This window comes from Methylobacterium sp. 190mf (genome assembly GCF_900107945.1).
Classification (GTDB): domain Bacteria; phylum Pseudomonadota; class Alphaproteobacteria; order Rhizobiales; family Beijerinckiaceae; genus Methylobacterium.
Genome location: NZ_FNVI01000031.1, coordinates 1 through 56,089 on the forward strand (window position 1 = coordinate 1; position 56,089 = coordinate 56,089).

Below are 56,089 nucleotides of genomic sequence, written 5' to 3' on the forward strand. Positions count from 1 at the left end.
CGACGGGCCTGGGGCGAGGTGGTCCCGTTCTACGCCTTCCCCGGCGAGGTGCGCCGGATCCTGTACACGACCAACGCCATCGAGGCCCTGAACGCCACGCTGCGCCGGGCCGTGCGCGCCCGCGGGCACTTCCCGACCGACGAGGCCGCGCTGAAGCTGCTCTACCTGGTCTTGAACCGCTCCGAGAAGGCGTGGAAGATGGGCCCGCGTGAGTGGGTCATGGCCAAGGCGCAGTTCGCCGTCATCTTCGGCGAGCGCTTCACCCGGGCCATGGCGGCCTGATGTTCAACCCGCCGCCCGCACACGGAATTCCTGACAGTCCCCGCGCCGTCCGGGACGACCGCGCGCCCGATCGAGTGTGTCTTCAGAAAGCGTCCCGCTCAGGCGGTGCCACGGCACGCGCCCTCTCATCGGACCTGGAAGGTCATCTTCCTGCGCGGGACTTGGCCCCATTGAAGGGCTACGAACCGATCTCCGGTTACTACGATGCTGTCTTGAGGAGCTTCGCCTGCGGCCACCAGAGCGTTCAGCGCCACTTGACCGCGACCGGGGGAGAACGGACCAACCACGACGACCGACCAGCCATTGTCGTAGAGGAACACGGAGGTGTTGGCATTCCGCTGCCTGATGATCTCCGCAACGGGGAGCGCGAACTCAAAGCGCTTGCGGCTGGCGACCTGCACCCATTCGCCGTAGCCTGACCACTGCCCGCCGCCTGAAGGCCGGTATGCCGATGGCGCGTGGTCCGGTGAGCCGGCCTGCTGCGTGGGGCCTGCGGCCGTCTGGGCTGGCAGCTTGTCCTCCACCCAGTTCGCTTCAATGCCGAGCCGCCGAGCATCCGGAGGGGTCAACCAATTGACCTCGTTCGGTCCCGCTTGCGTCAGGTATAGGATCGCCGGCGTCGAGAGCCCGATCTGGCTGAGATAAGCTCCAACGACAGCGTTGCCGGCTGCAGCGACCTCATTCCGGCCCTCTCTCCTCTCCCAAGCAGCGTGGAACCCGACCCGCGCCCCGGGGGCGACCAGTCGCTGCTGCCCTCCAAGCCAGGCGAGGGCACAGGCCGAGGCGCAAAACTTCGGCACCACGGTCGTAAAGCCCTTGAGCCGAACAGCCTTGCCGATCTCCAGTCCGGCCTGGAGATTACCTCCGGGCCCGCTCAAGAGCACCATGGCCTTCCCGAGGCCGAGCGCCACATCGGCGAACTTTCGTTCATCGCCGTACACCAATTGGCCGGCGATCAAGATTACCGGCACACCACCGATAGTCCTGCGCTCGATCTCAGCGGCCGAGGTCGATCCGGCCGCCACACTCGAGCCTAGAACCACACCGAGGATGATGCGCGATAAGACGTTCATACTGCCACTCTCGTCGGGACCTGGGATTGCGCGCCGACGCAACGAGTGTTGGTGTCAGGGGTTACTGCGCCCTCAAAACGCAAAAACCTCCCTCAACTGTGGTGAACAGTTTCGCGAGACAACTGACGAAAATTTGTCATGTCGATCGCCATGTTCTTCGAGACAGCCTCTCAGCCACTCGCCTGGCAGCGATACAGAGTGTGTCCATCCGCGCGCATGCGCTCCGGGCCGATCGCATCGAACACCACCGTCTTCAGCACCGCGTTCTGCTCGCTATGGAAGTCCTCCAAGCTGACGTAGCAGTGCATGTAAAATCGATAGCCGATGCGCGTGTCAGTCTTACGGTCGAGCCGGCAGTAGCGGTCCTGAGCGGACACCGCAGGCTCAGCGCCCGCCTTTAAGCGCACGGTGAACATCGTCCCCTGATCCGAGGACCGGCACTCCTGGGCGGTCAGAGCCCAGCGACCCTCCGGCGAGTTGTTGTCCTGCGCAAGACACATCCCGCTCAAGCTCAACAGCAACACAGAGCCGGCGCCGAAGCGGCCAAGGGACGACATGACGATCTCCAAATAGCTGAACTGTTGCGGAGCTTGGCCGCAGATCAGTGGCTGATCTCGACGAAGCCCACCCCAGCGTTCGCGACAGGGGTAAGTTCTACGAACCCGGTCCGTTTAGCCGACGCGGGTGCCGTCGCGCCCGCGCGTTCGGCCTGGCCCGAGGCCACGCCCGCGCTCTGGGCGAGCGTCAAGCGTTGCGCCTCAAGGCGTCCCGCAACGGCCCCCAACACTGAGCGGACCGGCGCACGAAGACCGACGCTTGGCATGGCTTCGGTGGAAGTCGCCCGAGAAGCTGGCTGGGCTGCGGCCGCGCTGGCCTGTACAAACTCAGGCGCAGGCTCGTCGGAGCGCTCGCCGGCCCGCGGCTGAACGACGGCGACGCGCACCGGAACCGGTGACGGCGGAGTCGCAGCAGCGACCCTGTTCGGTATCTCGCGCGGCTCCGCGGTGTTCGCAGCTGTCGAGGCCAGGAAGGCTCCTTCGGCCGGCGGAGCGGCCGAGGAAGGGGTGGGCGCCTGTCCGGAGGAGCCGTCGTTCACACGGATAGGGGATACGGCCTGAGACGCCGCTGCTGCCGCAACTGGTTTCGCGTGAGCGGGCGGATCGGCCCAGGCCTGAGCGGGTTTAGCGCCCGCAAATGGATCGGCAGTCAGGGCCGCCATCCGAACCGTGACGTTCAATCCGAAGGGAGCATTCACCGTGCTCGGCAGGATCGGCGATCGCTCGTCCCGATCAGCGTAGCTCGGACGGAGCAGCGGCATACCCTCGTCAGCTGAGGCGACGCTCACGCGTTCACGCGCAGGCTTCCCCGGCTCCGCGGGCGGACGCAGCGCTGTGGCGCCATCAATCGTCCTATCCGTCGCCGCAACAAGCGTCGCTTGCGCCCGCTCCAGGCGTGCCAGGGCTGCTTGCATGCGTCGGTCGGTCGGCCCGTCCAGGGCCGCTAGCGCTTGGCGGGTATCGGCTTGCTCCGGCACAACGTGAACGACGCGGTAGCCGCGCGCCTTCAACTGCCGCAGCAGTTCCGGCAACATCGCGACCGTGCGTGGCTGGATGTCGTGCAGGAGGATGATGCCTTTGCCGCGCTGGTCCAACTGGGCGAGCACACGCTCCATCACCTGGCTCGGCGTGACTCGGCGCCAGTCGTTGCCCTCGACGTCGTTGCTGAAAGGGATCAGGTTCTGATCGGCCGCGTACCGATCGAGGGCACGCGAGGTGCCGAGCCCCGGAAACCGGAAGAACGGTGAGAGGGCAGGGTCCGCGTCACCGAGCACAGCGCGCGCAGCGATGAGGCCGGCGTTGATCTGATCGTGCTGCGCGGACGCATCGCGGACGCGGTTGAGATAGCGATGCGACCATGTGTGGGTCGCAATTGTGTGTCCCTCAGCTGCCGTACGGCGGAGCAGATCTGGAAATTCAGCGACCATGCTGCCGACGACGAAGAATGTAGCCTTCACACACTCCGCGCGCAGGGCATCGAGCACCGCCGATGTCCGCCGGGGCATCGGACCGTCGTCAAAGGTGAGCACGACTTCGCCCCGCTCTAGGGGCAGAGTGCGACGGTAGTTCGTAGCACCAACCGGTCCGTAGCTGACCGGAACGGTCAAGATTCGGCTGGTTCCGAGGGCATCTTCGGAGCAACCCGCCGCATCAGCGCGAGCTGCCATCACCGAGGCGAGCCCCACGAGAGCAACGCTGCACAAACGGCGCACGAACAACCTCATGGAACTGCGGCGGCGTCGCTATCTCTCTGCGCGTACACGATAAGGTGAGGTGAATAGATATAGTTAGCTCTTCGTTAAAACACCCTCGATTGCCAGAGACCATGAGTGATCAAAGGGCTACGTACGATCAAGCCGCCCCGGCAAGCGCTGCTTTGCGCCATGAGACCGGGGCTTTGTCAAAAGTGCACTTTGAGACAATAGGCCCAGCCGTCAGTTATACGGGCAGAAAGCAACTCGATTTCAGAATTTCTGAACTTTTCCGCAGCATACCCGCGGCCATATGGGTTTTTAGGAACGCTGCTCAAATGCGGCCAGAGGTTCGGTCCGGTTTTGCCATCGTGGTGGCCTTGGCGGTGACGGGCGTGAGTGCCGCACGCGCAGCGCCCGATCCTCACGGTGCGTACACCGACGGCTTCCTGGCGTTCATCCTCAAAGATCGTGTGAGTGCGCCCGTGGCCGCGATTGCCAAGCCGGCCACGGCGGAAATACGTGCGGCCACCCAACTCGCGTCGCTGCCAGACGCATCGCTGCCGGATGGGTCATCAGAGCGGCCGGCCATCGTCACCCCGGCCCTTCAGCCCGCGATTGCGGCGCCCCATCGCGGCGAGATCGTAGACTTCAAGGGGACGCAGCCGCCGGGCACAATCGTCGTCGATTCGCAGGCCCGCCTCCTGTATTTGGTCCAGTCGGGCGGGAAAGCCACGCGCTACCACGTCGCCGTCGGCAAGCCCGGCGCGGCATGGCGCGGCGTCGAGATCGTCAGTGAGAAGCGCCGCTGGCCGGACTGGACGCCAACTCCAGACATGCGGAGACGCCGCCCCGGTCTGCCCAGTCATGTGGCAGGCGGACCGCGCAATCCGCTCGGCGCGCGCGCTCTGTATCTTGGTTCCTCCATGTACCGCATCCACGGCACGACCGACCCTGCCTCGATCGGCCGAGCGGCGTCATCCGGCTGCATTCGGATGCTCAACGACGACGTGATCGAACTCTTCGAACAAGTGCCTGTCGGAACGCGCGTCGAGGTGCTGTGAGTTTTGGGCGGCATGCGGGCAGCACGATCGTCTCTGCGCAAAGCGCAATGCTTGCACGCGGTCAGTGACGGGACGCGAGGAGGGGCGTGTCGTGGCACGGGCAGGATCCGCGACCTCTCGGCCGCAGGAGCGCGTAACCGCCCTCCGCAACTGACGCGGTGGTCACAGACAACGTGATGAATACCGGCAAACTTATGCGGGGCGTGAACCTGCCTGATCAACAGCCGTTGATCGGCCTGATGCGGGCGATGAAGCTCCCAGCGTCAGATCGCGTGACTGTTGCGATGGATAGCCCGTCGCATGACGGTCCCGTTCCTTTGCGGTACCGGTAGCGCACCTCTACTTCGCCCCCGGCGAGCGACCGAATCGAAGTCAGCCGCAGGGGATCAGCGAGGCTGGCGTAGAACTTCGAAATCGCTTGCGAAGCGTAGGGACCTGAGTTGCGGCGTTCGGGAACAACGAGGCTCGTCGCCACCCTGCCATCCGCACGTCCGAGCGCCTCGTAAAAGGCTCGGACCACCGCGGTGGCGTCGCTGCCGGTAACGATCGGCGGGCTCGGCACGATCGTGTCCGATGGCCCCTTGGGAACGTCCAGGCGAGCCAGGAAGGCCGTGGCGATCGCGGAGGCGAGCAGATCGGTCCCGCTCCCCAGCCTCACGTCCAGCCTCAAGAGCGCAGGGTCGCCGTCGGCCGAAGTCTCGAAGACCACCACCCCCGAGGTCTCTTCAAGTCCATAGGGCGGCCCGCCTGGATGCCCGAGACCTCGCGTGCCCCCGGGGGTCGCAAAGGTGACGACCGTCTTCGAGAGGCGCTGGATGCGATCGTGCGGCCAGGGCGAGAAAGCGTAAGTTCCAGGCTCATCGACACCCTCGTCACGGACCCGTTCGGCGAACCCGCGCGCCTGCGGGAACAGGCGGCCCGCCACGCGGGCGACCTCGAATCTGCCTGAGGTCGCGCCGTCGGCAAACCGGCGGCGGACCATAGGCCCCCGGTAGCCGCCATTCACCGGGTCGAAAACCGCGTCGGGCGGCACGACGTACAGGACGTCGCCGTTCGATCCCGACTGGGCATGGCAGGACCATGCCCGAGGCGCGAGGACACCGTGGGCCGCATCGGACGAGGTGGTGAAGAAGGCCAGGGATGCCGCGGTGCCCTGCGGGATCAGCACACGGGTGGTGGGCGACGTCCTGGGCGGTGGCTGATCGTCGACCATCCCGCCGACAGGACAGCCTATGACGGGAACTTGAGAGTTGAGAAGCGGGACCGGATTGCTCGCACCTGAGCGCAGGCCCCAGTACGACTGGGCGAGCGCGCCGCCGTCAGGATTCGTCTGGGCAGAGACCGCCCCTTCGAACCATGGAGGCAGAAGCAGGGCGCAGCCGAGGTGGGCGACAACCCGTATCCCGCTCCGAGGCGGCATTCACTCTGCCTCCTCGTCGAGATTGCGCCCGCGGCGCACAGGCGGGGCTTCGGGGTAGACGAAGCGCCGCGAGACCCAGCCCTCGACCTTCCGGTAGCGGATGAAGATCCAGGTTCCGCTGCGCTCCCCGGTGGGGATGATTCCACGCCCATCCGGCGGGATGACACCGACTATTCGTGCGTCCGCAGTCGGATACTCACGCACATTGAGGACGTCATTCGGGGCTGTATCAATCACCCGAAGGGAGGATTGCGCGAAGGCGACGCCAGGCACGGCAAGAAGGAAACCGGCCGCGATCATCCTGAATTCTTTCAACACCTGGTAGCCTCACGGTATGCCATTCTTGCCGAACGAAATCATGCTGGCCAGTAGAAACTGGGCTTTTGCAAAACTTATTTAATACACCTCATCCCGCAGGCATTTCGATGCGCAGGGTTACTGCACAATCAACACCGGTGCTCATCTTATGGACCCCGGGATCACACCTCTGACCGCACTAGCTCGGTGTCTTGGCACCAAGGTTTTGTCACTCCCCGCTCAGAGAACCGGCTACGTGAACCGCCGCGCTGCGCGATCTGCCCGGCCGGTCGATCGACCGAGCGAGGTGGCGTGGTCCACGAGCCCGTCGACGATCGACAGGCGCTTCCTGGACACGGCAGCGCATTCGGATCGGTTGGCGAGATCGCCGGAGCAACAGGGACGTCGCCTGTCCGCGCTGCCGGAGCGGTGATCCGTCCCGCCCCAGCAGCCAAGCCCGGTTTCGTTCGATATCTACGAGTTCTCTCGTGGAGCCAGGAGTTAGCCGACGGTCACCTTCACATAACGCGAGTGAATCCAGCCCGCCTTGCATGGGCCGGTATACGGCATCCGCGTCGGCCAGGGTGTTCCCGTGTTGCAGGCCATCGAGGCTCCATAGACGACCCCGAGCCAGGGGCCGTGCTCGTCGCAGATGATGACCTCGCTACCGTTGTAGAGGCGATCGAGCTCGGAGTAAGACTTTCCGCCTGGCCCACTCCGGACGGAGAGGAAGCCATCCCCCCTCGGATCGAGCCCGACGACGTAGCCGGCGCCTACGCAGGCGTCGTACTTCTCGCTCCCACCGATCACAATTGGGACATCAATTTTCCTTCCACCCCCGGCCATCCAGGCGACCTTCGATCGAAGCGCAGCTGTCAGGACTGCCGCTCGCAACTGGGGGCCGTCGGGCCACGCGCAGATCCGCGCGCCCGCATGAACCCAGCAGCCCCCCTGAACCGCGACGTCGCCGGGAGGGCCATCAGCATGGATTGCTGCTGCAAAGCCGTTCCAGCGCACCTGCGCTTCACCAGAGGTGGCATCGCTAACAGCGCTGACGAAGGACCCGCGACGAGGCCCACCACTCGGTTGGAAGCTTCCTCCGGGCTGGGGTCGGGTTCCACAGGACCCATTTCTATGAACTCGTCCCTGAATCGAGATCGGGCAGTCGCCCGGCGTCACCTCGTCCGCCCTGGCAGCCCCCGACCCAAAGGCCGTGACACCCACAAGCGCAAGCATCGCCAGACCGCGCATCCAGACCTCCAGAAATCAGGTTCCGTACGATGCCACTCGCTGAGCGCGATCGCGAGACAGAGGTCAGGCGGATCTCGGCCGATGGTTTCTCACCGGTTCAGATGGAGTATCACCACCGTGGAGCCGCAATCGGCCGGGACCGGCCGCGCGTGAGTGGGTACCAACCGTCAGGTTTTGACCACCAGCAAGCGAGGCGGCCAGGCTCCGCACCTTGACGACCTGCATCCCGAGAGCGTGCTGCTGGAATGCACACCGGTGGCCAGCATCGGCGGCCTTGCCGCCTGCCTACGAGGCGGGGCATCGATGCGCAATCCGGACGCGCCGATTAGCGCTCTCATTTAAAGGCGCAAGAGTCTCAAGGGCGTAATATCTCGTAAACCAATCCGATTAACCGGAATTTATGCCGTCGAGATCAGATTAGTTGCATCTAGGTTGGCTCGTACCGGTGGTCGAGCTTCAAGGTCGAAGACCATGCCCCGCGGCACCATCGTAGAACGCCGACGCTCGACCGACGCGTGCAGACTCGTGTCGAGACGCTTTCGGGGCCCGACCGCTACCTCGGCTGCACAGACACGCCCGTGACGGTCCGGGTGCCGCCTCGGCGGTGACCTCGGAGATCGCCATCGCTGGTCGCCGGGTCTCCGACCGAACGCCGGCCCAGAATTCAGCTTGGAAGGGTCAGCCCCGCGGAATCACCCGACGGGGGCCGTCGATCCGGCGCGCCGCGGCGGCCGCGCGCGGTCAAGGATGGAAGTCATGGAAATCGGCACTCTGTCCCGCCGCACCCTCCTGGGTGCTTTCGCCGCGGTACCCCTCGCGACGCGGTCCGCCTCGGCTGCCGCCGACGAGATCCGCGTCGCCTTCGTGGGCGACTCGCTCTCTGATGGGATGTGGGGCGGCGCAACGCGCCTCGTCTCGCACGAGGCTTGCCTCGTCTCTCGAATCAAGCTCGGACGCTTTGCCGAAAACGGCACCGGCCTGACGCGACCCGCGAAGTTCGACTGGATCGCCGAAAGCAAAGGCGTGGTCGCGAAATTCAAGCCGACCCTCTCCGTCGTGTCGCTCGGCTTGAACGATCGGCAGAGCATCGTCGATGCCGATCGCAAGCGGTTTGATCTCGGTACTCCGGCGTGGCGGACGCGCTATGCCGAACTCAGCCAGGCTCTGGTTCGGAACCTCAGGTCCGGCGACGCCGGCGTGCTCTGGATCGGTCTGCCGATCCTGCGTGACAAGCCGGCCCAGGACGATGCGGCTGAGAAGAACGCGATCTTCGCGGACGCGATCAGGCACTTGAGCGATCCGAAGGTCCGCTTCGTCGCGCCCTGGCGCCAGAACCCAACCGGGCCGGACGCCTTTCAGCCCTATGGTCACGACCTTCACGGAGCCGAGGTCCAGATCCGGGCGACGGACGGCATCCACTTCACCGCGGCGGGCTACGACCTCGTCTCCGCGCATCTCCTGCGCGAGGTCGCCGGCTTCCTGAAGGGGCAGGGCGTCGCGTTGACCTATCCCTGCCAGCAGCAGGCGCGACGGTGAGCTTCCCCGGAGGCCGGCGCGGCATTCTCGCCGCCTCCAGTGCGGCGGTCCTAATGCCGCTGGCCGTCGGCGCGCTCGTTCCGACCGGCTTCCAGTTGCCGGCGACGCCGGCCGCGTCCGCCAATGCCGCGCGATCGGCCGCCCCTGGGCCGATGCCCCCCGGATCAGCGTCGGTCGTATCCGTCCGCTTCCAGGCGGATGCAGGCGCCGCCGATCACGACGGCCTTCGCATTCGCACTAGACGCAGAGGTGTGTCGATCCTTCAGATCGGCGACAGCCACACCGCGGCCGATCTGTTCGCGGACGCGGTCCGGCAGGTGCTGTGGCGAAAATTCGGGACCGGTGGCATCGGCTACCTTAGCGTGGGCACGCCCCATCCAGGGGTGCGCAGCAATCTTCTAAAGGTATCGGGGAGTTCCGGCTGGAGATACGAGGGTATTCAGCGTTCCGCGCACACGGACGTGTTCGGTCTCTCAGGCTTCAACGCCAGCACAAGCAGCGAAGGTGAGACGCTGTCCTTCGTGGGCTCGAACCCGGAGCCGTATGCGCGCGTCGAGCTCGAGGTCCGGATCGGACCGGACGCGGGATCAATCATCGTAGAGATCGACGATGAACCGCGGCTTAAAGCATCGCTTGCCGCCACGAAGCCCGGAACGAGGGTCATCGAGATTCCGGCTCCCGCCGGCGGTGGCACCTTCCGGAAGCTCGTCCTCAGGACGGGCGAGGCCAAGCCGGTGACGGTCTCAGCCCTGGGCGTCTTCCGCGAGGGCAGGGGCGTCACCTACAGCAGCGTCGGCTTCCCGGGCGCCACCATCGATGTCCTCGGCAGATTCGCCGAAGCCGTCCTCCGCGACGATCTCGGCCGCTTGGCGCCCGACATCGTGGTGCTGGCCTTCGGGACCAACGAGGGCTTCGACGCCAAGCTCGACCCCGTCGCGTACCGGGAGCGCTACCTCTCGGCGATCCGAGAGATTCGTGCGGCCTTGCCGAAGGCGCGCATCGTGATGATCGGTCCGCCTCAGGGCGAGCGTCCACTCCCGACCTGCAAGCCCGCCGAGGGCCAGCCCTGCCCGCCGCCGACACCGGCCGTGGATCACCCGGCGCCCGCCGACGGGGAGGGGGCCTGTCCGCAACGACCGGCGCAGCTCGACAAGGTGCGCGCAGTGCAGCGCCGTATCGCAGAGGCCGAACGAATTCCTTTCTGGGACTGGTGGGCGATCATGCCGGGGGGCTGCGGCGCATCCCGCTGGGCGGCTGCGGATCCGGCGCTGATGGCGAAGGACCACGTCCATTTCACGAAGGCGGGCTATCGGAAGGGGGGCGAGGCCTTCGCCGCCTTCATCGAGCCGGAAGTCAGGGCGGCGTTCAGAGGCGAAGATGCTGTTTCCAACGATTGAGTTCGCCCTGTTCTTCATGCTCGTGCTGCCCTGCGCGTGGCTGACGAACCAACACAACGAGCTCAAGAAGCTCGTACTCGTATTGGCGAGCTACGTCTTCTACAGCTTCTGGAGCGTCCCCTTCCTCCTGCTTCTCTTCCTATCGTCGCTGTTCAACTACGCCTTCGGCCTGATGATCGAGAGCAGCGCCGGAACGAGACGGAGCGGGACCCTCGTGGGGATCGCGGTCGTCTGCAATCTCCTGCCGCTGTGCTTCTTCAAGTATTTCGATTTCGCAGCCGCTCAGATTCGTTCTCTGGCCGGGCTGGCCGGCATCGATGTCGATTTCGGGTCGACTGGCGTCGCGGTGCCTGTGGCGATCTCGTTCCTCACCTTCCACGGCATCTCATACGTCGTCGACATCCATCGGGGTAAGGTCCAGGCGTCGCGCTCGCTCGTCGATCTGCTCCTCTACATCAGCTTCTTCCCGCACCTCGTCGCCGGACCGATCGTGCGCGCTTCCGAGTTCCTCGGGCAGCTCGCAAAGCCGTCTGATCCCAGAAACATCGATCTCGGCGGCAGCGCTCTGCTGATCCTCGGCGGCCTGTTCAAGAAGGTCGTCGTCGCGAGCCACCTCTCGATCCTGTTCGTGGATCCGGTCTTCACGAACCCACAGGCCTATGGGTCGGTCGACCTGATCCTGGCCGTCTACGCCTACGCGATCGTCATCTACTGCGACTTCAGCGCCTATACGGATATCGCGATCGGCGTCGCCGATCTCCTCGGCTACAAGTTCCCCCGGAATTTCGACCAGCCGTACATCGCGCTCTCGCTGCAGGAGTTCTGGCGGCGCTGGCACATCACGCTGTCGACGTGGCTGCGTGACTATCTCTACATCCCGCTCGGCGGCGGCCGGGGCGGGCCGTGGCTGACCTACCGCAACTTGATCCTGACCATGGTGCTCGGTGGCCTGTGGCACGGGGCAGGCCTGCAGTTCATCGTCTGGGGCGCGTTGCACGGTTTCGGCCTGGCGGCGGAGCGCCTGATGCGCGAGTCCACCGACGCGTCCGGCCGGTTCCGCCAATTTCTGCGCAGCGAGGCCGGGCAGACGCTGCGCTGGCTCGCCGTGTTCCACTTCGTCTGCATCGCCTGGGTGTTCTTCCGGTCGCCGGATGCAGCCGGTGCGGTCGACTACCTAGCCACGATCGCGCGGCGGGTGGGAGACGGGGCGCCGCTGACGGTTTCGCCGCTCGTCCTGGTTCTGATGATGGCAGGTTTCCTCACGCAGCTCCTCCCGCCTTCGGCCTACGAAGCCGCCGACAGCTCGTTCCGGAAGGTCGCTCTCGCCGGAAAGGTCGCCTTCAGCACCGCCGCGATATGGTCTGTGATCATGCTGGCGCCGTCCGGCATGGCGCCGTTCATCTACTTTCAATTCTGAGGACCAGATCAGCCATGTCCTACATGCCGACTGCCGTCGAGCCCGCGATCGCGGTGCGGGCCGGCGAGATCGTGCCGGACCTCATGCTCGGAACGGGGGGCCGTACCGGGTTTGGGCCGGCGGGGCGCACGGTCGCCGCGGTGTGGGCGACGTGTCTTCTCCTGGCCCTCGCCTATCCGCAAGCTCTCGCCTCCTGGCTCGACGACTTCGAGCCGAACCCGGTCATCGACGTCGCGCAGAGCTGCGTCGGCCGCCTTGTCGCGGTCTCAGAGAGCCTCGGTGTCGCCCGGCTCTCGGGCGCCGTGCGCGACGTGGGCAGGAGCATCGTGCGGAAGCCGGACTGAGCGGCCGAGGAAATCCGTAGCAGGAATACCAAGACGATGGATCGGAACGCGTTACGCACCGTGGCCCTGCTGGCGACCCTATGCCTCGGCTCGGGAGCTCAGGCCTCCTGCATGGTCGTCGGCGACAGCATCGGCGTCGGCATCGGCGCCGCGCTGAAGGGCGTGTGCTCGAGCTCGGCGAAAGTCGGGATTAGCTCCACCGCGGTCGCTGACCGGGTGAGGGCGGGCTCCCATTGGACGATTGCTTCTCTGGGCAGCAACGACTTCCCGCGCGGTATCGGTCCGGCTCAGAGAGCTCAATCCGAGGCGCGCGTCCGCAGCGCCCTCGCCTCGACCTTAGCGAAGGCCGGCGACCGCTTGATCCTGATCCTACCGGCGAACGGCGCTCGAGGGACAGTTCAGAGCTGGGCGTCCTCGAACGGCGTGCGGACCGTACCATTCGCGCCGGGGCCGGACGGCATCCATCCCCGCAACTACACCTCGCTCGGAAGGGAGATCCGGAGCCGCATTGGAGAATAAATCTAGGGCAGGCGAGGGGACGGCCGACCAAGTCTCACGCCGACCGAAAAGGTCGGCCGAGCCGCGGCGTTGGGGGAAGGCAAGACCGGCATCGTTGGCGGCCGCTGCTCCCATCGGTCTACCCCGGACAGGTCTTCGTGTTGTCGAGCTCAAACCGAACCGCGGCCGCCAGGATCGGCTCGCACGATCGAGACGGCAGAGCCCTGTCGCGGAGACGCGAACGCGAACGAGGCCACGGTTCACGACCGAGCCTTCGACGGCATCCGCTTCGCTACCGTATCGCTTGGCGCGTCACCCTCTGGGAGAGATCGTAGGCGTCCTGGTAGCGGCCACCCAGGTGCATGTACGCGTTCTCGAGCGGGTCGATGAGTTCCCGGGCCTTGAGTTGCATCGGCACGCCGAACGCCGACGAGCCGAGCGTGTCGATCCTCAGTGCGGCCCAGGTGAAGCCCAGACACGATGAGACCTCTTCGCGCGCACGGGTGGCCTGCGCAGCCTTGCCGCAGCGTTCGACCTCCTCGTGCAAGCCGTTCATGCCCCACTCTCCGTAGATGGCTTTCGCCCGATCGACCGCCCGGGCGGCGATTGCGGAGATGTCGCCCCCGACGCCCTTCTTCGCCGAAGCGCGGCCGCGGAGGTGGTCCATCATGAACGCGTTCATCCATGCCAGCAGGTGAGCATGGAGGGACCTCGATGACTTCGTGCCGACGGCGTAATCGATCTCGTCGAGCTTCCAGCGGCCGTCCTCGAAGATGAACGAGAACCGTTGACGCTGCTGTTCGCTCCGCCCCTCGATGGGCACCGTGACCAGGGTCTCGACGACGGATCTCCGGCCATCGTTCCGGATGGTTCGGACGGCGTCGAACCGCGACGCGCCGGAGACGCTCTGACGGCCCGACAGCACGCTTCCATCGAAGAAGTTGCCTTGCGTCGAGCCGGCGCGCGTCCACGTGCGGGACAGATCGGCCGAGACCAGACGCGCCATGATCGGCGAACGCCAGGTCCCGAATAGCTCCTGTTCGCCGCCGGGCCGGTCATAGGAAACGAGTTCGCGAAACGCGGCCTCGGGTGAGGACGCCGTGTCCCTTCGGCCGTCGGCGAGGGCGAGCCCGGAGGTCACCAAGATTCCCGGCAGGAGAAGCGCCCAAAGCAGGCGTGTCGTCATCGCCGCCATCTTCGCCCGCTACGATCGTGAGCCGCGGCAGCGCCGATAAGGCCCGTTCTCGCCGCCGTTGATGCGCAGGGCCAGGGTGTCCCCCCGCAGGGACGCGACCACAATGGCGGGCCGCGCCGGGTCGGGGAAGCCGCATGCGCCCCGCCATGTCACGACGTCGCCAAGCCGCGACACGCTCTTGAAGTCGCATCGGAATTCGTCGCCGACGACGCTCAGTGGTCCGATGCCGATGGCCCCCTGCGAGGGCCAGCACTGGCGAGGGTCGGGCGCCCATTCTCCGACGATCGTTCGCCCCCCCGCCTGCGCGGGAGCGAACGACACGAACAGGGCAAGGGTCGCGGTCGCGAAGCAGGCGCGACGACGGGCATGAGGCTTCATGACGATCCGATCATTCCATTGCTAAGGCCCGCGCCCTGAGACAGGGCCAAGCTGGCCGAATGACATTTTGGCTAAAACGGGAGGCTATCTTCTGCGTGCAGAGCGATTGCCGCGTCGGCCTGCGGGCCGTTGCCGAGTTGGGGTGGCGACGTGGTGCTCGCCGCTACGGCAGCGCCACCGTCCAGCGCTTCCTGCCCGTAGGGCAGCAATGTCCGTCGCCCTTCCGCCAGACTTCCGTGTCGAAGGAGACGCCGCCGGGCGTGAAGGCGACGTTGGTGGCGGCCTTCCCGCTGAGGTTGGGGACCGTGCGAACGAACCGCCAGCCATCTTGCTCCTTCCGGAACACTGCGGCGGCGAACATCTCGGCATTGCCGGTGGGATCGTTGACATAGGTCGCGAAGGCGACGGCGGTCGATCCCGTCGGCGCGTAGCTGACGGTGACGTGCGAATCCTCGTCGAGGCGACACCCGCTCGGGTTGCCCTGCCTGTCGAAGCAGTTCAACGACCGATCGGTCGTGAACCACCTCTTCACGGCGCCCGCGGCAGGGCCGGGACGCACATCCGCGCTCGCCATTTGCGGGAGGGCCAGCACCAGCGCCGCGCTCAGCAGAACAACTTTCTTCAAGAGACAGGCTCCCGTTTGCGGCATCAAAGCGCACGACTCGAATGCCAGTCTCGAGGCATCGAGCGGGCGTGACGCGAGGCTCATCGTGGGGCGACGAGGCGGCCAGCGATCTTGGGAAAAAGAGACCAACATCTCTGGCCGGTCGGGGCATGGCGGGCCGAACCGGACACCGGCTCGGCGTCGTCACGGCTGAGGCGAGGACGACGTCGTTCCGGTCGCGCCCCGTCGACGCGCGAATGCGCTCGTCCTCGATCTCAGTAACCCGCCGCCGCGCCGGCAAGGGCAGCCCCAAAGAGGCCGAGAGCCGCACCGGCCGCCAGGGCGCCCGCGTCGGGTGCGTAATAGCCGGGGCCGTAATAGCCCGGGCCGTAATAGCCGTAACCACGGCCGTAATAGCCGCGGTAGCCGTAGTGCCGGTAGCCGCCGCGATACCCACCGAAATGACGGTATCCGCCTCCGAAGCCCCGTCCCGCATGGAAGCCGCCGAAGCCGCGCCCCCCGCCATGGACGCCGCCGAAGCCGCGGCCGCCACCGTGGAACCCGGCAGCCTCGGCCGCCGGAGCGGCCGCGAGGGCGAACGTGAGAATTGCAGTCGCGATCGCCAGAAACGTCTTCATGTCCGCACTCCCCGACCGGTCTAGATCGCCGGTGATGCAGGCGAAAATGATGCTGCCAACCTGAGATTGCGTGCTTTCGAACCGTAAAATACGATGGAAATGCATTGAAAGCCGGGAGCGCCGGCCAAGTGGTAAACAATCAGTCGAGAACAGACATTTTCGGTCAAAAACAGCGTTGGATCCGCGCACAACGCCGGTCCTTCGCTGCAGTACAGACAATGCCGGAACGCTCGCGGATGCGGCTGGCGGCCGCTTGGGTTTTGCGACGTCAGGCAGACCTATTCGACCGACGCACCGCTGCCCGCCTGCCGGGAGATGAAGGCGCTCTGTTCGGTCGTGAAGCACTGGCGCGGCCTGGCATCCACCTCAGCCAGGGTCATTTGCGCCTCAGCTGGCCCTCGCTGCAAACACGCCGCGCGCTTCCGCTCTGTCAATCAGGATCAGCCTCGGCAGTGCCATCCGGCGGGCGCTGCCAGACCGGCACCCGATGCGGGTCAAGGCGGGCGCGCCTCTCCTGCATAAAACGGCTGAACGAGAACGTCGTCGACAGGACCGCCTCGCCGATCGCCAGCCGCAATCGCCCGCCTCCACTCTCCGCCAAGTCGTCCGTTTCGCGCAGCATCCGCTGCACTCGGTAGAGGTCAACCGCGCCACCCGCGATCAGCGCGGCAGCATTGACGTGATGCGCGAGCGCGTCGGACCGGCACCAGAGCCAGAGCAGGTGCTCCGCGCTCGCCAGCCTCGCCGAGACGCCAAACCACGGACAGGAGACCGCCTCCGGGAGCAGATTCATCTCCACCGGGCATGTACACGGGCGCAGCGTCAGGCTGATCGGCCTCGCGCACAGGCTGGGATCCATATGGGCCAAGAACCGCGCGCGGGTCGCTTGCACGAGCGCATCGGCCCGCTCGAGGCCGCCTGCGCTGAGGTCGGCGACGATCTCGATCTCTCGCACAAACCGCGCTCTTTCATGCAGCGCCAGCGCGAGATGGCCGAGCACGGCATAGGCGAACCCGCCGGCATCGAGGCCGCTGACGATGTCGCGGAAGATCGCCGGCAACCGCCCCGGCGTCGGATCGTCCGGAGCGTTGCCGTCGATGAGCATAGCCTCAATTTCGGCCGAGCTTGCGCTCATGCTGCATGTCCTTCGGCTCGACCGGGCGTGAGACAACGCCGGTCCGCGCGCACGATGTGGCGCTCGCCTCCGGGCTGAACAGCCGGTCACACCCCGAACGGTTTCAGGGCCTGGCATCGTCCTAGAGCACAGCAAACGGCAGGCCTGCGGCCGACCCCCATACGGGAAAATCGTTGTGACGTCGGCTGTGCCCGCTCGGCGAGCGAATGCCGCAGGCACCACGCCAGCGAACCCCTGCGAACGTCTCCGAACGCCGACAACTTTTCCGTATATTTTCCGTACAACCGACCACTTGCGGGCCAGAAATCAAGGTAAGTGCTTGAATTTACTGGCGCGCCCTACGGGAATCGAACCCGTGTTTTCGCCGTGAAAGGGCGACGTCCTGGACCGCTAGACGAAGGGCGCTCTGGCTGGGCCGGGGTTCTATAGTCGGACCGGAGACGCCCGGCAACCGTCCAGGCGCGGCACAGGTGCCACAGGTCCCGAGTTTGCAGGTCCTGAGGTCACAGACCCCGAGTCTGTCGGTCCTGGGTTTGACCGCGCACCGGGTTGGGGCGATGGAGAGCCATGCCCCAGCCCACCCCTCGCATGACCCTCGTCCTCGGCGGGGCGCGGTCCGGCAAGAGCGCCTACGCGGAGGGGCTGATCGAAGCCTGCCCCGGCCCGTGGCTCTATCTCGCCACCGCCCAGGCCTTCGACGACGAGATGGTCGACCGCATCGCCCAGCACCGCGCGCGGCGCGGCGGCGCCTGGCGCACCCGCGACGTGCCGCTCGCGCTGCCGGAGGCGGTCGCCGAGGCCGAGGGACCGGTCTTGGTCGACTGCCTCACGCTCTGGCTCACCAACCTGATCCTGGCGGAGGCCGACGTGGCGGAGGCGACGGCGCGGCTCCTCGCCGCCTGCGCCGACGTCCCGGGCCCGCTCGTGCTGGTCGGCAACGAGGTCGGGCTCGGGATCGTCCCCGACAACGCCCTCGCCCGGCGATTCCGCGACGCCGCCGGCCGCCTCCACCAGCAGCTCGCCGCGCGGGCCGATCAGGTCGTCCTGACCGTGGCCGGCCTGCCGCTGGTCGTGAAGCCGCGAACCTCTGAGACAGGAGCCTCCGCATGAGCGACGACGCCGCGCGCCACCGCGAGAAGATGGAGAAGCGCAAGGCCGTCCAGGACGCCGAGGTCGCGGGCAAAACCCTCGAGAAGGGCCTGCTCCTCGTCCATACCGGCCCCGGCAAGGGCAAGAGCACGGCGGCTCTGGGACTGATGCTGCGGGCGCTCGGCCGCGGCTGGCGGGTCGGCATGGTGCAGTTCATCAAGGGCGGCTGGGACACCGGCGAGCGCCACGCCGTGGCGGCCTTCGGCGAGAGGGTCGTGTGGCACACCCTCGGGGAGGGCTTCACCTGGGAGACCCAGGACAAGGCGCGCGACATCGCCGCCTGCCGCCACGCCTGGGCAGTCGCCGAGGGGCTGATGGCCGACCCCACGATCCGCCTGCTCGTCCTCGACGAGCTCAACATCGCGCTGCGCTACGATTATCTCGACCTCGACGCGGTGCTGGCCGCCCTGCGCGCGCGCCGGCCGGACCTGCACGTCGTCGTCACCGGCCGCAACGCCAAGCCGGCCCTGATCGAGGCCGCCGACCTCGTCACCGAGATGGGCAGCGTCAAGCACCACTTCGCCGCCGGCGTGAAGGCGCAGGAAGGGATCGAGTTCTGAGCCCGCCGCGCGCGACGGCGCCCAGGAAGGCCCTGATGATCCAGGGCACCGGCTCCGATGTCGGCAAGTCCCTGATCGTGGCGGGGCTGGCGCGCGCCTTCACGGAGCGGGGCCTGAGGGTCCGGCCGTTCAAGCCGCAGAACATGTCGAACAACGCCGCCGTCACCGCCGACGGCGGCGAGATCGGCCGGGCGCAGGCGCTCCAGGCCCGAGCCGCCCGGGTGGCACCCTCCGTGCACATGAACCCGGTCCTGCTGAAGCCGCAGAGCGAGGTCGGCTCCCAGGTGGTCGTGCAGGGCCGGATGGTCGCCACCGTGAAGGCGCGCGACTACCAGGCCTGGAAGCCCCGGCTGATGTCCGCCGTCCTCGACAGCTTCTCCCAGCTCGCGGACGAGGCCGACTTGGTTCTGGTCGAAGGCGCGGGCTCGGCGTCGGAAATAAACCTCCGCGCGGGCGACATCGCCAATATGGGCTTCGCCCGGGCCACCGACACGCCGGTGGTGCTGGTCGGCGACATCGACCGGGGCGGCGTGATCGCGAGCCTCGTCGGCACGAAGGCCGTGATCGACCCGGCGGACGCCGCGATGGTCGCCGGCTTCCTCGTCAACCGGTTCCGCGGCGATCCGAGCCTGTTCGCCGACGGGATGCGCCTGATCGCCGAGCGCACCGGCTGGGCGGCGCTCGGCCTCGTGCCGCACTTCCCCGACGCGGCGCGCCTGCCGGCCGAGGACGTGCTGGGCCTCGCCGGCTCGGAGTCGCGCGGGCCCGGCTCCGTCACGGTGGCGGTGCCGGTGCTGCCGCGCATCGCCAATTTCGACGACCTCGACCCGTTGCGGGCGGAGCCGAACGTGTCGGTGGTGCTGGTCCGGCCCGGAACGCCGATCCCCGCCGAGGCCGCCCTCGTGCTGCTGCCGGGCTCCAAGACCACGATCGACGACCTGGAGGCTTTCCGCCGGGAGGGCTGGGACGTCGACCTGCGCGCCCATGTCCGCCGGGGCGGCCGGGTGCTCGGCCTGTGCGGCGGCTACCAGATGCTCGGAAAGAGCCTCGCCGATCCGCACGGGATCGAGGGGGCGCAGCGCACCGTGGAGGGCCTCGGGCTCCTCGCCGTCGACACCGTGATGTCGCCCGAGAAGCGCCTGGCCGCCGTCACCGGCACCAGCCTGCCCGACGGCGTGCCGTTCTCCGGCTACGAGATGCATATCGGCGCGACCGCGGGCCCCGACGCGGCCCGGCCGCTGCTGCGCCTCGCCGACGGGCGCCCGGACGGGGCGGTCTCGGCGGACGGGCGCGTGGCCGGGACCTACGTGCACGGCCTCTTCGCCGACGACGCCCAGCGGGCGGCGTGGCTCGCGCGCCTGGGCACCGTCTCGGCGGGCGCCGGCTACGAGGCCGGGGTCGAGGCGGCGCTGGACGGCCTCGCGCGACACATCGCGGCCCATGTCGACTGCGACCGCCTCCTGGCGCTTGCCCGGTAGGCGGGGCGCGGGCCAGGGATTACTCTGTGTTATGCCGGCCCCGCCACGAAGGGCCGCACGCCCCCGGAGGAACGCCCCATGCCGCCCACGCCGTCCCCCGCCGGGGAGGATCTCGCCGCGAGCACCGTCCGGACCGTGACCCTGCGGCTCATGCCGCTCCTCGGCCTGCTCTACCTGATCGCCTATATCGACCGGCAGAACGTCTCCTACGCCAAGCTGGAGATGGTCGGCAGCCTCGGCCTCTCCGAGACCGCCTACGGGCTCGGGGCCTCGCTGTTCTTTCTCGGCTACTTCCTGTTCGAGGTGCCGGCCAACGTCTTCCTGGAGCGGGTCGGCGCGCGGATCTGGTTCGCCCGGATCATGATCACCTGGGGGATCGTCACCGTCCTGCTGGGCTTCACCCAGGGCACGGCGATGTTCTACGTGCTGCGCTTCCTGCTCGGCGTGGCGGAGGCGGGCTTCTTCCCCGGCGTGCTGTTCGCCCTGACCCTGTGGTTCCCGCAAGCGCACCGGGCGCGGATGGTCGGCTGGTTCATGATCGCCAGCGCGATCGCCAACGCGGTCGGCGCGGCGGTCGGCGGCGCGCTGCTCGGCCTCGACGGACTCCTCGGCCTCCAGGGCTGGCAATGGGTGTTCCTGGCCACCGGCGCGCCGGCGATCCTCATGGCCGCGGTGGTGCTGTTCGTCCTCCCGGACGGCCCCGAGACCGCGCCCTGGCTGTCGCAGGCCCAGCGCGACTGGCTCGCCCGCACGCTCCGGGCCGAGCGCGAGGACGGCGGCCACGTCGACCACGGCAACCCGTTCGCGGCGCTCCTCGACCGGCGGGTGCTGATGCTCGCCGGGGTCTACGTCTCCCTGCCGCTCGCCGCCTACGGCCTCGGCTACTGGCTGCCGACCGTGGTCAAGGGCTTCGGCGTCTCGAACCTCACCAACGGCTTCCTCAACATCATCCCGTGGCTCGCCACGGCCTTCGCCCTGTGGTGGGTGCCGCGCCACGCCGCCCGCACGGGGGCGCAGGGCAACGCGCTGACCTGGCACGTGGTCGGGCCGGCGCTGGTCGGGGCGGCGGGCCTCGCGCTCTCCGTCGTCCTGCCGGGCAACGCCGTGAAGTTCGCCTGCCTGTGCGTGGCCGCGGCCGGGACCTTCGCGGCTCAGCCGGTCTTCTGGTCGATGCCCGGGACGTTCCTGCGCGGTGCCTCGGCGGCCGCCGGGATCGCGGCGATCAATTCGGTCGGCAATCTCGGCGGCTTCGTCGCCCAGAACGCCGTGCCGTTCATCCGCGACCAGACCCAGAGCGACCTCGTGCCGATGCTGTTCCTGGCCGCCTGCCTCGCCGTGGGGGCCGGCCTCATGTTCGTGGTGCTCTCCGCCCTGCGCCGCGACGCGGCGCGGCGGGCGGTGCCGACAGCCGCGAGACCGGCCTGAACACGGTCCGAATTCGTGCGTTATCCTTCCTCAGGCCGGCACGACCGGCAGGATGATGCAGACCCGCAAGCCCGCGGGCCATCGTCGAGGAGGGCACCGCGATGAGTCAGGGATTTCCGCTCATGATCCTCGCCTTCGGGACGCTCGGCGGCATCTGGTTCCTGGCCGCCGCGGCTAGGAAGCAGGTCGCCGACGCGAAGGGGAGCCCGGAGCGCTCCAGCGTGATCCACCACCACGGCGGCGAGCCGCGCCCGAACATGCAGGGCACCGAGCACTAGGAGAGCCGAGCATCGGGGCGGCCGCTCCCGCGGCGCAGCTGTCAGCCGGCGGCGATCCGCCGGCAATGGTCGAGGGCGGCGCCGATCAGGTTGTCGCTCGCCTCGGGCGTGCGGAATGCTGAGTGCGCCGACAGGGTGACGCTGGGCAGGTGCGCCAGCGGGTGATCCGGCGGCAGGGGCTCGACGGTGAACACGTCGAGCCCGGCCCGCGCCACGTGGCCGGTGCGCAGGGCCGCGACCAGGGCGTCCTCGTCGAGCACCGCCCCGCGGGCGGTGTTGATCAGCATCGCGCCGGGCTTCATCGCGGCGATCCGCGCGGCCGATAGGAAGCCGCGCGTCGCGTCGGTCAGGAGCAGGTGGAGCGAGACCACGTCGCTCTCGGCGAGCAGGCGGTCGAGCGGGACGAAGTCGACGCCAGGATGGGTCTTCGGGGTCCGGTTCCAGGCGAGCACTCGCATGCCCGCGCCCCGGCAGAGGCGCGCCATCTCGGCCGCGATCCCGCCGAACCCGACGAGGCCGACGGTCTTGCCGGTGAGCTGGATCCCCTCGGTGCGCAGCCAGGATCCGGCGCGCATCGCCCGGTCCATCTCGGGCAGGCCGCGGGCGGCGGCCCACATCAGCGCGAAGGCGCACTCGGCGACCGCCGTGTCGCCGTAGCCCTTGATGGTGTGGACGGTGACGCCGAGGGCGTCCCGGAGCGCCTCCGGGTCCATGTAGCTGCGGGCGCCGGTGCCGAGGAACACGACGTGCTTCAGGCCCGCGCAGGCCCGGGCCACGTCGAGGGGGAGGGCGGTGTGGTCGATCACCGCGGTCTCGGCGCCGTCGAGGATCGCGGGCAGGTCCTGCGGCGCGATTCCGGGATCCGCGTGGATCGCGAAGGGCGGATCGTCCGGCCGCAGCAGCCGCCGGGCCACCGCCGCCAGGGTCTCGCTGGCATCCACGAACACGGCACGCATCGGCGTCTCCCTCATCCTGCCCCGTCCGGCCACGATGCGTCCGGTGCGCGGGCCGTGCCAAGGCCCGATCGGGAATTGCCGCCGTCTCTGCGAGCGGAGCGAAGCGATCCCGTCGGCGCCACGATCTCAGAGGTCGCGCGGCCCTGGCGCGCTTCGCTCCGCTCGCGAGGACGGCTCAGCCGGTGAGCGACAGGCAGAGCGCGAGGAGCGCCAGCACGAGCCCGCCCTGCAGCCAGCAGGCGGTGCGGTAGAGGGCCAGCGCCCGGGCGATGTCGTCGGCCGTGGCGGCGTCCCGGCCGTCGCCCATATGGGCGTCCGGGACGAGGGTGCCGTCGTAGACCCGCGGCCCCGCGAGCCGCAGGCCGAGCGCCCCCGCCATGGCGGATTCGGGCCAGCCGGCATTGGGCGAGCGGTGCCGGCGCGCGTCCCGGGCCATGGCCCGGAGCGCCCCGCGCGCGTCGGCGCCGCGCAGGGCCGCCGCCCCGGCGATCAGCAGGCCCGCGAGCCGGGAGGCCGGCAGGTTCACGCCGTCGTCGAGCCGGGCCGCCGCCCAGCCGAAGGCCTCGTAGCGCGGGCTGCGGTGGCCGATCATGCTGTCGGCGGTGTTGACCGCCTTGTAGAGGGCACCCCCCGGCAGGCCGAGGCAGCCGATCCAGAAGGCCGGCGCCACGATCCCGTCGGAGAAGTTCTCCGCTAGGCTCTCGATCGCGGCCCGGCAGACAGCCGCCTCGTCGAGGCGGTCGGGGTCGCGCCCCACGATCATCGCCACGGCCCGGCGCCCGGCCTCCAGGCCGCCCGCGCGCAGGGCCGTCTCCACGGCGGCGACGTGCTGGTGCAGGCTGCGCTGCGCCGGCAGGCTCGCGCCGAGCAGGCCGAGGAGGAGCAGAGCGGGGAGGGGGCCGGCGAGCCCCGCCAGCGCCGTGACGGCGAGGGCGGCCGAGCCGACCGCGGCGAGGAGCAGCGCCAGCGCGGCGCAGCCGGCGACCCGCCGCCGGCGCGCCGAGCCGCGGTTGAGGCCGCGCTCCAGGGCGGTGATCAGCCGGCCGATCCAGGTGACAGGGTGACCGGCCGCCCTGTAGAGCGCGTCGGGATAGCCGGCCGCCGCCTCGATCCCGAGGGCGACGGCGAGGACGGCGAGCGTGTCGGCGAACGTACCGGGCAGATGGACCATTCGGTGTGGAGCGTTCCCGCGCGTGAGGCCGCCCCGATCGCGCATGGCGGCGATCTCGGCGGGCTCCGACAAGCCTTTCCCGACGCGCCAGAGCCCTGGCTCGACCTCTCGACGGGGATCAACCCGGTCCCCTATCCCGTGCCCGCGCTGGAGGCCAGCGCCTGGGCGCGCCTGCCCGAGGCCGCCGAGGTCCGCGCGCTCCGGGAGGCCGCCGCCGCGGCCTACGGCGCGCCGGACGCCGACCACGTCGTGCCCGCGCCCGGCACGCAGGTCCTGATCGAGACCCTGCCCCGGCTCCTGGCCCCGACCCGCGTCGCGGTGGTCGGTCCGACCTACGCCGAGCACGCCGCCGCCTGGGCGCGGGCCGGGCACGCGGTGGCGGAGGTCTCGAGCGTCGACGCCCTCGGCGAGGCCCGGGTGGCGGTGATCGTCGATCCCAACAACCCGGACGGGCGGACCCATCCCCTGGACGAGCGCCGGGCGCTGGCCGAGGCACTGCGTGCCCGCGGCGGCCTGCTGGTCGCCGACGAGGCCTTCGCCGACCTCGAGCCGGTGGAGAGCCTGTGCCCGCACGTCGCCACACCGGACTCGGCGCCGGGCACCGTGGTGCTGCGCTCCTTCGGCAAGACCTACGGGCTCGCCGGCCTGCGCCTCGGCTTCGCGGTCGCCGAGCCCGGCACGGCGGCCCGGATCGCCGCGGCGCTCGGCCCCTGGGCGGTGTCGGGCCCGGCCCTGGCGATCGGGCGCGCGGCCCTGTCGGACGCGGGCTGGCGCGCTGAGGCCGCCCGCGCCAGGGCCGCGGATGCGGGCCGTCTCGACCGGATGATCGCCCGGGCCGGCGGCCGGGTCGTCGGCGGCACCTGCCTGTTCCGGACCGCCGATTTCCCCGACGGGCCGGACCTCTACCGGCGGCTGGCGGCGGCCGGCATCGCGGTGCGGCGCTTCGCCGGGCGCCCGGAGCGCTTGCGCTTCGGACTTCCGCCCGACAGGGCGGGCTGGTGCCGGCTGTCGCGGGTGCTCAGGTAGCCCGAGCCCCCGGCGGGTGCGGGTCGCTGGCCGCCACGAGCACGGCCAGCGCCGAGAAGGCGAGGCCGACCGCGCAGACGCCCGGCCAGCCGACGAGCAGGAAGGCCTGCGAGCCGGCATAGGCGCCGACCGCACCGAACACGAACAGGGTCGTGAACAGCACGGTGTTGATGCGGCCCCGCGCGCCCGGGACCAGCGCGTAGGCCCGGGTCTGGTTGGCGATGAGCGCGCCGTTCATGCCGATGTCGATGAGCAGCACGCCGAGCGACACCGCGGCGAGCGACCACGTGCCCCCCACCCAGAGCACGACGAAGGACAGGGCGACCAGCAGGCTGCCGCCGAGGACGACGGGCTTCGCCCCCCGCCGGTCGGTGAAGCGGCCCGAGATCGGCGCCACGAAGGCCCCGCAGACGCCGATCACGCCGAACAGCCCGGCCCCGGCGGCGGTGAGGCCGAAGGGCGGCGCCTCGACCAGCAGGGCTAGGGTCGCCCAGAAGGCGTTGAAGCCGGCGAACAGCAGCGCCTGCGACAGGCTCGCCGTGCGCAGCACCGGCTGCGTGCGGGCGAGGTGGAGGATCGACAGCATCAGGGCGCGGTAGCGCAGCGGGTGCGTCTGCACCGTGTGGGGGAGGGTGGCCCGCGCGATGCCCGCCATGGCGAGCGCCAGCACGGAGGCGACCAGGAAGACCGGCCGCCAGCCGAGATGCGCCCCCAGGAAGCCGCTCGCCGTGCGGGCGAGCAGGATGCCGGTGAGGAGCCCGGTCATGACCTGGCCGACGATCCGCCCGCGGCTCGCGTCCGGGGCGAGCTCGGCCGCGAACGGGACCGCCTGCTGGGCCGCGCAGGACAGCACGCCGACCACCAGATGGGCGAGCGCGAGGCAGGCGAGGTTCGGCGCGAGGCCCACGGCGAGCAGGGCCAGGGCGAGGCCGAGGCACTGCCCCACGATCAGGGCGCGGCGCGGCAGGGCGTCGCCGAGCGGCACGAGCCCGACGATGCCGAGCCCGTAGCCGACCAGGGCCGTGGTCGGCACCCATAGGGCGGCGCGGTCGCCGAACTCGGCCACGATCAGGCCGAGCAGCGGCTGGTTGTAGTAGATGTTGGCCACGGCCCCGCCGGCGATCAGCGTCAGGCCGAGCCGGGCCTTCGCGTCGAGGGGTGCGGTCACGGCCGGGTCGGGGGCAGGCGAGTGGGCCGCCGCGGGAGAGCCATGGTCGGGTCCGTGTGGGGAGGGCGATCGGAGCGGCGAGCGATACGGGCGGAGCGCGCCGCCGGGCAAGCTGCGGCGATGCATCCCTGCCGGGACGCCCCGGGCCCCTTCACCGGAGCCGGCGGCGCACCATATGCAACAGACGCAGCCGGCGCCGCTCCCATGCCAGCGGGCGCCGCGACCGATGCGCCGGGCGCCGGGCCTCGCGAGGTTTACGGACCGGACTACGAACGAGAGGGCGGTTTCGTTCCGTGCGAACGGCGCCGGGCCGCCGCAGCAGGGAGTACGGGATGCCGAACTACCGCGTCGACTTCGCCAAGGAGATCCTCGGGGTGCCGTTCACGATCGGCTCGGTCGCGATCGCGCGGGCCCGCGATCCCGAGCGCGCCCGCCGCGCCGCGGAGCTGCGCTTCGCCCGCCAGCACGGCGTCGGCGACTGGCGCGAGCGGGCGGACCTCGCCACCGTGGCCGAGCGGCTCTGACGACCGTCCGGATCCGTCGCACCACCCCCGTCACACGATGGTCGTGCCGCGCCCGCACACGGGGAGCCCCGTGTCCGCTACCGGTCAAGCTCTGGTCGCGGCGGCCGCGGCGCCGTAGAATGGCGGGCGGATCGGGACGCCCGCCGGCGTCCGGATCCCGTTCCGTCCGCGCCCGACCGACGAGCCGGCGTCGCGGGACCGGACACGTCTCGAATCCGGGTCATCGGGGGTCAGTGCGAAGGTCATGGCGGCGATCTCCTTCTTCGGCGACCTGCTTCAGACCATCAGCGAGCGCGGCCGCGACCTGATCGGGATCGGGCGCGGCGACATCGGGCCCCGGGCGAGTGCCGGCGACCTCGTCAAGCTCTGCGAGGACCTGATCTCCCGGCGCGGCGAGGCCTCCGGGGTGGCGCTGGCCCGCCTGATCCTCGACCGCTACGCGAGCTTCGGCCAGGCGGAGCGCCACGCCTTCCTGCGGGCCATCGCCCTCGACTTCGACGCGGACCACGCCGCCGTCGACGAGGCCATCGCCGCCTACCGCGCCGCCCCTTCCCGCGCCCGCCTGGGCAGCCTGCACGAGGCCGCCGAGCCGCGCAGCCAGGAGCTGATTCGCCGCCTCAACCTCGCCCGCGGCGGCACGCTCAGCCTCGTGCGGATGCGCGAGGACCTGTTCGACCTGCGCCGGGCCCTGCGCGCCGGCGACGAGGCCGACCCCGCCCTGATGGACGCCGTCGACAGCCTCGACTGCGACTTCGAGCACCTGTTCGCGTCGTGGTTCAACCGCGGCTTCCTCGTGCTGCGCCACATCGACTGGACGACGCCGGCGCACATCCTGGAGAAGATCATCCGCTACGAGGCGGTCCACGCCATCTCCGGCTGGGACGACCTGCGCGCCCGCATCGAGCCGCCGGACCGGCGCTGCTTCGCGTTCTTCCACCCGGCGCTCGCCGACGAGCCGCTGATCTTCGTCGAGGTGGCGCTCACCGACCAGATCGCCCCGGCGATCGCCCCGATCCTGTCGCAGGAGCGCAAGCCGCTGCAGCCGCAGGCGGCCACCACGGCGGTGTTCTACTCGATCTCGAACTGCCAGAAGGGCCTCGCCGGCGTCACCTTCGGCAACTTCCTGATCAAGCAGGTGGTCGAGGACCTGACCCGCGAGGTCCCCACGCTCAAGACCTTCGTGACGCTCTCGCCGGTGCCGGGCTTCGCGGCGTGGCTGGCGCGGGAGCGCCGGGCCGACAGCCCGCAGGGCCTGCTGCCCGAGGATGTCGAGACCCTGCGGGCGCTGGACGACCCGGCCTGGCCGGCCGACAAGGCCCGGGCCGAGACGGTGCGCCGGGCGCTGATCCCGGCCGCGGCCGCCTATTTCCTGCGCGCCAAGAACGAGCGCGGGCGCCCCCTCGACCCGGTGGCCCGGTTCCATCTCGGCAACGGCGCGCGCCTCGACCGGATCAACTTCCTGGGCGACACCTCCAAGAAGGGGCTGGCGCAGTCCCACGGGCTGATGGTCAACTACCTCTACGACCTCGCGGCCATCGAGCGGAACCACGAGACCTACGCCAATCTCGGCACCGTGGTGGCGGCGCCGGCGGTGACCCGGGAGCTGCGCGCCAAGCTGCCGCCGCCCCGGGCCGTGGTGCTCGCCGAGGCGTAGGCGTCGCGACTCACCGGACCGCGCGGACGACGCGCCGCCGGAAAGGGCTCGCCGAGGGGGCCTCCGGGCGGCTATGGGTGCGCGCGACTCATAGCCCGTGATAGCCCAGCCTCACGATGACGAACCACCTCTTCTCCCTGGTGCGGGACGGCGCCGCCGATCCCGCCAAGACCGTGATCGAGACGCCGGACGGGCGCCGCTACGCGTACGCGGACCTGATCGCCCGCTCCGGCGCCTACGCGGCGGCCCTGCGGGCGGCGGGCGTCGCGCCCGGCGACCGGGTGGCCGTGCAGGTCGAGAAGAGCCCCGAGGTGATCTTCCTGTATCTCGGCGCGGTCCGGGCCGGCGCCGTGTTCCTGCCGCTCAACACCGCCTACACCCCGGCGGAGATCGGCTACTTCCTCGGCGACGCCGAGCCGACCGTGTTCGTCTGTGACCCGGGCCGGCGCGACGCGCTCGCCGAGGCCGCCGCCGGCGTCCGGCAGGTCTGGACCCTCGACGCGGCGGGCGGCGGCAGCGCCGCGGAGGCCGCTGACCGGGCCGCCGATGCGGGCGCCGCCTTCGCGGACGTGCCCCGGGGTCCGGAGGACCTCGCGGCGATCCTCTACACCTCAGGCACGACCGGGCGCTCCAAGGGCGCCATGCTGACCCACGACAACCTCGCGTCGAACGCCCGGACGCTGGTCGCGTACTGGCGCTTCACCGCCGACGACGTGCTGATCCACGCCCTGCCGGTGTTCCACACCCACGGCCTGTTCGTGGCGACCAACACGGTGCTGGCGAGCGGCGGCTCCATGCTGTTCCTGCCCCGGCTCGACCCGAAGCTGATCCTGAGCCTGATGCCGCGGGCGACCGCCCTGATGGGCGTCCCGACCTTCTACACCCGGCTCCTCAAGGAGCCGGGCCTGACGCCGGAGGCGGCCCGGGGCATGCGCCTGTTCGTGTCGGGCTCGGCGCCGCTGCTCGCCGAGACGCACCGGGAATGGCAGGCCCGCACCGGCCACGCCATCCTCGAGCGCTACGGCATGACCGAGACCAACATGAGCACCTCGAACCCCTACGCGGGGGACCGGGTCGCCGGCACGGTGGGCTTCCCCCTGCCGGGCGTGTCCCTGCGGGTGGTCGATCCCGAGACCGGCGCAGCCCTCGGGCCCGACGCGGTCGGCATGATCGAGGTGAAGGGCCCGAACGTGTTCCAGGGCTACTGGCGCATGCCCGAGAAGACCGCGGCCGAGTTTCGGGCCGACGGGTTCTTCATCACCGGCGACCTCGGCAAGGTCGACGGCCGGGGCTACGTCCACATCGTCGGGCGCGGCAAGGACCTGATCATCTCGGGGGGCTTCAACGTCTACCCGAAGGAGGTCGAGACCGAGATCGACGCCCTGCCGGGCGTGGTCGAATCCGCCGTGATCGGCCTGGCGCACCCGGATTTCGGCGAGGCCGTCACCGCGGTGGTGGTGGGCGGCGCCGGCTGCCCGGACGAGGCCGGCGTGCAGGCCGCCCTGGAGGGGCGCCTCGCCCGGTTCAAGTGCCCCAAGCGCGTCCTGTTCGTGGACGAGCTGCCGCGCAACACGATGGGCAAGGTCCAGAAGAATCTGCTCCGCGAGGCGCATGCGGGGCTGTATCGGGACTGACGCGCCGTCCCGTCAGAAGGGTCGACGGAGCGAGCATCCGGCCACCGCGTCGCTGCGAGCGGAGCGGAGCAATCCAGGCGGCGCCACGCTGCTCGACGTCGCGCAACTCCGGGGCACGTCGCCTCGCCCGGGATGACGGCACCGAGGTCCCACGGAGGGGCCTCAGCCACCGAATCAGAGATTGTGCTGCGTCCGCTCGCCCGCGGGCGGCGTGTGGCTCTCCGGATCGACCACCTTGCGGGCGGCGGCGTTGAGGTTGTCCGGATCGAGGGCGGTCTGGACGAACTCGCGGCCGATATTGGTCACCTCGCGGGCGTAGCGCAGGCCCTGGTCGCGGACCTCGTCGGCCCAGGGACCGATGCTCCGGTCCTCCTGGCGGGTGCGCGGCAGCAGCGCGCCGAGGAGCAGGCCGGCGGCCACGCCGACGACGCCGACGAGGAGCGGGTTGTCGTCGACGAAGCGCTCGACGGCGGTGCGCCCGCGGTTGATCCCCTCGATCCCCTGGTTGGTCAGGTCGTCCAGCGCCCGCATGTTGCGGCGATGGAGGGCGCCGGCCCGCTCCCGGGCCTCGTCGTAGGCCGCGGTGGCGCGGTCGCGCGCCTGATCGGCCGCCCCGCCGAGGCGGTCATTGATGTCGTCGGCGAGGCCCGAGACGGTGCGGCGCGCCTGCCCGGCGAACTCGGTGGCCCGGTCGCCCGCCGCCCGGATGCCGTCCTTCGCGGCCGAAGCGGCGTCCTGGGCAGCGTCCTGGGCAGTGTCATGGGCAGCGTCGTGCGAGCCCGTCGCCGCGCCGGGCCGGAGCGGGTCGTGCAGGCCGCGCGGATCCGGCCGGAGGGTGAAGTCGCCCGCGGCGGTGCCGGGCGCGCCCGGGTCGCCGAGGCCGGCCGGATCCGGCCGCAGGCTCTTGTCGTCGGCGCCGTGCGGCATCCCCGCCGCGGCGGCGAGCTGCTCGGGGGTGCTGGAGGGGATACCCGGCTTGTCGGTCATGGCGCTGTCCTCAGATGTCGGTCTCGCCGGCCCGCCTTCGGCGCCGGTCTGCCCGGTCGTCCGGCCGGGCGGCACGGTGTCTCGTCCCGGATCCGGCCGGACCCGGACGGGTCCGGTCCTCAGATCTCGGTCGTGTCCAGCGGATCGCGGGCCGGGCGGACCGTCGGGCGGTCGGGGTCGTAGCCGCGGGCCGCGCCGGTGTTCAGGGTGGGCACGCGCTCGGCCGAGACCTCGGTGCGGCGGCGCTGGGCGTCGCGGGCCATCCGGTTGAACAGCAGGCCGACGCCCGCCGCGATCAGCAGCACCGGCACGGGATTGCGGCGCACCGCCTCCAGGGCCGAATCGTAGGTCGTGTTCAGCGCCGGCACCCGCCGGGCATTGCCCAGCATCTCGTCCACGAGATTCGGCACCGAGAGCCGGCCCTGGATGCGGTCGATCGTATCGTCGAGCCGGGCGCGGCTCTCCTCGATCTCCTTCTCGAGGTCGTTCATCGTACTCATCCGGACACGCGCTCCGAGAGGGCTTGGGCATCCTGGCGGACCTGGCGCGTCGTGCGCTTCGGGGCCAGGGTCGAGAGGGAGAGGACGCTGCGCGCCCACAGGGCCATCCCGAGGGCGAGGAGCAGCAGAACGCCGCCGACGATCAGGGCCGAGAGCCACTCGGAGCCTACGATGGTGGCGAGCCACTTCACGAAGGCGCCGATCAGGACCAGCAGGGCGACCACGGCGAACACCGCCGAGCCGACCATGCAGGCGAGGCCGACGATGAGCTGGCGGACGTTGCCGGCCATCTCGGCCCGGAACAGCGCGATCTCCTTGCGGGCGAGCTCGTTGGTCTCCCGCAGGGCGTCGCCGATCAGGCTCTGGATGCTGGAGGGGCCCGTGGCTGGGCCCGTGGAGGAACCCGTGGAGGGGCCCGCCTGGCGCGGGTCGGAGCCGTAGGTCATGGCGTCAGGCCCGGAAGCTGTCGCGGGCGTCGCCGTCCGGCGCCTCCGGCGGCAGGCTGGACGACTTGATGAAGCGGGCGGCGATCAGGCCGGCCACGAAGGTCCCCACAGCGACCGCCACCGGCGCGCGCCGGGCGAAGGACTCGGCCTCGCTGTAGAACTCGCCGAGGCTGCGGCGCTCGATCGAGGAGCCGAGTTGCTCCAGCCCGTCCGCGGCGCTGTCGAAGAAGGCGCGGACGTTCGGCTTGTCGCCGAGATCGCGGCCGGAATTGCGGATCGTCTGCGCCAGGTCGTGGACCGATTGCGCGGCGTCGCTCTTGCGCTGCTCGACATAGCTCTGCGCCTGCAGCCGGGCCGCGTCGAGCAGACCGCGCCCGCGCTCGGCCGCCACGTCGGCGAGCCCCTCGACGTCGCCCTGGAGGGCCCGCCACTGCGCGCGCTCCTCCGCGGCGGTGTGGGGCGCGTCGTGCGGCGCGGCGTGCGGCCCCTCGCGGTGCGGATCCGCGATCGGATCCGCGGGGGTGCCTTGCGGTAACTCGTTGCCGGCCATCTCGAAAACACTCCTCGCGGCGCGGGGACGGGGCCGCTCGCGGCGACCGCGGGCCCCGCGATGGCTGAGTAACCGACTCGGCTGTCGCGGGTTCCGGTCCCTGTGCGCCCTTCCGATGCGTGCGCGGGGTCCGGCGCGACGGGCGGCACCGCTCACGCGCCGTTCAGGCAAGATCTGCCAGAACCGCCACGCTTGTACAACGCCCGCACGGGGCGCCCGACCGGGACGGAGCAGCCGCCCTGTCCCGGAACGGCAGGGCCTCGACTTGACCCGCGCCCGGCTTCACGCTTGGGTTGCGGGACGACCGACAAAGGATCGCGCAGGGCCTCCGCGCGTTCTGACATAGTAGTGACGTCCCGATGCAGGCGCGGCGAGATCCTCGACCCGACCCGCGCCCCTGATCCGGAGCCGACCCGCGTGGCACGCCTTGTGATCGTATCGAACCGCGTCGCCGTCCCGGAGGAGGGCGGCAAGGCGGTGGCGGCGGGCGGCCTCGCCGTCGCGGTCAAGGAGGCCTTCACGGCCTACGAAGGTCTGTGGTTCGGCTGGAGCGGCACCATCACGGACGAGCCGTCCGAGGAGCCGACGCTGATCGACCGGGGCCGGGTCCAGTACGCCGTCGTCGACCTCTCGCCGCAGGATCACCTGGAATACTACGCCGGCTTCGCGAATCGCGCCCTGTGGCCGATCATGCATTACCGGCTCGGGCTCGGCGCCTTCTCGCGCTCGGACTATGCCGGCTACAGCCGCGTGAACCGGACCTTCGCGCGGGCGCTGGCCAAGCTGGTCGAGCCCGACGACATCATCTGGGTCCACGATTACCACCTGCTGCCGCTCGCCGCCGAGCTGCGCGGACTCGGGCTCGACAATCCGATCGGCTACTTCCACCACATCCCCTGGCCCGCCGCCGACGTGTTCAACTCGCTGCCGGCGAGCGGCGAGCTCCTGCGCGCCATCGTCGACTACGACCTGATCGGCCTGCAGACCGAGGCGGACGTCCAGAACCTGCAGCGCAACCTCGTCGATACCCAGCGGGCGATCCCGCTCGGCGGCGGCTCGCTGATGGTTGACGGCCGCCGGACCCGGATCCGTGCCTTCCCGATCGGCATCGACGTCGCGGGCTTCAAGGAGGCCGCCGAGAAGGCCAATTCCAACAAGGTCGTGCGCGAGACCATCGCGGGCCTGCGCACCCGCAAGCTGCTGATCGGCGTCGACCGGCTCGACTATTCCAAGGGCGTGCCCGAGCGGATGGAGGCGGTGGAGAGCTTCTTCGCCTCGAATCCCGACCAGCGCGGCAACGTCACCTACATCCAGATCACGCCGAAATCCCGCAGCGAGGTGCCGGAATACGAGCAGCTCGCCCGCGAGGTGAACGAGAAGGTCGGCGAGATCAACGGCTCGCTCGGCGACCCGGCCTGGACGCCGATCCAGTACATCACCAAGGCCTATCCGCGACCGGTGCTGGCCGGCCTCTACCGGGCCGCCCGGGTCGGGCTCGTCACGCCGATGCGCGACGGCATGAACCTCGTCGCCAAGGAGTACGTCGTCGCCCAGAGCGAGGACGATCCGGGGGTGCTGGTCCTGTCGAAATTCGCCGGCGCCGCCCGGCAGCTGCCCGAGGCGCTGCTGATCAACCCCTACGACCGGTTCGAGGTCGCCGAGGCGATCCGCGCGGCCCTCTACATGCCGAAGGCCGAGCGGCTGGCGCGCTGGAAGCCGATGGTCGAGCGCATGACCCGCGAGGACGTCGACTGGTGGGCGCGCAACTTCCTGGCGGAGCTCGAGAACTTCCGCACGGTCGAGCGCGAGCCGCCCACCGCCGCCGCGGCCGCCGAATAGCCGGCGCCTCCCGCTGCTCCCGCCCGCCGCCATCCGTGTGACCGGACGCCCCGCATGATCGCCGTCGACGACGGGGTGCCGGCACCGCTCGGCGCCCATTTCGACGGGCGCGGCGTCAACTTCGCCCTGTTCTCCGAGCACGCCACCGCGGTCGACATCTGCCTGTTCGAGCCGGGGGAGCGGCACGAGACCCGCACGGTGCGGCTGCCCTGCCGGACCGACGACGTCTGGCACGGCTACCTGCGCGGCGTGCTGCCGGGCCAGCTCTACGGCTACCGGGTGCACGGCCCCTGGGACCCGGCGGCGGGCCACCGGTTCAACGCCTCGAAGCTCGTCCTCGACCCCTACGCGCGGGAGATCCGCGGCCGGATCCGCTGGCACGACGCGCTCTACGGCCACCGCCGGGGCGGCGGGCGCGAGGACCGGATCGACCGGCGCGACAGCGCGGTCTACATGCCGCGCTGCGTGGTCACCGCGCCGGAGGTGCCCGACCTCGCCCTCAACCCGGTCCGCCGGCCGCTCGCCGAGACGGTGGTGTACGAGGCGCACGTCAAGGCGCTGACCCGCACCCATCCCGACATTCCCGAGGCGGAGCGCGGCACCTACGGGGCGCTCGCCCACCCGGCGATCATCGAGCATCTCGTCAAGCTCGGTGTCACCGCCCTGGAGCTGCTGCCGATCCAGGCCTTCGCGGACGACCGCTTCCTGGTGGAGAAGGGGCTCGTCAATTTCTGGGGCTATCAGCCCCTGGGCTACTTCGCCCCGGAGCCGCGCTACCTGGGGGAGGGCGGCCTCGGCGGCCTGAAGGCGGCGATCCGGGAGCTGAACGCCGCCGGGATCGAGACTTGGCTCGACGTGGTCTACAACCACACCGCCGAGGGCGACCATACCGGCCCGACCCTGTCGTTCCGCGGCATCGACAACGCCAGCTACTACAAGCTCGACCCCGCCGACCCGCGCCGCAACCGCGACTGCACCGGCTGCGGCAACACCTTCGACGCGAGCCACCCGCGGGTGATGCAGCTCGTGCTCGATTCGCTGCGCCACTGGGTCACCGCCTACGGCATCGCGGGCTTCCGCTTCGACCTCGCCTCGAGCCTCGGGCGCGCGCCCTTCGCCTTCACCCCGCAGGCGGCGTTCTTCCAGGCCGTGGCGCAGGACCCGGTGCTGGCGCGGGTCAAGATGGTGGCCGAGCCGTGGGATGTCGGGGAGGGCGGCTACCAGCTCGGCGGCTACCCGCGCGGCTGGAGCGAGTGGAACGACAAGTTCCGCGACGCCGCCCGGGGCTTCTGGAAGGGCGATTCCGCCACGCTCGCCAAGGTCACGCAGGGGCTGACCGGCTCGCGCGAGGTGTTCGCCCCGTCCGGGCGCTCGCCGCTGGCCAGCGTCAACTTCATCGCCAGCCACGACGGCTACACGCTCGCCGACACGGTGTCGTACGAGGAGAAGCACAACGAGGCCAACGGCGAGGACAACCGCGACGGCCATAACCACAACGTCAGCCGCAACTACGGCGTCGAGGGCGACACCGACGACGCGGCGATCCTCGCCCTGCGCGCCCGCCAGAAGCGCAACATGCTGGCGACGGTGATGCTGGCCCAGGGCGTCCCGATGCTGCTCATGGGCGACGAGCGCTCCCGCAGCCAGGGCGGCAACAACAACGCCTACGCCCAGGACAACCCGACGAGCTGGATGGACTGGAGCGTCGATCCGGATCCGGCCCTCACGGACTTCGTGGCCAACCTGCTGGCCCTGCGCCGGGCCCAACCGGCCCTGCGGCGGCGGCGCTTCTTCACGGGCGCGCTGATCGACCCCGACGAGCCCCTGCGCGACGTGCACTGGCTCTCCCCCGAGGGCATCGAGATGGAGGTCCGGCACTGGTCCGACGACGGGCTCCAGGTGTTCGGCATGCAGATCGGCAACGACGGCGACCCGGGCGAGCGCCTGCTGATGCTGTTCAATGCCGGGGCGGAGGCCGTCAGCTTCCGCCTCGCCCCGGTGATCGGCGGCCCGTGGACGCCGGCCTTCGACACGGGCGAGCCCGCGGGCGCCCGCACCCCCGGCGCGCCGGCGATCGCGGCCGGGACCGCCGTGCCGCTGCCGGGCCGCACGGTCCTGGTGCTCACCGCGCCGGGCACCGAGACCGGCAACCGGGGCGGCTGGGTGTCGGGCCGGTAGGGGCGGGGCGCCTCAGGACCGGCCGGAATCGGCCGGACGGCGCCGTCAGTCGAACAGGCTGGAGACGCTGGATTCGGTCGCGGTCCGGCCGATCGCCTCGCCGAGCAGCGGCGCGATCGTCGCCACCCGGATGTTGCGGGCGAGCTTGACGGCCTGGGTCGGCTGGATCGAGTCGGTGATCACCAGCTCCTTCATCCGCGAGGCGGCGATGCGGGAGACCGCGCCGCCCGACAGGACGCCGTGCGTGATGTAGGCCGAGACGTCCTTGGCGCCGGCGTTGAGCAGGGCCTCGGCGGCGTTGACCAGGGTGCCGCCCGAATCGACGATGTCGTCCACGAGGATGCAGGAGCGGCCCTCGACCTCGCCGATGATGTTCATCACCTCGGACTCGCCGGGGCGCTCGCGGCGCTTGTCGACGATGGCGAGCGGGCAGTCGATCCGCTTGGCGATGGCGCGCGCCCGGACCACGCCGCCGACGTCCGGCGAGACCACCATCCGGTCGGCGCTCGGCAGCCGCTCCTTGATGTCGCGCACCATCACGGGGGCGGCGAACAGGTTGTCGGTGGGGATGTCGAAGAAGCCCTGGATCTGGCCGGCGTGGAGGTCGAGGGTCAGGACGCGGTCGGCGCCGGCCTCCGTGATCAGGTTCGCCACCAGCTTGGCCGAGATCGGGGTGCGGCCGGAGGTGCGCCGGTCCTGCCGCGCGTAGCCGAAATACGGGATCACCGCCGTGATGCGCCGGGCCGAGGACCGGCGCGCGGCGTCGATCATGATCAGCAGCTCCATCAGGTGGTCGTTCGCCGGGAACGAGGTCGACTGGACGATGAACACGTCCTCGCCGCGCACGTTCTCCTGGAGCTCGACGAAGATCTCCATGTCGGCGAAGCGCCGGACCATGCACTTGGCGAGCGGCAATTCGAGATAGGCCGCGATCGCCTCGGCCAGGGGCCGGCTGGCATTCCCGGCGATGATCTTGATCGAGGATTTCATGGGCGGCCGCTCGCTCGCGGCCGGACCTCCCGCCGCTCTTGTTCAGACCGGTCTCCCGAGGAGCCGGAACGATCCGATGACGGGCGAGGCTCTTAGCAGCGGGCCGGAAGTGTCACAATGCCTTCACGGCCGCGCCCTCACCGCGCTCTTACCCCGCTCTCACCGCGGACGCGCGCGGCGGACCCGGCCCCGGACCCGGGTTCGGATCCCCGCGCGCCCGGTCCCCTCAGGGGGCCGGCGGCTCCAGCAGTCGGTGCAGGTGCACCACGAAGTAGCGCGTCTGCGCGCTGTCGACGGTGGCCTGGGCCTTGGCCCGCCACGCGGCCTGGGCGGTGGCGTAGTCCGGGAAGATGCCGACGATGTCGAGGTTCTTGATGTCCCGGAACCGGACCCCGTCGAGATCCTGCAATTCACCGCCGAACACCAAGTGCAGTCTCTGGTCGCTGTCGATTTCCGTCGTCATGGCCCGTCCTCCGTTCCTGCGCGGCGCTCGCAAATGGCGGGCCCGCGGTCAAGCCTGAACATCCGCAGGCGAGCCCCGAATCCGCCGCAGGTCTGCGGCGGCCGGGCGAGGGGGCCGGGTGAGGGGGCCGGCCGGGGGGCTGAGCGTAGCGGCGCGGTGGATGCGCAACACCGGACGCGCCGTGCTACGAGCGGCCCATGACACGCCGCCTCCTCCCCGACGCCGTCCTCGTCGCGCTGGCCCTCGGCCTCGGCGCGGCGCCGGTCCAGGCCCAGCAGGCGCCCCGCGCGCCCCGCCCCGACAGGAGCGTCCCGGACCGGCGGGCCGGGCCGCCGGTGATCGGCTGCCCGTCGCTGGCCAATTACCGCATGCTGATGCGCGACGGTGCGGCGGCGGCCGCGGCGCACTTGGCCGACCCCAAGGCGGACCATCTCGGCTGCGCGGCACTGGCGCGCACGGACCTCGCCGGCATCGTCGACAAGGTGACGCTGGGCGGCGCGAGCTACGACTGCGCCGCCGTGCGCGGCACCACGGCCTGCCACTGGATCGCGCCCGGGACGATTCCCGAAGGCCCCGCACCGGCCAAGCGCTGACGGTCGGCCGCGCGGCCCGCGCTCAGCGCAGGTGGCCGCTGGCGCGCAGGTCCCGCTCGACGGCGTCGTGGAGGGCCTGGAGGGGATTGTCGTTGATGGCGGCGGGCGGGTGCAGCGGCGCCATCGGGGCGGGCCGCGCGTCGAGCCCCGGCAGGATCGTGGCCTCGGCGCCCGGCCGACGCGGGGGAAGTCGCACGGGCCGGCGCGCCGCGAGGGTTCGCAGCGCCTCGCGGGCGCCGGGCGGGAGGAGCGTGACGAGTCTGTCCAGCATGGCCGGCCTCAGCGCGCGCGGCCGGCCGCGGCCGGCGGGAACGGGACGGTGGCGGCGGATCGGTTCTTCACGCGGGCACCCGTGCGGGATCGATCGCGGGAAACGAGCCGGCACCCCCACAGTTCCGATAAAGCAGTATCGCGAATTTAATCGTACGTGTCCCCTGAATATCGGCGAACACTGGTTCATCGGTTTCGATTGTCTGAAGCGTGGCGGAAGCGGATGGGAATCGAACCCACCGTACGCTGTTGGCGTACCACTGGTTTTGAAGACCAGGAGGGCCACCAGACCCCGTTCGCCTCCGCGACCGGGGGTACGGGCGGGGCGGGGCGGGGTCAAGGCCGCCCGCGTGCGGCGGATCGCGCCGCCGATCCGCCGCCCGGACGCCCGGATTCGTATTAATTCCGCCACACTGTTGTGGCCCTGCACCAGTCATGCCGTTCCTGAGACGCTCACGGACAGAGGAAGGCCCCGCGTCGGTCCCCGAGAGGGGTGCCGACGGGGCGGGCCAGGACGCGGGCCAGCAGGACGCCGTCCAGCAGGACGCTGTCCAGCCGGCCGCGGATCAGCGGGACGCGGGCACGCCCGCGGGCCCCGAGGCGTCCCAGCCGTCCGGCACGCCCCTGGCGGAATCGCTGCGGCCGGGCCCGCGCGGTCCCGGCTGGATCGGCGCCGCCATGGTGATCACCGCCCTGGTCTCGGCGCTCGCGACCTTCCTGATCCTGGCCGGGGTGATCCGGGTGACGCCGACGCCGGCCTACGGCGTGACGCTGCTGGCCATCAACGCCGCCCTGGTGCTCGGCCTCGCGGTCATCATCGCCTGGGAGGCGCGGGTCTTCCTGCACGCCCGCAAGGCCAACGCCGCGGTGGCGCGCCTGCACACCCGCATCGTCGGCCTGTTCTCGCTGATCGCGATCCTGCCGACGATCCTGCTCGCAGTGGTCGCCTCGGTGACGATCGACCGGGGCCTGTCGCTCGGCTTCACCGACCGGGTCCGGGACGTGGTGCTGAAATCCGTGGAGGTGGCCGACGCCTACCAGGAGAACCAGTGCCAGAGCCTCGCCCGCGAGATCCGCATCCTCGCCGACGACCTCACCCGGGCCCGGCCGAACTTCGACGTGAACCGGGACTGGTTCCAGACCTTCCTGACCACCCGGGCGACCAATCTCGGCCTGCCGGTGGCGCAGATCATGCGCGGCCCCACCGAGGTGGTGGCCCGGGCCAAGATCGACGTCCTGAAGACGAACCGCCTGCCCTCGGCGGCGGCCTTCGAGGACGCGGCGAACTCCGCCGATCCGATCTGCCTCCTGCCCACCGAGGGCCGGGTCTTCGCCGCGCTGCTGCGCATGCCGGCCTACGACGACGCCGTGCTGATGGTGCAGCGGGAGGTGAGCCAGCTCGCCATCGAGTTCCCGGGCGTGTCCCGGGCAGCGGCGGCCGAGTACCTCACCTACGATTCGCTGCGCCGCTCGATCCAGATCACCTTCGCGTCGGTGTTCCTGCTGATCGCGCTGATCGCGCTGCTCTCGGCCGTCTGGTTCGGCATGAACTTCGCCAACCGGTTCGTGGCGCCGATCCGGCGGCTGATCAACGCCGCCGACCAGGTGGCGTCGGGCAATTTCTACGCCCAGGTGCCGACCAAGAAGACCAGCGGCGACCTCGCCCACCTGGGCGAGAGCTTCAACAAGATGACCCAGGAGCTGCGCCGCCAGCACGCCGGCCTGATCGCCGCGAGCGACCTGATCGACACCCGCCGCCGCTTCACCGAGGCCGTGCTGTCGGGGGTCTCGCCCGGGGTGATCGGCCTCGACGCGGCGGGCTTCGTCACCATCGCCAACCCCGCCGCCGAGCGGATGCTCGACCTCGCGAGCGACGCCCTGGTCGGAGAGCCGCTGGCCCGCGCGGTGCCGGAGCTCGCGCCGGTGCTGGCCGAGAGCGAGGCGCGCCCGCGCAGCCTGCAGCAGCAGCAGGTCCAGCTCACCCGGTCCCGGGGCGAGCGCACCATCACGGTGCGGGTCACGAGCGAGCAGGCGCAGGGGGCGTCCCGCGGCTCGGTGGTGACGCTCGACGACATCACCGACCTCGTCCAGGCGCAGCGCAGCTCCGCCTGGGGCGACGTGGCGCGCCGCATCGCCCACGAGATCAAGAACCCGCTGACCCCGATCCAGCTCTCCGCCGAGCGGATCCGCCGCAAGTACGGGAAGGTCATCACCGCCGACAAGGAGGTGTTCGACCAGTGCACCGCCACGATCGTGCGCCAGGTGGACGAGATCAAGCGCATGGTCGACGAGTTCTCGGCCTTCGCGCGGATGCCGAAGCCCGCCATCGCGCCGAACGACCTCACCGAGATCGCCAAGCAGAACCTGTTCATGATGCGGGTCGCGCACCCGGACATCGACTTCGCGTTCTCGGCCCAGGGCGGCGCGGGCAGTGCGGAGAAGATCGTGGCGGCCTTCGACATCAGGCTGCTCAGCCAGGTGATCACCAACATCCTCAAGAACGCCGTCGAGGCGGTGGCCGAGGTGCCGGAGGCCGAGCTCGGCAAGGGCAAGATCAGCCTGAACCTCGCTGTCGAGGACGGGTTCGCGGTGATCGCCGTCACCGACAACGGCAAGGGATTCCCGGCCGAGGGGCGCCAGCGCCTGCTCGAGCCCTACATGACCACCCGCGAGGGTGGAACCGGGCTGGGGCTTGCTATCGTCAGCAAGGTGCTCGAGGAGCACGGCGGCGGGATCGAGCTGAACGACAATCCCGCCGGCCGCGGCGGCCAGGTCCGGATGCGGGTCCCGCGCGAGCACGGGCCCGAGCCGGCGGCGGCGGCCCCTGAGACCAGTCCCGTCACGACAGAGGAGAAGGGCGCCGCGCCGACGGCCCCCCGGATCGCGGAGATGCACGCATGAGCGCCGATATCCTGATCGTCGACGACGAGGCCGACATCCGCGACCTCGTCGCCGGGATCCTGGACGACGAGGGCCACCGCTGCCGCACGGCCGGCGGCTCGGACGAGGCGCTCGCCGCCATCGAGGCGCGCCGGCCGCACCTCGTCTTCCTCGACATCTGGCTGCAGGGCTCCCGGCTCGACGGCCTGCAGGTGCTCGACCTGATCAAGGCCGCGAACCCCGACCTGCCGGTGGTGATGATCTCGGGCCACGGCAACATCGAGACCGCGGTCTCGGCCATCAAGGCGGGCGCCTACGACTTCATCGAGAAGCCGTTCAAGGCCGACCGGCTGATCCTGGTGGCCGAGCGGGCGCTGGAGGCCTCCCGGCTCCGGCGCGAGGTCCGCGACCTGACGGCGCGCTCCGGCGCCACCAACCGCATCGTCGGCACGTCGCTCGCCATCAACCAGCTGCGCCAGACCCTCGACCGGGTGGCGCCGACGAACGCCCGGGTGATGATCACCGGGGCGCTGGGCGCCGGCAAGGAACTCGCGGCGCGCAGCCTGCACAAGGCCTCGGCCCGCTCGAACGGCCCGTTCGTGCTCCTCAACGCGGCGGCGATCCTGCCCGAGACCATGGAGGCCGAGCTGTTCGGGGTCGAGGGCGAGAGCGGCCGGCGGGTCGGCGCCCTGGAGGAGGCCCACGGCGGCACCCTCTACCTCGACGAGGTCGCCGACATGCCGCGGGAGACCCAGAACCGGATCCTGCGCGTCCTCGTCGACCAGAACTTCCAGCGGGTCGGCGGCACGACGCGGGTCCACGTCGATGTCCGCATCATCTCCTCGTCCTCCCGGGACCTTCAGGAGGAGATCGCCGCCGGCCGCTTCCGCGAGGACCTGTTCCACCGCCTGTCGGTGGTGCCGATCCGGGTCCCGGCCCTGTCGGAGCGCCGGGAGGACGTGCCCGAGCTGATCCAGTTCTTCATGGACAACATCTCGTCCCAGACCGGGCTGCCCAAGCGCCGGATCGCCGAGGACGCCATGGCGGTGCTGCAGTCGCACAACTGGCCGGGAAACGTGCGCCAGCTCAAGAACAACGTCGAGCGGCTGATGATCCTGACCCAGGCCGACCCGGAGCAGGAGGTCACCTCGGAGATGCTGCCCTCCGAGATCGGCGCCCTGGTGCCGACGACGCCGGGCGGCGCGGGCGGCGAGAAGCTGATGAGCCTCGCGCTCCGGGAGGCCCGCGAGATCTTCGAGCGCGAGTACCTCGTGGCGCAGATCGCGCGGTTCTCGGGCAACATCTCCCGCACCGCCGAGTTCATCGGCATGGAGCGCTCGGCCCTGCACCGCAAGTTGAAGTCTCTCGGCATCGGCCCGTGAGGCCGCGGCGCCGGCGCGCGCGTTGAGGGCGGGGCCGATCCGTCACGGATCGGCTGGAACGGGGGTTGCTTGCACCCACGCTTTCACGTCGTCATGGTGTTGGTATACACGGCCCTGGACCGGATGATCGGACGATCCGGCCCGCGGCATACTCCTCCCGGACCGAGCGAGCCGGGACAACAAGAAGGCCAAGAAGATGGCGGGCGAACGCGCACAGAACCTTCAGGACACCTTTCTCAACCATGTCCGCAAGAACAAGATTCCGCTGACCATCTTCCTCGTCAACGGCGTCAAGCTGCAGGGCGTGGTGACGTGGTTCGACAATTTCTGCGTGCTGCTGCGCCGGGACGGGCACTCGCAGCTGGTCTACAAGCACGCGATCTCCACGATCATGCCGGGCCACCCGGTGCAGCTGTTCGAGCCGGACGAGACCGCCGAGAAGGCGTGAGGGCCGGCGGCCCCGGCGCCTAGCGGGCCGGAAGCCGGGGATCGGGCGGGTCGGAGGCCCGATGCGCCGCGCGGGCGACGCCGCGCGACCGGCGCGGCCGCGGCGGGGGGAGGGCGGAGACCCCGCCCGCCGACGGATATCTGTGCCCGTTGACGGCCGGCATCTTGGCCCGGCCCGCCCGCATCCCCATTCTGACACTCCGACCTCTCCAACGAAGCCGTCGCCCGGGGCGGCGGCGCCGAAGGCCGTATGACCGAAACGCTGACGTCCGGCGAAGCCCGCCTCCAGGCGCAGGCCGCCCCCGAGGGCGAGATCGCCGCGGCGACCCACACCCTGGTGATCGGCCCCTACCTCGCCCGCGGCGCGGCGGGGGCCGGCCCCGGACCGGCCGCGCCGTCGCGCTCCGTGGAGGCCCGCCTCGACGAGGCGACCGGGCTCGCCGCCGCGATCGAGCTCGACGTGGTCGAGAGCCTCGCCGTCAGCCTGCCGCGGATCCGGCCCTCCACCTATCTCGGCAAGGGCCGGGTCGAGGAGATCGCCGGCCTGATCCGCGCCCGCGAGATCGGCCTCGTCGTGATGGACTGCGCCCTGTCGCCGGTGCAGCAGCGCAACCTCGAGAAGGCCTGGGGCGCCAAGGTCATCGACCGCACCGGCCTGATCCTGGAGATCTTCGGGCGCCGCGCCTCCACGCGCGAGGGCACGCTGCAGGTCGAGCACGCCCACCTCGCCTACCAGAAGTCCCGCCTCGTCCGCTCCTGGACCCACCTGGAGCGCCAGCGCGGCGGCTTCGGCTTCCTGGGCGGCCCCGGCGAGACCCAGATCGAGGCCGACCGGCGCATGATCCAGGAGCGCATGACCCGGATCGAGCGCGACCTCGACGCGGTGGTGCGCACCCGCGGCCTGCACCGGCAGAGCCGGGCCCGTGTGCCGTACCCGATCGTCGCGCTCGTCGGCTACACGAACGCCGGGAAGTCGAGCCTGTTCAACGCCCTGACCCGGGCCGAGGTCACCGCCAAGGACATGCTGTTCGCGACCCTCGACCCCACCGCGCGGGCGACCAAGCTGCCCCACGGCGAGACCGTGATCCTGTCGGACACGGTGGGCTTCATCTCCGACCTGCCGACGCCCCTGATCGCGGCCTTCCGGGCGACGCTCGAGGACGCCATCGAGGCCGACGTGCTGCTCCACGTGCGGGACGTCGCCCACGTCGATTCCGAGGCCCAGGCCGAGGATGTCGGCGAGGTCCTGCGCGAGCTCGGCATCGAGACCAGCACCGACCGGATCATCGAGGTCTGGAACAAGGCCGACCTGCTCGACGACGACGAGCGCGCGCGGCTCCTGAACCTCAGCGGCCAGGCCAGGGCCCGCAACGACCGCGACAGCGCCGCGCCGGTCCTGGTCTCGGCGGTGACCGGGGAGGGGCTCGCCGCGCTGTCGGCCCGGATCGAGGCGCGGATCGGGCGCAACCGCGCGAGCTTCGCGGTGGCGCTGCCGCCGGAGGACGGGGCGGCGCTGAACTGGCTCTACGAGAACGCCGAGATCCTCGACCGCCGGTCGGAGGCCGACGGCACCCTGCACCTCGCGATCCGGATCGCCCCCGAGAAGGAGCCGCGCTTCCTCAACCGCTTCGCGGCGGCCCGGCGCCTCGGCCGGGGCGGTTGATGGCCTCGGGCAGCGCCGGCAACCCGACGCTCTCCGCGCTGCGGCCCGCGCGGGCTCCTGCCGAGGGCCGGGCGGATCCCGGATCGGACGACGAGGCGGTGCTGCGGACCATGCAGGCCGGCGGCGGCCTGCGCCTGCTCGGCCTCCGGGTGGTGATCGTGCTGGTGCTGCTGATGGCGGCCCAGGCCTATGACGGCTCTCTGCACGCCCTGAGCCACTGGTTCATCCTCGGCCTGTACGGCCTCGGCACGATCTGGTTCGGGCTGCGGGAGCGGGGCGGCGGCCCCGCGGCCAGCGCCTACAGCTGGGCCGGCACCGGCCTCAATGCCGGGCTCGCCGTCTACGTGATCATCGAGCACATGCTGGCCGGCGGCGGGGCGGGGCTCGGCGCCGACGCGGTGAGCCGCCTGCCCGCCTTCCTGCTCCTGCTCCAGACCGGCCTGAGCATGCGGGTGGCGCAGACCCTGCTGTTCTGCGGGCTCGTCACCGTCTGCTGGAGCGCGGCCTTCCTGGTCGGCCTGATCCATCCGGACCTGTTCCCGAACGCCGACACCTTCCCGACCGCGCAGCTCACCGGGCTCGCCACCTTCATGGCGGCGGGCCTCCTGGTGGTCGACGGCATGGTCCGCCTGCGCGCCGCGGTGGTGCGGGCCCTGCGCATGGAGCACGAGCGGACCCAGCTCGCCCGCTTCGTGCCCGACACGGTCGCCCTCGACCTCGCCGCCGACGACGGCGATTCCGGCCTCGGCATCCACCGGCGCCACGCCTGCCTGATGATCCTCGACATCCGCGGCTTCTCGCGGCTCTCCCGCGAGCACCCGCCCGAGGCCATGGTGACGGCCCTGCTGGGGGTCCGGGCGGCGGCCCAGGCGGCGGTGGCGGAGCAGGGCGGCCTCGTCGACAAGTATATCGGCGACGCGGTGCTGGTGCAGTTCGTCGTCGGCCATCCCGACGTCCAGGCGCGCGCGGCGCTCGCCTGCGCCCTGTCGATCCGCGACCGGATCGCCGCGCTCAACGCGGCCCGCGCCCGGGAGAATCTGTTCCCCCTGCGGGTCGTGGTCGCCCTGCACGCGGGCGACCTGCTGGTCGGGGTCTTCGACGACGGCGTGCGGGCCGAGTACACGGTGCTGGGCCCGGCGATGAACGCCCTGGCGCGGATCGAGACCCAGGCCAAGGCGGCCGAGATCGAGATCGCCGCGTCGGGAGACTTCCTGGACCTGCTCGGCGGCGTGCTCCCGGCCGGGATCCGGGCCGTGCCGGTGCCGGACGCCGCCCTGCCGGAGCACCTCACCCTGTCGGCGATCGCGGTGGCGCCCGGCGCCTGAGACGGATTTCCGGGTGGATCCCGGCGGCGTCTCGGCGGTCTCCCGGCGCCGCAGGGCGCCGGGATCGCGAGGATCGAGGCTGGCGCGCGCGGCGTCTTCTGCTACGCCCGCCGTGTTGCGAGCCCACCGTGCGTGGGCGTGGTGCCACGAGGACGCGATGCAGGGATCGACGCTGGGATCGAAGCCGGGCTCCAAGCCGGGCTCCAAGCCGGGCTCCAAGCCGGGATCGAGGTCGGGATCGAAGCCGGGACCGGGCTGGCTGGGGCGGCTCGCCCTGGGCGTCCTGGCGGCCCTGGCCGCCGCCGGGCCGGCGCGGGCGCAGGAGAAGCCGGCCGCGAAGGCGCTCCCGCCCCTCGTCTTCACCGGCATCCCCGACCAGGACGAGAGCCGGCTGGTCGAGCGCTTCGGCAAGGTCGCCGCCTATCTGGAGGCCGAGCTCGGCGTGCCGGTGCGCTACATCCCGGTGAAGAGCTACCCGGCGGCGGTCACCGCCTTCACCAACGGGCAGGTGCAGCTCGCGTGGTTCGGCGGCTTCACCGGCGTCCAGGCGCGCAAGGCCGTGCCGGGCTCCCAGGCGATCGCGCAGGGCGCCGAGGACGCGGCGTTCAAGACCTACGTCATCGCCAACGCCGCCACCGGGCTGAAGCCGGAGAAGGATTTCCCGAAGGCCGTAGCGGGCAGGACCTTCACGTTCGGCGCCCGCGCCTCGACCTCCGGGCGGCTGATGCCCGAGTACTTCGTCCGGCAGGCCTTCCCGGGGAAGACCCCGGAGCAGGTCTTCGCCCGGGTCGGCTTCTCGGGCGACCACACCCGGACGATCCAGCTGGTCCAGTCCGGCGCCTTCGCGGTCGGCGCCGTCGACTACTCGGTCTGGGACCTCGACTCGAAGGCCGGCAAGGTCGACCCGAAGGCCGTCTCGGTGATCTGGGAGAGCCCGACCTTCCCCGATTACCAGTGGACCGTGCGGGGCGACGTGGAGCAGACCTACGGCGCCGGCTTCACCGACAGGCTGCGGGCCGCGCTGACCGGCATCGCCGACCCGGCGATCCTGGAGCCGTTCGGGCGCTCGAAGTTCATCCCCGTGACCAACGCGGCCTACGAGCCCCTCGTCGAGGTCGGACGCTCCACCGGCCTCCTGGACTGACGCGCGTGTCGCGCGGCGCGGCAGCCGGCGAGGAGTCGGGCGACGAGTCGGGCGCGGGGTCCGGCGCGGCCATCGTCCTGGCGAACGCCTCCGCGGCCTATGACGGGCGCCCGGTTCTGTCGGGCCTCGACCTGACCGTGCGGGCGGGCGAGCGGGTCGCGCTCATGGGGCGCTCGGGGGCCGGCAAGTCGACCCTGATCGGCCTGATCCACGGGCAGGCCCCCGGGCGGGTGGCCCTGGTGCCGCAGGCGGCCGCCCTGGTGCGGCCGCTCTCGGTGTTCCACAACGTCTACATGGGCCGCCTCGACCGGCGCTCGACCCTGCACAACCTGCGGACCCTGGTCCGGCCGGCGCGGGCCGACGTCGCCGCCGTGGCGGCGGTCCTCGACCGGGTCGGGCTCGCGGACCGGCTCTGGGACCGGGCCGGGGAGCTCTCCGGCGGCCAGCAGCAGCGCGTCTCGGTGGCCCGCGCCCTCTACAACGGACGGCCGATCCTGGTGGCGGACGAGCCGGTCTCGGCGCTGGACCGCCAGCAGGGCGGCCGGATCCTCACCGAGCTGGCCCGCGGGCACGAGACCCTGATCCTGGCGCTCCACGACGTGGCCCTGGCCCTCGCCCACACCGACCGGGTCGTGGTGCTGGAGGCCGGCCGGATCGTCCTCGACGCGCCCTCGGCCGGCCTCGACCCGGCGCGGCTCAGCCCGTTCTACGAGGCCGCCTGATGGGCGCTCTCGCCGGCAAGGCCGCGTTCCTGCCGCGGCCGGGCTACGCGGCGGTGAGCCGCTGGTTCCTGGCGGCGGCGCTCGCCGGCCTGCTGGTCGCCGACCTGCAGGTCACGACCCTCCACCCCTTCGCCGACCTCGCCCGGCTGCTGGGCGGCCTGATCCGGCCCGATTTCCCCGCCGTCGAGGGCTGGAGCGTCCTCTACACCGTGGCCTTCGCGATGCTCGGCGTCGGGCTCGGGGCCGGGACGGGGCTGCTGCTCGCCGTCCCCTTCGCCCGCTCGCGCGCCGTCCGGCTCGCCTGCGCGGGCCTGCGCGCCGTCCACGAGCTGTTCTGGGCGCTGCTGCTGATGCAGGTCTTCGGCCTGTCGGCGACCACCGGCGTCCTCGCCATCGCGCTGCCCTACGCGGGCATCTGCGCCAAGGTCTACGCCGAGTTGATCGAGGAGGCCGACCTCGCGGCGCTCCGCGTCCTGCCCGCGGGCACCGGCGCGGTCTCGGCCTTCCTCTACGCGCGCCTGCCCGAAGTGGCCGGACGGATTCGCGACTACACCCTCTATCGCCTCGAATGCGGCCTGCGCTCCAGCCTCGTGCTGGGCTTCATCGGCCTGCCGACCATGGGCTTCGCCTTCGAATCCGCCTTCCGCCAGGGCCGCTACGCCGAGGCCGGGGCGCTGCTCCTGATCTTCTACGCGCTGATCGGCACGCGCCGGCTCTGGGTGCGCGCCCGGACCCTGCCGTTCCTCCTCGTCGGCGCCGTGCTGGCGCTGCCGCCGACCGTCGGCAGCGCGGCGATCGGCCCGAGCCTCGCCCGCTTCCTCGGCCACGACGTCGTGCCGGCCCCGCTCCGGGGCGCGCCGCTCGCCGAGCCCGAGACCTGGGCGCGGCTCTGGTCGTGGCTGCGCCCGATCCTGACCGAGCAGGTCCTGCCCGGGACCGCCCAGACCCTGATCCTGGCGCAGATCGCCCTGGCCGCCACCGCCCTCGGGGCCCTCGTCCTGTTCCCGCTGACCGCGCGGCGCTTCGCCGGGCCGATCGGGCGGCCGCTGGGGCGGGCGCTCCTCGTGGTGGTGCGCTCCACGCCGGAATACATGCTGGCCTACGTCGCCCTGCAGCTGCTCGGCCCCTCGATGCTGCCGGCGATCCTGGCGCTGGCCCTGCACAATGCCGGCATCGTCGCCTACCTGATGGGCCGGCACGCCGACGCGATCCCCTACCGGGCGGACGCGCCGCGGGGCCTCGACCTCTACGCCTACGAGACCGTGCCGCGGCTCTACGGGCAGTTCCTGGCCTACCTGCTCTACCGCTGGGAGCTGATCCTGCGGGAGAGCGCGATCTTCGGCATCCTGGGGGTCACGACCTTGGGCTTCTATGTCGACGCCGCGATCTCGGAATTGCGCCTCGACGTGGCCCTGGTGCTGATCGCCGCCACCGCGCTGGTGACGATGGCGGTCGACGCGTTCTCGCGGGCGCTCCGCCGGTCCCTGCGGATCGACACCCTGCCGACCCGGCTCTCCGGGCCGCAGCCGATCACCGGGGCGGAGGCTGCGGACGGCTGATCGGAGCGCCGCCGTCGCTGCGAGCGGAGCGAAGCAATCCAGCAGCGCCACACCCGCCGATGTCGCGCTGCCCTGGATCGCCTCGCTGCACTCGCGATGACGGGGCTGGTCACCATGCTGCGGGCGGCCGCAAACAAGAACCGCCCGGGCCACCTCACCACTTGTAGCTGACCTTCGCCAGCACCCGCCGGGCGTCGCCGTAGAAGCAGGACACGTTCGACTGGCAGGAGGCGACGTAGCGCCGGTCGGCGAGGTTCGAGGCGTTCACCTGGAAGCGCCAGTTCTCGTAATCGTAATGCACCTGCGCGTCGAACAGCACGTAGTCGGGCACCCGCAGGGTGTTGGCCACGTCCGCGAAGGAGCTGCCGACGTAGCGCACGCCGCCGCCGAAGCCGAAGCCGCGCCACGGCCCGAGCGGGATGGTGTAGTCGGCGAACAGCGAGGCCAGGGTCTGGGGGATGTTGACCGGCGTCTTGCCGACCCGCACCGGATCGGCATCCCGCTCGGTGGTGAAGTCGAACTTGGTGAAGGACGCCACGAGGTTGAGGCCGTCGGCGACGTTGGCGACGAGCTGCGCCTCGAAGCCGGTGGAGCGCACCGCGCCGACCTGCGTCTGGAAGATCGTGTTCACCGGGTTGGGGGTGAGCACGTTGCTGCGGTGGATGTCGAAGCCCGCCAGCGTCAGGAAGTAGCCCTGGCCGGGCGGCTCGAACTTGACGCCGCCCTCGACCTGATCGCCGGTATCGGGCCTGAAGGTGCGGTTGTTGATGTCCACGCCGATCTGGGGCTGGAACGAGGTCGCGTACATGATGTAGGGCGCGAGGCCGAAGTCGAAGTTGTAGATCGCCGCCGCCCGGTAGGTGAAGGCGCTGTCGTTGCGGCCGTTGGTGTTGGCGGGCGTCAGGCGGTCGTAGACGGTGTTCTGGACGAAGTCCTGGCGGCCGCCGAGGATCAGGGTCAGCTCCGGCGTGAGCTTGATCTGGTCCTGGAAGTAGAGGCCGACCTGCTGGAACGAGTTGGCGTTGATCAGGTAGGGCGAGGCCGAGACCGCCTGCGGGCCGTAAGCGGGCGCGAGGATGTTGAGGTCGGGGCCGGGGAAGCCCGAGGCCTGGTTGTCGTGGATCTGGAAGTTCCGGTACTCCACGCCCATCAGGAAGTCGTGGCGGAAGAAGCCGTCGGAGAACTTGGCCTCGGCCTGCGTGTCGACGTCGAGCTGCGCGATCTTGGCGGAATCCCGGAACAGGTAGCGGCCGAGCTGGGTCTGGAGCGGGTCGGTGTAGCCGAGCTGGCCGATATAGGAGTTCTGGAAGCTCTGCGTGTAGCCGTAGCGGGCGTTCTGGCGCACCGCCCAGGTGTCGTCGAAGACGTGCTCGAACTCGTAGCCGATGAAGGCCTGGTCGCGCCGGAAGGTGTTGAAGCCGGCATCGCCCACGTTGAGCGAGCGCGGGATGCGCAGGCCGAGCACGGTCGGCCGGGCCGTGCCGTAATAGGGCAGGAAGTTCGCCGTCACGGCCGTGTTGTCGTGCTGGAAGCTCGACAGGACCGTGAACTTGGTCGACCCGTCCGGCTTATAGGTGAAGGCCGGGGCGATGTAGTAGCTGTCGTCCGGCGCGCCCTGGACCTGCGTGCCGCCGTTGCGGGCGTAGCCGGTCAGGCGGCCGAACCAGTGGCCCTCGGCGTCGGCCGGGCCGCCGACGTCGAAGGCGGCGTAGCGCTGGTCGAAGGAGCCGCCGCCGACCTCGACGAGCCCGAACGGGGTCTCGGTCGGGCGCTTGCTGATCTGGTTGATCAGGCCGCCGGGATTGCCGGCGCCGAACAGCACCGCGGAGGGGCCGCGCAGCACCTCGATGCGCTCCAGCCCGAACGTGTTCACGCGGCTGTAGGCGAAGCCGTAGTTCAGGAGCTGCAGGCCGTTGAGGTAGAGGCCGTAATCGCTGACCACGAAGCCGCGGAGCTGGAAGAAGTCGAGGCGCGTGTCGGCGCCGAAGGTGCCCGCGTAGGTGCCGGCGACGTACTGGGTCGCCTGGGTGAGGGTCTGGGCGTTCTGGGTGTCGAGCTGCTTGCGGCCCACGACGCTGATCGATTGCGGCGTCTCGATCAGCGGGGTGTTGGTCTTGGTCGCGGTCGCCGAGCGCCGGGCCACGTAGCCGTCGATCGGGCCGGTCGGGCTCTCCGCGCCGCGCACGGGTGCGCCGGCCGGGGCCCCGGAGGCCGGGCCGCCGCCCTGGCCGGTGACGCTCAGCTCCTCGAGCTGCACGCTGCCGCCGGCGGTCGGGCCGGCGCCGCCGCGGCGCGACGCGTCCTGGGCGAGGCTCGGCGCGGCCTGCGCCAGCACGGCGAGCGAGGCCCCGGCGAGCAGGGCGCGCAGGGTGATGCCGGGGAGGGGGTGGACGGCTCTCATGGTCTCTTGCCGGATGCGACGCTGCGGGCAGCCGACCGCGCGCGCCGGGGCCCACCCCCGCGTCTCGGCCGCGCTGTTTAGAATTGTGATAAAGTACTGTAAAACTTGATCTTTCTTCATCCGGACTACGGGCAGCCGGACGCGGCCGCAAGCGGCCTTCACGCGGAAGGCGACGCCTGTTGCCGTAGCGACACGTATCGGTGGTGCGGCGGGGGGCGGTCCCGCGGGGCTACTTCACCCGGTCCGCGAGCCAGCCGGCCAGGACGTCCGCGACGGCGTCGCTGTTCGTCTCCAGCATCATCATGTGGCCGTTGCCGTGGAGGCCGCGGTCGGCCAGCCGGACCACGTCCGGCCTGGCGCCGGCCTGGGTCAGGAACGCGACGGTGCAGTCGTCGTAGGTCGCGTGGAAGGAGGCCTCCGCGGTCACCACCACGGCCGGCACCTTGGCGAGGTTCGGCAGGGACCGGACGGGCTCGCCCTGCAGCCAGCAGCGGATCCGCCCGTCCGCCGCCCTGTCGGACTTGGATTCGGCCCCCTTGGCCGCCTGCGCCACCGTCAGGTCCTCGGGCGCCCGGACCGGCGGGTCGAAGGTCAGCGGCATGCGGGTCAGCCCGTAGGCGCGGGCGCGCCCGTCGCCGGTCTTCTCCCAGAACTCCTTGCCGCCGCGGAACTGCACGTCGAAGAAGGGCGGGCCGTTCGGCTCGACGGCGACATGCGCCTTCACGAGGTCCGGCCGCGCGTCCGAGGCCGCCCAGCCGAACAGGGCCGCCTGACCGTGGGTGAGCAGGATCGCCGGCCCGATCCTATCCAGCAGCGCCACGAGCGCTGGGTCGACCAGCTCCTCGGTCTGCTGGCTGTTGGCGAGGAACGGGACCTGGCTGGCGAAGAACTGGTCGAAGGCGGCGTTGCCCTGCACGCCGGCCCCGCCCGGCCAGCGGGTGTGGAGCTTGGCCTGCGGGTAGAGGTCGTAGACCTCGGGCGCCGTGTGGGTGCGCTCCAGGCTGCGGGTGCCGAGCCGGTCGTAGGGGCCGTAGACCTCCGGGTTGGTGCCCGAGCGCCCGCGCCCGACCTGATCGACCACGTAGACCTGGTAGCCCTTCTCGACGAAGCGCTGCACCCAGCCCGGGCGGCCGTCCGCGGTCGCGAGGTAGTTCACGCCGGTCTGGGCGAGGCCGTGGACCATCACCACCGGGTAGGGCTGCGTGACCCGGGCCGGGGTGCGTGACTGGACGAACATCTGGCCGACCATCACGGTCTTGTCGCCGAGCTTCTGGTAGCGGCCGCCGATGTAGAAGTAGCCGGCGCGGGTCACCGGCTCGGCCGGGCCCGGCTCCGCCGCCGCTCCCGGCGCGGCGGGGGCGGGCGCCGCGCTCCGGGGCGGGGCGTTCGGAGGCGTCGCGGGCTGGGGAGCGGGCAGGGGCGCGGGCTGGGCCGGGACCGGCCCCTGCGCCCGGGCGGGGCCCGCGACAGGCCCGGCTCCCAGCACAGTTCCCAGTCCGGCGGCCAGGATCAGCCCCTGAGCGGCGCGCAGCGCCGCGCGGGTGCCGTTCGCGGTGCCGTTCGCGGTGCCGTTCGCGATGCCGCCCGCGATGCCGCTGCCGGCCATGCCGTCTCTCCCGGATGCGCGCCGCTCCGCGCCGGCGCTTATTGCGGGAAACGCAACGTTCCACCAGCCAGGAAAGCTGCACGGTCCCGCGCGATCATCCCCGGCCGGACGAAGCGTCGCGGCGACCGGGATCGCGGCCGAGCCCGGCCCTCCGCGCATGCCAGGCGCGACCGCGGCGGCGCTGGCGCGGCGCGGGCGGCGCGCCCACTTTGGGGAGGCACCGGCGCCACAGCGGCGCCCCCCGCCCGGATCGCCCGCGGCGGGGCGAAGCCAAGGACTCCCGCCGTGGATCCCGAAACCGCCAAGACCCTGGTCTCCGCCGCCCTGGTCGCGTCGATCACCCTGTTCAGCCTCGTGTCGCTCCAGGCGTTCGTCGCCCAGATCCTGGCCGACCTCCGCGACGCCGGGTCCGCCCCGAAGCCTGTGCCGGTGCCGGTGCGCGTCGACCGCCGGGATCCGCCGCAGGCCTGACCGGCCCGCCGCTCCGATCGACGGGTGCCGGGCCGGGCGCGGATCAGGCCCCGTCCTGCCGGGCCCGCTCGCGCAGGATGAACTTCTGCACCTTGCCGGTGGAGGTCTTCGGCAGCTCGCCGAAGACCACGTGGCGGGGGAGCTTGTAGGAGGCCAGCCGCCCCCGGCACCACTGGATCAGCTCGTCGGCCGTGGGGGTCGCGCCGGCTTTGAGCTCGACGAAGGCGCAGGGCGTCTCGCCCCACTTCGCGTCGGGCTTGGCCACCACCGCGGCCGCGGCCACTGCCGGGTGCTTGAACAGGGCGTCCTCGACCTCGATCGACGAGATGTTCTCGCCGCCCGAGATGATGATGTCCTTCGAGCGGTCCTTGAGCTGCACGTAGCCGTCCGGGTGCTTCACCCCGAGGTCGCCGGTGCGGAACCAGCCGCCCTTGAAGGCGGCCTGCGTGGCCGCCGGGTTCTTGAGGTAGCCGCGCATCACCACGTTGCCGCGCATCATCACCTCGCCGATCGTCGCCCCGTCGGCGGGCACCGGCTCCAGCGTCTCCGGGTCGCGCACGTCGAGGGCCTCGAGCACCGGGTAGCGCACGCCCTGGCGGGCCTTCCGGGCTGCCCGCTGGTCGGCCGCCAGCGCGTCCCAGTCGGCGTGCCAGGCGTTGACCACCGCCGGGCCGTAGCTCTCGGTCAGGCCGTACAGGTGGGTCACGTCGAACCCGGCCTCCGACATGCCGGCCAGCACCGCCTCCGGCGGCGGGGCCGCGGCGGTGAAGAAGGCGACGCGCCGGGGCAGGTCGCGGCGCTCGGCATCGGCGGCGTTGATCAGCATCTGCATGACGATCGGCGCGCCGCAGAGATGCGTGACCCCGTGCTCGGCCATCAGCCGGTACATCGTCTCGGCCCGCACCTGCCGCAGGCAGACATGGGTCCCGGCCACGATCGACAGGGTCCAGGGGAAGCACCAGCCGTTGCAGTGGAACATCGGCAGGGTCCAGAGATAGACCGGGTGCTGGCCGAGCCCGCCCGTGATGACGTTGCCGAGGGCCAGCAGCGCCGCCCCGCGATGGTGGTAGACCACGCCCTTCGGGTCGCCGGTGGTGCCCGACGTGTAGTTCAGGGTGATCGCGTCCCACTCGTCGTCCGGCAGCCGCCAGTCGTGCTCCGGGTCGCCGCCGGCCAGGAAGGCCTCGTAGTCGGTCGCGCCCAGGCGGGCGCCCGGGCCGTCGTACTCGGGATCGTCGACGTCGATCACGAAGGGCTTGGGCTCCAGCCCCTCCAGGGCCCCGGCGGCCGTCCGGGAGAACTCGCGGTCGGTGATCAGCACCTTGGCCTCGCCGTGCTGCAGGCAGAAGCGGATCGCGTCGGCGTCGAGGCGGGTGTTGAGGGTGTTGAGCACCGCCCCGGTCATCGGCACGCCGTAGTGGCACTCGATCATCTCGGGGGTGTTGGCGAGCAGCGCCGCCACGGTGTCGCCGCGGCCGATCCCGCGCGCCGCCAGCGCCGAGGCGAGGCGGCGGGCCCGGGCGTAGACCTCCCGGTAGGGCCGCCGCAGGGGGCCGTGGACCACCGCGACGTGGTCGGGAAACACCCGCGCGGCCCGGTCCAGGTAGAGCAGGGGCGTCAGCGGCTGGTGGTTGGCCGGGACGCGGTCGAGGTCGCGGTCGTAGATCGTGTCGCGGGCCATCCCCGTCCTCCCGGCAAAGTGTTGCCGGGACAGTAGCTTGCCGGAACGGGCGCGATCAATCGGTCCGGCGGGGCTTCCGCGCCCCGTCGCGCGCTCAGTGGCGCGGCTCGTCCTCGGGCTCGGGCAGGAAGCGGGCGAGCTCGAAGCCGATCTCGATCATCAGGTGCTCGATCCGGTCGGTGAGCGACGGCC

General features: G+C 70.9%; 52 protein-coding genes and 2 tRNA genes (1 of these 54 cut by a window edge). 28 read left to right on the plus strand and 26 right to left on the minus strand.

The features are described from left to right. Positions 1–282: transposase (locus C4T42_RS26885; protein WP_146074036.1), on the plus strand; the 282-nt coding region annotated here is incomplete at its 5' end. Positions 283–407: 125 nt separating this feature from the next. Here the strand turns inward: C4T42_RS26885 and C4T42_RS26890 are convergent. The 3 genes from C4T42_RS26890 to C4T42_RS26900 all read right to left on the minus strand — a co-directional run bounded on the left by C4T42_RS26890 (position 408) and on the right by C4T42_RS26900 (position 3,636). After that, positions 408–1,355 (minus strand): hypothetical protein, encoded by a 948-nt coding sequence (locus C4T42_RS26890; protein ID WP_103986164.1) that lies wholly within the window; start codon positions 1,353–1,355, stop codon positions 408–410. A gap of 170 nt (positions 1,356–1,525) precedes the next feature. Continuing rightward, positions 1,526–1,912 (minus strand): hypothetical protein, encoded by a 387-nt coding sequence (locus tag C4T42_RS26895; RefSeq protein ID WP_146074037.1) that lies wholly within the window; start codon positions 1,910–1,912, stop codon positions 1,526–1,528. A gap of 44 nt (positions 1,913–1,956) precedes the next feature. Further along, positions 1,957–3,636 (minus strand): polysaccharide deacetylase family protein, encoded by a 1,680-nt coding sequence (locus C4T42_RS26900; protein ID WP_103986166.1) that lies wholly within the window; start codon positions 3,634–3,636, stop codon positions 1,957–1,959. Positions 3,637–3,941: 305 nt separating this feature from the next. On the opposite strand from C4T42_RS26900, the gene C4T42_RS26905 reads away from it, so the two are divergent. Beyond that, the gene (locus C4T42_RS26905) at positions 3,942–4,667 is read left to right on the plus strand and encodes a L,D-transpeptidase (RefSeq protein WP_103986167.1); all 726 of its coding nucleotides are present in this window, start codon (positions 3,942–3,944) and stop codon (positions 4,665–4,667) included. A gap of 217 nt (positions 4,668–4,884) precedes the next feature. On the opposite strand, the gene C4T42_RS26910 is transcribed toward C4T42_RS26905, so the two are convergent. Together C4T42_RS26910 and C4T42_RS26915 are read right to left on the minus strand one after the other, a co-directional pair. After that, positions 4,885–5,880, minus strand: coding sequence for a hypothetical protein (locus C4T42_RS26910; RefSeq protein WP_146074038.1), 996 nt, complete (start codon positions 5,878–5,880; stop codon positions 4,885–4,887). A 207-nt stretch (positions 5,881–6,087) separates the two neighbouring features. Next, entirely contained in the window at positions 6,088–6,405 is a 318-nt protein-coding gene (locus C4T42_RS26915; RefSeq protein WP_244603288.1) for an SH3 domain-containing protein, read from the minus strand. 1,986 nt (positions 6,406–8,391) lie between these two features. Here C4T42_RS26915 and C4T42_RS26925 point away from each other — a divergent pair. The 5 genes from C4T42_RS26925 to C4T42_RS31610 all read left to right on the plus strand — a co-directional run bounded on the left by C4T42_RS26925 (position 8,392) and on the right by C4T42_RS31610 (position 12,848). Beyond that, entirely contained in the window at positions 8,392–9,171 is a 780-nt protein-coding gene (locus C4T42_RS26925) for a DUF459 domain-containing protein (protein WP_103986171.1), read from the plus strand. Between the two features lie 53 nt (positions 9,172–9,224). Then, positions 9,225–10,568, plus strand: a complete 1,344-nt coding sequence (locus C4T42_RS26930; protein ID WP_244603289.1) for a GDSL-type esterase/lipase family protein — start codon at positions 9,225–9,227, stop codon at positions 10,566–10,568. Beyond that, positions 10,549–11,985 (plus strand): MBOAT family protein, encoded by a 1,437-nt coding sequence (locus C4T42_RS26935; RefSeq protein WP_103986173.1) that lies wholly within the window; start codon positions 10,549–10,551, stop codon positions 11,983–11,985. Before C4T42_RS26930 ends, C4T42_RS26935 begins: the two co-directional genes overlap by 20 nt. A gap of 14 nt (positions 11,986–11,999) precedes the next feature. Next, positions 12,000–12,329 carry a hypothetical protein gene (locus tag C4T42_RS26940; RefSeq protein WP_103986174.1) on the plus strand — a complete coding sequence of 110 codons (330 nt, stop codon included), beginning with the start codon at positions 12,000–12,002 and terminating at the stop codon, positions 12,327–12,329. Between the two features lie 111 nt (positions 12,330–12,440). Further along, complete coding sequence (locus tag C4T42_RS31610; protein ID WP_146074039.1) at positions 12,441–12,848, plus strand: hypothetical protein; 408 nt, start codon at positions 12,441–12,443, stop codon at positions 12,846–12,848. Positions 12,849–13,119: 271 nt separating this feature from the next. On the opposite strand, the gene C4T42_RS26945 is transcribed toward C4T42_RS31610, so the two are convergent. The 6 genes from C4T42_RS26945 to C4T42_RS26970 all read right to left on the minus strand — a co-directional run bounded on the left by C4T42_RS26945 (position 13,120) and on the right by C4T42_RS26970 (position 17,182). Further along, the gene (locus C4T42_RS26945; protein ID WP_146074040.1) at positions 13,120–14,013 is read right to left on the minus strand and encodes a hypothetical protein; all 894 of its coding nucleotides are present in this window, start codon (positions 14,011–14,013) and stop codon (positions 13,120–13,122) included. 18 nt (positions 14,014–14,031) lie between these two features. After that, positions 14,032–14,400: a hypothetical protein gene (locus tag C4T42_RS26950; RefSeq protein ID WP_244603290.1), complete on the minus strand. Its 369-nt coding sequence runs from the start codon at positions 14,398–14,400 to the stop codon at positions 14,032–14,034. Positions 14,401–14,563: 163 nt separating this feature from the next. Then, positions 14,564–15,025: a hypothetical protein gene (locus C4T42_RS31615; RefSeq protein WP_181049222.1), complete on the minus strand. Its 462-nt coding sequence runs from the start codon at positions 15,023–15,025 to the stop codon at positions 14,564–14,566. Positions 15,026–15,279: 254 nt separating this feature from the next. Then, complete coding sequence (locus C4T42_RS26960) at positions 15,280–15,642, minus strand: hypothetical protein (RefSeq protein ID WP_103986177.1); 363 nt, start codon at positions 15,640–15,642, stop codon at positions 15,280–15,282. Between the two features lie 430 nt (positions 15,643–16,072). Then, positions 16,073–16,777, minus strand: coding sequence for a hypothetical protein (locus tag C4T42_RS26965; RefSeq protein WP_103986178.1), 705 nt, complete (start codon positions 16,775–16,777; stop codon positions 16,073–16,075). Between the two features lie 329 nt (positions 16,778–17,106). Next, positions 17,107–17,182: transfer RNA gene (locus tag C4T42_RS26970), tRNA-Glu, on the minus strand. 162 nt (positions 17,183–17,344) lie between these two features. Here C4T42_RS26970 and cobU point away from each other — a divergent pair. From cobU to C4T42_RS32110, 5 genes are all read left to right on the plus strand, one after another. Further along, positions 17,345–17,887, plus strand: a complete 543-nt coding sequence (gene cobU / locus C4T42_RS26975) for a bifunctional adenosylcobinamide kinase/adenosylcobinamide-phosphate guanylyltransferase (RefSeq protein WP_170868058.1) — start codon at positions 17,345–17,347, stop codon at positions 17,885–17,887. Beyond that, positions 17,884–18,486, plus strand: a complete 603-nt coding sequence (gene cobO, locus C4T42_RS26980; RefSeq protein WP_091977583.1) for a cob(I)yrinic acid a,c-diamide adenosyltransferase — start codon at positions 17,884–17,886, stop codon at positions 18,484–18,486. The genes cobU and cobO overlap by 4 nt, the downstream gene beginning before the upstream one ends. 35 nt (positions 18,487–18,521) lie before the next feature. Beyond that, on the plus strand, positions 18,522–19,964 hold the full coding sequence (locus C4T42_RS26985; protein ID WP_103986179.1) for a cobyric acid synthase: 1,443 nt from the start codon (positions 18,522–18,524) through the stop codon (positions 19,962–19,964). A gap of 78 nt (positions 19,965–20,042) precedes the next feature. Continuing rightward, on the plus strand, positions 20,043–21,389 hold the full coding sequence (locus C4T42_RS26990) for an MFS transporter (protein WP_103986180.1): 1,347 nt from the start codon (positions 20,043–20,045) through the stop codon (positions 21,387–21,389). Between the two features lie 101 nt (positions 21,390–21,490). Beyond that, complete coding sequence (locus tag C4T42_RS32110) at positions 21,491–21,667, plus strand: hypothetical protein (RefSeq protein WP_010687019.1); 177 nt, start codon at positions 21,491–21,493, stop codon at positions 21,665–21,667. A gap of 41 nt (positions 21,668–21,708) precedes the next feature. Here the strand turns inward: C4T42_RS32110 and C4T42_RS26995 are convergent, their stop codons facing one another. Both C4T42_RS26995 and cbiB read right to left on the minus strand, forming a co-directional pair. Then, positions 21,709–22,623 carry an NAD(P)-dependent oxidoreductase gene (locus C4T42_RS26995; RefSeq protein ID WP_056524660.1) on the minus strand — a complete coding sequence of 305 codons (915 nt, stop codon included), beginning with the start codon at positions 22,621–22,623 and terminating at the stop codon, positions 21,709–21,711. 175 nt (positions 22,624–22,798) lie between these two features. Beyond that, positions 22,799–23,794 (minus strand): adenosylcobinamide-phosphate synthase CbiB, encoded by a 996-nt coding sequence (gene cbiB / locus C4T42_RS27000; protein ID WP_103986181.1) that lies wholly within the window; start codon positions 23,792–23,794, stop codon positions 22,799–22,801. Here cbiB and cobD point away from each other — a divergent pair. Then, complete coding sequence (gene cobD / locus C4T42_RS27005; protein WP_103986182.1) at positions 23,786–24,820, plus strand: threonine-phosphate decarboxylase CobD; 1,035 nt, start codon at positions 23,786–23,788, stop codon at positions 24,818–24,820. The two genes, cbiB and cobD, sit on opposite strands and share 9 nt — an antisense overlap. Here the strand turns inward: cobD and C4T42_RS27010 are convergent. After that, positions 24,813–25,988: an MFS transporter gene (locus C4T42_RS27010; RefSeq protein ID WP_100253352.1), complete on the minus strand. Its 1,176-nt coding sequence runs from the start codon at positions 25,986–25,988 to the stop codon at positions 24,813–24,815. The genes cobD and C4T42_RS27010 overlap by 8 nt on opposite strands. A gap of 332 nt (positions 25,989–26,320) precedes the next feature. Here C4T42_RS27010 and C4T42_RS27015 point away from each other — a divergent pair, with 332 nt between their 5' ends. The 3 genes from C4T42_RS27015 (at position 26,321) to C4T42_RS27025 (ending at position 29,800) form a co-directional block, all read left to right on the plus strand. Beyond that, complete coding sequence (locus tag C4T42_RS27015; protein WP_012318462.1) at positions 26,321–26,512, plus strand: hypothetical protein; 192 nt, start codon at positions 26,321–26,323, stop codon at positions 26,510–26,512. Between the two features lie 244 nt (positions 26,513–26,756). Further along, positions 26,757–28,166: a malonyl-CoA decarboxylase gene (locus C4T42_RS27020; protein WP_056524651.1), complete on the plus strand. Its 1,410-nt coding sequence runs from the start codon at positions 26,757–26,759 to the stop codon at positions 28,164–28,166. A 116-nt stretch (positions 28,167–28,282) separates the two neighbouring features. Then, positions 28,283–29,800 (plus strand): malonyl-CoA synthase, encoded by a 1,518-nt coding sequence (locus C4T42_RS27025; protein ID WP_020095582.1) that lies wholly within the window; start codon positions 28,283–28,285, stop codon positions 29,798–29,800. Positions 29,801–29,974: 174 nt separating this feature from the next. On the opposite strand, the gene C4T42_RS27030 is transcribed toward C4T42_RS27025, so the two are convergent. The 4 genes from C4T42_RS27030 to C4T42_RS27045 all read right to left on the minus strand — a co-directional run bounded on the left by C4T42_RS27030 (position 29,975) and on the right by C4T42_RS27045 (position 32,283). Further along, positions 29,975–30,787 (minus strand): hypothetical protein, encoded by an 813-nt coding sequence (locus tag C4T42_RS27030; protein ID WP_103986183.1) that lies wholly within the window; start codon positions 30,785–30,787, stop codon positions 29,975–29,977. A 119-nt stretch (positions 30,788–30,906) separates the two neighbouring features. Continuing rightward, positions 30,907–31,278 (minus strand): DUF3618 domain-containing protein, encoded by a 372-nt coding sequence (locus tag C4T42_RS27035; protein WP_020095580.1) that lies wholly within the window; start codon positions 31,276–31,278, stop codon positions 30,907–30,909. A 5-nt stretch (positions 31,279–31,283) separates the two neighbouring features. Beyond that, positions 31,284–31,733 carry a phage holin family protein gene (locus tag C4T42_RS27040; RefSeq protein WP_170855257.1) on the minus strand — a complete coding sequence of 150 codons (450 nt, stop codon included), beginning with the start codon at positions 31,731–31,733 and terminating at the stop codon, positions 31,284–31,286. Positions 31,734–31,737: 4 nt separating this feature from the next. Then, on the minus strand, positions 31,738–32,283 hold the full coding sequence (locus C4T42_RS27045) for a hypothetical protein (protein WP_082557795.1): 546 nt from the start codon (positions 32,281–32,283) through the stop codon (positions 31,738–31,740). A gap of 417 nt (positions 32,284–32,700) precedes the next feature. Here C4T42_RS27045 and C4T42_RS27050 point away from each other — a divergent pair, with 417 nt between their 5' ends. Continuing rightward, positions 32,701–34,122, plus strand: coding sequence for a trehalose-6-phosphate synthase (locus tag C4T42_RS27050; protein ID WP_042672419.1), 1,422 nt, complete (start codon positions 32,701–32,703; stop codon positions 34,120–34,122). A gap of 54 nt (positions 34,123–34,176) precedes the next feature. After that, on the plus strand, positions 34,177–36,300 hold the full coding sequence (glgX, locus tag C4T42_RS27055; protein WP_103986184.1) for a glycogen debranching protein GlgX: 2,124 nt from the start codon (positions 34,177–34,179) through the stop codon (positions 36,298–36,300). Between the two features lie 45 nt (positions 36,301–36,345). Here glgX and C4T42_RS27060 read toward each other — a convergent pair whose 3' ends face one another. Continuing rightward, positions 36,346–37,290, minus strand: a complete 945-nt coding sequence (locus C4T42_RS27060) for a ribose-phosphate pyrophosphokinase (RefSeq protein WP_012318471.1) — start codon at positions 37,288–37,290, stop codon at positions 36,346–36,348. 226 nt (positions 37,291–37,516) lie between these two features. Next, positions 37,517–37,753: a DUF4170 domain-containing protein gene (locus tag C4T42_RS27065; protein WP_020095575.1), complete on the minus strand. Its 237-nt coding sequence runs from the start codon at positions 37,751–37,753 to the stop codon at positions 37,517–37,519. Positions 37,754–37,950: 197 nt separating this feature from the next. On the opposite strand from C4T42_RS27065, the gene C4T42_RS27070 reads away from it, so the two are divergent. Beyond that, positions 37,951–38,346, plus strand: coding sequence for a hypothetical protein (locus C4T42_RS27070; RefSeq protein WP_056524642.1), 396 nt, complete (start codon positions 37,951–37,953; stop codon positions 38,344–38,346). Positions 38,347–38,368: 22 nt separating this feature from the next. Here the strand turns inward: C4T42_RS27070 and C4T42_RS27075 are convergent, their stop codons facing one another. Together C4T42_RS27075 and C4T42_RS27080 are read right to left on the minus strand one after the other, a co-directional pair. Further along, entirely contained in the window at positions 38,369–38,617 is a 249-nt protein-coding gene (locus C4T42_RS27075; RefSeq protein WP_103986185.1) for a hypothetical protein, read from the minus strand. Positions 38,618–38,827: 210 nt separating this feature from the next. After that, positions 38,828–38,920: transfer RNA gene (locus tag C4T42_RS27080), tRNA-Sec, on the minus strand. A gap of 131 nt (positions 38,921–39,051) precedes the next feature. On the opposite strand from C4T42_RS27080, the gene C4T42_RS27085 reads away from it, so the two are divergent. From C4T42_RS27085 to C4T42_RS27120, 8 genes are all read left to right on the plus strand, one after another. Then, on the plus strand, positions 39,052–41,517 hold the full coding sequence (locus C4T42_RS27085; protein WP_103986186.1) for a PAS domain-containing sensor histidine kinase: 2,466 nt from the start codon (positions 39,052–39,054) through the stop codon (positions 41,515–41,517). Next, a complete protein-coding gene (locus C4T42_RS27090) occupies positions 41,514–42,878 on the plus strand; it encodes a sigma-54 dependent transcriptional regulator (protein WP_020095571.1) in 1,365 nt (454 codons plus the stop codon). Before C4T42_RS27085 ends, C4T42_RS27090 begins: the two co-directional genes overlap by 4 nt. A 196-nt stretch (positions 42,879–43,074) precedes the next feature. Continuing rightward, positions 43,075–43,326 (plus strand): RNA chaperone Hfq, encoded by a 252-nt coding sequence (gene hfq, locus C4T42_RS27095; protein WP_007563033.1) that lies wholly within the window; start codon positions 43,075–43,077, stop codon positions 43,324–43,326. A gap of 249 nt (positions 43,327–43,575) precedes the next feature. Continuing rightward, the gene (gene hflX / locus C4T42_RS27100; protein ID WP_020095570.1) at positions 43,576–44,988 is read left to right on the plus strand and encodes a GTPase HflX; all 1,413 of its coding nucleotides are present in this window, start codon (positions 43,576–43,578) and stop codon (positions 44,986–44,988) included. Next, positions 44,988–46,313: an adenylate/guanylate cyclase domain-containing protein gene (locus C4T42_RS27105; RefSeq protein ID WP_042672425.1), complete on the plus strand. Its 1,326-nt coding sequence runs from the start codon at positions 44,988–44,990 to the stop codon at positions 46,311–46,313. Before hflX ends, C4T42_RS27105 begins: the two co-directional genes overlap by 1 nt. 157 nt (positions 46,314–46,470) lie before the next feature. Next, positions 46,471–47,457 carry a putative selenate ABC transporter substrate-binding protein gene (locus tag C4T42_RS27110; protein WP_244603291.1) on the plus strand — a complete coding sequence of 329 codons (987 nt, stop codon included), beginning with the start codon at positions 46,471–46,473 and terminating at the stop codon, positions 47,455–47,457. Between the two features lie 5 nt (positions 47,458–47,462). After that, positions 47,463–48,179, plus strand: a complete 717-nt coding sequence (locus tag C4T42_RS27115) for an ATP-binding cassette domain-containing protein (protein ID WP_103986187.1) — start codon at positions 47,463–47,465, stop codon at positions 48,177–48,179. After that, positions 48,179–49,738 (plus strand): ABC transporter permease, encoded by a 1,560-nt coding sequence (locus C4T42_RS27120; RefSeq protein ID WP_103986188.1) that lies wholly within the window; start codon positions 48,179–48,181, stop codon positions 49,736–49,738. Before C4T42_RS27115 ends, C4T42_RS27120 begins: the two co-directional genes overlap by 1 nt. 154 nt (positions 49,739–49,892) lie before the next feature. Here the strand turns inward: C4T42_RS27120 and C4T42_RS27125 are convergent, their stop codons facing one another. Both C4T42_RS27125 and C4T42_RS27130 read right to left on the minus strand, forming a co-directional pair. Beyond that, complete coding sequence (locus tag C4T42_RS27125; protein WP_103986189.1) at positions 49,893–52,139, minus strand: TonB-dependent siderophore receptor; 2,247 nt, start codon at positions 52,137–52,139, stop codon at positions 49,893–49,895. 229 nt (positions 52,140–52,368) lie between these two features. Beyond that, a complete protein-coding gene (locus tag C4T42_RS27130; protein WP_103986190.1) occupies positions 52,369–53,745 on the minus strand; it encodes an alpha/beta hydrolase in 1,377 nt (458 codons plus the stop codon). Positions 53,746–54,030: 285 nt separating this feature from the next. Here C4T42_RS27130 and C4T42_RS27135 point away from each other — a divergent pair, with 285 nt between their 5' ends. Beyond that, the gene (locus C4T42_RS27135; protein ID WP_056524620.1) at positions 54,031–54,216 is read left to right on the plus strand and encodes a hypothetical protein; all 186 of its coding nucleotides are present in this window, start codon (positions 54,031–54,033) and stop codon (positions 54,214–54,216) included. A gap of 43 nt (positions 54,217–54,259) precedes the next feature. Here C4T42_RS27135 and C4T42_RS27140 read toward each other — a convergent pair whose 3' ends face one another. Both C4T42_RS27140 and C4T42_RS27145 read right to left on the minus strand, forming a co-directional pair. Continuing rightward, positions 54,260–55,897 (minus strand): acyl-CoA synthetase, encoded by a 1,638-nt coding sequence (locus C4T42_RS27140; RefSeq protein WP_103986191.1) that lies wholly within the window; start codon positions 55,895–55,897, stop codon positions 54,260–54,262. A 94-nt stretch (positions 55,898–55,991) separates the two neighbouring features. Next, on the minus strand, positions 55,992–56,089 hold the 3' portion of the coding sequence (locus C4T42_RS27145; RefSeq protein WP_020095561.1) for a PAS domain-containing protein. 463 nt of this gene lie beyond the right edge of the window; only the last 98 of its 561 coding nucleotides appear in the window; the start codon falls outside the window, past its right edge — the gene reads right to left on this strand; it ends in the stop codon at positions 55,992–55,994.

Coding starts and splice junctions, on each gene's coding strand:
- C4T42_RS26890 (WP_103986164.1), bottom strand. CDS start 1,355: ATGAACGTCTTATCGCGCATCATCCTCGGTGTGGTTCTAGGCTCGAGT.
- C4T42_RS26895 (WP_146074037.1), bottom strand. CDS start 1,912: ATGTCGTCCCTTGGCCGCTTCGGCGCCGGCTCTGTGTTGCTGTTGAGC.
- C4T42_RS26900 (WP_103986166.1), bottom strand. CDS start 3,636: ATGAGGTTGTTCGTGCGCCGTTTGTGCAGCGTTGCTCTCGTGGGGCTC.
- C4T42_RS26905 (WP_103986167.1), top strand. CDS start 3,942: ATGCGGCCAGAGGTTCGGTCCGGTTTTGCCATCGTGGTGGCCTTGGCG.
- C4T42_RS26910 (WP_146074038.1), bottom strand. CDS start 5,880: ATGGTCGACGATCAGCCACCGCCCAGGACGTCGCCCACCACCCGTGTG.
- C4T42_RS26925 (WP_103986171.1), top strand. CDS start 8,392: ATGGAAATCGGCACTCTGTCCCGCCGCACCCTCCTGGGTGCTTTCGCC.
- C4T42_RS26930 (WP_244603289.1), top strand. CDS start 9,225: ATGCCGCTGGCCGTCGGCGCGCTCGTTCCGACCGGCTTCCAGTTGCCG.
- C4T42_RS26935 (WP_103986173.1), top strand. CDS start 10,549: ATGCTGTTTCCAACGATTGAGTTCGCCCTGTTCTTCATGCTCGTGCTG.
- C4T42_RS26940 (WP_103986174.1), top strand. CDS start 12,000: ATGTCCTACATGCCGACTGCCGTCGAGCCCGCGATCGCGGTGCGGGCC.
- C4T42_RS31610 (WP_146074039.1), top strand. CDS start 12,441: ATGGTCGTCGGCGACAGCATCGGCGTCGGCATCGGCGCCGCGCTGAAG.
- C4T42_RS26945 (WP_146074040.1), bottom strand. CDS start 14,013: ATGACGACACGCCTGCTTTGGGCGCTTCTCCTGCCGGGAATCTTGGTG.
- C4T42_RS26950 (WP_244603290.1), bottom strand. CDS start 14,400: ATGAAGCCTCATGCCCGTCGTCGCGCCTGCTTCGCGACCGCGACCCTT.
- C4T42_RS26960 (WP_103986177.1), bottom strand. CDS start 15,642: ATGAAGACGTTTCTGGCGATCGCGACTGCAATTCTCACGTTCGCCCTC.
- C4T42_RS26965 (WP_103986178.1), bottom strand. CDS start 16,777: ATGAGCGCAAGCTCGGCCGAAATTGAGGCTATGCTCATCGACGGCAAC.
- cobU (WP_170868058.1), top strand. CDS start 17,345: ATGCCCCAGCCCACCCCTCGCATGACCCTCGTCCTCGGCGGGGCGCGG.
- cobO (WP_091977583.1), top strand. CDS start 17,884: ATGAGCGACGACGCCGCGCGCCACCGCGAGAAGATGGAGAAGCGCAAG.
- C4T42_RS26985 (WP_103986179.1), top strand. CDS start 18,522: ATGATCCAGGGCACCGGCTCCGATGTCGGCAAGTCCCTGATCGTGGCG.
- C4T42_RS26990 (WP_103986180.1), top strand. CDS start 20,043: ATGCCGCCCACGCCGTCCCCCGCCGGGGAGGATCTCGCCGCGAGCACC.
- C4T42_RS32110 (WP_010687019.1), top strand. CDS start 21,491: ATGAGTCAGGGATTTCCGCTCATGATCCTCGCCTTCGGGACGCTCGGC.
- C4T42_RS26995 (WP_056524660.1), bottom strand. CDS start 22,623: ATGCGTGCCGTGTTCGTGGATGCCAGCGAGACCCTGGCGGCGGTGGCC.
- cobD (WP_103986182.1), top strand. CDS start 23,786: ATGGACCATTCGGTGTGGAGCGTTCCCGCGCGTGAGGCCGCCCCGATC.
- cbiB (WP_103986181.1), bottom strand. CDS start 23,794: ATGGTCCATCTGCCCGGTACGTTCGCCGACACGCTCGCCGTCCTCGCC.
- C4T42_RS27015 (WP_012318462.1), top strand. CDS start 26,321: ATGCCGAACTACCGCGTCGACTTCGCCAAGGAGATCCTCGGGGTGCCG.
- C4T42_RS27020 (WP_056524651.1), top strand. CDS start 26,757: ATGGCGGCGATCTCCTTCTTCGGCGACCTGCTTCAGACCATCAGCGAG.
- C4T42_RS27025 (WP_020095582.1), top strand. CDS start 28,283: ATGACGAACCACCTCTTCTCCCTGGTGCGGGACGGCGCCGCCGATCCC.
- C4T42_RS27030 (WP_103986183.1), bottom strand. CDS start 30,787: ATGACCGACAAGCCGGGTATCCCCTCCAGCACCCCCGAGCAGCTCGCC.
- C4T42_RS27035 (WP_020095580.1), bottom strand. CDS start 31,278: ATGAACGACCTCGAGAAGGAGATCGAGGAGAGCCGCGCCCGGCTCGAC.
- C4T42_RS27040 (WP_170855257.1), bottom strand. CDS start 31,733: ATGACCTACGGCTCCGACCCGCGCCAGGCGGGCCCCTCCACGGGTTCC.
- C4T42_RS27045 (WP_082557795.1), bottom strand. CDS start 32,283: ATGGCCGGCAACGAGTTACCGCAAGGCACCCCCGCGGATCCGATCGCG.
- glgX (WP_103986184.1), top strand. CDS start 34,177: ATGATCGCCGTCGACGACGGGGTGCCGGCACCGCTCGGCGCCCATTTC.
- C4T42_RS27060 (WP_012318471.1), bottom strand. CDS start 37,290: ATGAAATCCTCGATCAAGATCATCGCCGGGAATGCCAGCCGGCCCCTG.
- C4T42_RS27065 (WP_020095575.1), bottom strand. CDS start 37,753: ATGACGACGGAAATCGACAGCGACCAGAGACTGCACTTGGTGTTCGGC.
- C4T42_RS27070 (WP_056524642.1), top strand. CDS start 37,951: ATGACACGCCGCCTCCTCCCCGACGCCGTCCTCGTCGCGCTGGCCCTC.
- C4T42_RS27075 (WP_103986185.1), bottom strand. CDS start 38,617: ATGCTGGACAGACTCGTCACGCTCCTCCCGCCCGGCGCCCGCGAGGCG.
- C4T42_RS27085 (WP_103986186.1), top strand. CDS start 39,052: ATGCCGTTCCTGAGACGCTCACGGACAGAGGAAGGCCCCGCGTCGGTC.
- C4T42_RS27090 (WP_020095571.1), top strand. CDS start 41,514: ATGAGCGCCGATATCCTGATCGTCGACGACGAGGCCGACATCCGCGAC.
- hfq (WP_007563033.1), top strand. CDS start 43,075: ATGGCGGGCGAACGCGCACAGAACCTTCAGGACACCTTTCTCAACCAT.
- hflX (WP_020095570.1), top strand. CDS start 43,576: ATGACCGAAACGCTGACGTCCGGCGAAGCCCGCCTCCAGGCGCAGGCC.
- C4T42_RS27105 (WP_042672425.1), top strand. CDS start 44,988: ATGGCCTCGGGCAGCGCCGGCAACCCGACGCTCTCCGCGCTGCGGCCC.
- C4T42_RS27110 (WP_244603291.1), top strand. CDS start 46,471: ATGCAGGGATCGACGCTGGGATCGAAGCCGGGCTCCAAGCCGGGCTCC.
- C4T42_RS27120 (WP_103986188.1), top strand. CDS start 48,179: ATGGGCGCTCTCGCCGGCAAGGCCGCGTTCCTGCCGCGGCCGGGCTAC.
- C4T42_RS27125 (WP_103986189.1), bottom strand. CDS start 52,139: ATGAGAGCCGTCCACCCCCTCCCCGGCATCACCCTGCGCGCCCTGCTC.
- C4T42_RS27130 (WP_103986190.1), bottom strand. CDS start 53,745: ATGGCCGGCAGCGGCATCGCGGGCGGCATCGCGAACGGCACCGCGAAC.
- C4T42_RS27140 (WP_103986191.1), bottom strand. CDS start 55,897: ATGGCCCGCGACACGATCTACGACCGCGACCTCGACCGCGTCCCGGCC.